A 56,543-nucleotide genomic window follows, 5' to 3' on the forward strand; every position below is an offset into this window, starting at 1 on the left:
GAGCAAGTTGTTCAGCATCTCGGTCAGCATCAGGCGATTGCCCTGGACCACCACCGGATGGTCGTCGGCATCCAGGCCCAGGTCGATGTCGCGCGCCCAGGCCTGCGGCAGCCAGTCCTTCACCACCTCGCGCGCCAGCGCTGCCAGGTCCAGCGCGGCCATGCCGCCGGTGCCGGCCAGGTTCTCCATGCGCGCCAGCGACAGCAGCTGTGTGACCAGGTGCGCGGTGCGTTCCGAGCTGCCGGCGATCTGCGCCAGCGAGCGCCGCAGCTCCTCGGGGGACTGCTCGCGCTGCGCCAGTTCGGCCTGCATGCGCAGGCCTGCCAGCGGCGTCTTCATCTGGTGCGCGGCATCGGCGATAAAGCGCTTCTGGGTCTGCACCGACTGGTCCAGGCGTGCCAGCAGGTCGTTGAACGAGCCCACCAGCGGCGTGATCTCCTGCGGCGCGGCGCGCTCGTCGATGGGGCTGGTATCGCCGGGGTTGCGCGCACGGATGCGCTGCTGGATCGCGGTCAGCGGCGCCAGCCCGCGCGACAGCCCGAACCACACCAGCACCACCGCCAGCGGCAGGATCACGAATTGCGGCAGGATCACGCCCTTGATGATCTCGTTGGCCAGGCGCGCGCGCTTGTCCAGGGTCTCGGCCACCTGCACCAGCACCGGCTGGGTGCCGCTGACCTGCTTCAGTTCGATATACGTGTAGGCCACGCGCACGTCGTTGCCGGCCACGCGGTCATCGCGCAGCGACACCAGCCCCGCGTGGCCCTGGTCTTCCTCGGAAGGCAGCGGCAGGTCATGGTCGCCGGCGATGTACTCGCCGCGCTTGCCGACCACTTGGTAGTAGATGTTGTCGGTCTCGTCGGCGCGCAGGATCTCGCGCGCCGACAGCGGCAGCTGCAGCGTGACGCGGCCGTTGACCTCGCGCACCTGCTGCGACAGCACGATGGCGCTGGCTTCCAGCGCGCGGTCGAAGGGGCCGTTGGCGATCGACTTGGCCACCAGGTAAGTCACGGCGATGCTCATCGGCCAGAGCAGCAGCAGCGGCGCCAGCATCCAGTCGAGGATCTCGCCGAATAGCGAGCGCGGTGCGGGATGGGCGGTGCTTTCCTCCAGGTGCGGCAGGGCGTCCGCCAGGTCCTGGTCGGTGGCGTCCGGGGCGGGAGGCAGCGGTGGCGCGGTGCGGGGCACGCGCCGCCAGGGCAGTCGCAGCAGGCTCATGTCGGCGAGGTTGCGCTCAGGTCAGTCGCGTGGCCTGCATGCGATCGGTACGATCAATGCGGCGCGGCCACGGCCGGCTGGAATTTTTCCAGGCAATAGCCCAGCCCGCGCACGGTGGCGATGCGGATGCCGCCCACCTCGATCTTCTTGCGCAGGCGGTGCACGTAGACCTCGATGGCGTTGTTGCTGACTTCCTCGCCCCATTCGCACAGGTGGTCCACCAACTGTTCCTTCGATACCAGGCGGCCGCTGCGTGTGAGCAGGATCTCGAGCAGGCCGATCTCGCGCGCGGACAGATCCAGCATCTGGTCGTTCAGATAGGCGATGCGCCCGACCTGGTCGTAGGCCAGCGGCCCGTGCCGCATCAGCGTGGCGCCGCCGCCGGCGCCGCGCCGCACCAGCGCGCGCACGCGCGCTTCCAGCTCGGACAGGGCGAAGGGCTTGGCCATATAGTCGTCGGCACCCAGGTCCAGGCCCTTGACGCGCTCGTCGACGCTGTCGGCGGCGGTCAGGATCAGCACCGGCAGCATCGCGCCGCGCGCGCGCAGGCGCTTGAGCACCTCGAGCCCGCTCATGCGCGGCAGGCCCAGGTCGAGGATAAGCAGGTCGAAGGTCTGGGTCGACAGCGCCGAATCGGCTTCCAGGCCATTGGCGACATGGTCGACGGCATAGCCAGAGTGGCGTAGCGAGCGTGTCAGGCCGTCGGCCAGCACGTCGTCATCTTCGGCGATCAGAATGCGCATGGTTGTCTCCACCCTGGCCGGCATCGCCGGCACCGGTGCGCAAACAGGGGCGCGCGGCGCGAAGGGGCTTGCCAAGCATACTGTTTTTTTATACAGTACCCGCACGTTCCGCTGGGGCCGCCCGGGGAGACCCCCTGGAGTGCGGCCGCGCAGATAGCCGGGCCGGCGCTGATGCCGGCAAATGCCGGTGCCGCGCCACATGCGGCCTATTTATACACCATTGACTCAAGGACGACCATGGACGACAAGAAGGCAGGTGCCGGCGTGAGCGCCGAGAAGCAAAAGGCGCTTGCCGCCGCGCTCTCCCAGATCGAGAAGCAGTTCGGCAAGGGCTCGATCATGCGCCTGGGCGACGGCGAGGTCGAAAAGGACATCCAGGTGGTTTCCACCGGTTCGCTCGGCCTGGATATCGCGCTTGGCGTCGGTGGTTTGCCGCGCGGCCGCGTGGTCGAGATCTACGGGCCGGAATCGTCGGGCAAGACCACGCTGACGCTGCAGGTCGTGGCCGAGATGCAGAAGCTGGGCGGTACCTGCGCCTTTATCGATGCGGAGCACGCGCTGGACGTCAACTACGCCTCCAAGCTGGGCGTGAGTGTCGGCGACCTGCTGATCTCGCAGCCGGACACCGGCGAGCAGGCGCTGGAAATCACCGACGCGCTGGTGCGCTCGGGCTCGATCGACCTGATCGTGATCGATTCGGTGGCGGCGCTGGTGCCCAAGGCCGAAATCGAAGGCGAAATGGGCGATTCGCTGCCCGGCCTGCAGGCCCGCCTGATGAGCCAGGCGCTGCGCAAGCTGACCGGCACCATCAAGCGCACCAACTGCCTGGTGATCTTCATCAACCAGATCCGCATGAAGATCGGCGTGATGTTCGGCTCGCCGGAAACCACCACCGGCGGCAACGCGCTGAAGTTCTACGCCTCGGTGCGCCTGGATATCCGCCGCATCGGCTCGATCAAGAAGGGCGACGACGTGATCGGCAACGAGACCAAGGTCAAGGTGGTCAAGAACAAGGTGTCGCCGCCGTTCCGCGAGGCCTTCTTCGACATCCTCTACGGCCAGGGCATCTCGCGCCAGGGCGAGATCATCGACCTGGGCGTGGATGCCAAGATTGTCGAGAAGTCGGGCGCCTGGTACAGCTACAACGGCGAGAAGATCGGCCAGGGCAAGGACAACGCGCGCGAATACCTGCGCGAGAACCCGGACATTGCCGACGAAATCGAAAACAAGGTGCGCGCCGCACTGGGCGTGGTGGCCATGAACCCCACGGCCGCGGCCGCGGCGGCAACGATCGAAGACTGATCGGGCCGGCGCCCGCTGCGCCATCCGGAAAGGCCGGGGCATCGCCGATGCCCCGGCCTTTTTGCTTGGCCCGCAGGGCCGGTCTCCGATCCGCTGATTCCCGGTCATCCCATGGCAACCCGTCCCCCGCTGTCACTGAAGGCCCGCGCCGTCGGCTACCTGTCGCGCCGCGAGCACAGCCGAGCCGAACTGGCGCGCAAGCTGGCGCCCCATGCCGAGTCGGCCGAGCAGCTGGAACAATTGCTGGACGCGCTGGAGCGCGAGAATTGGCTGTCGAACCAGCGCTTCGCCGACAGCCTGGTGCATCGACGGGGCGCCCGCTATGGCACCGCGCGCGTGATGCAGGAGGCCAAGACCCACAAGCTGGACAGCGAGCAACTGGGCGAGCTGCAGGAGCGCCTGCGCGCCACGGAGGCCGAGCGTGCCCGCGAGGTCTGGCGCAAGCGCTTCGGTACGCCGCCCGATACGCCCGAGGCACGGGCGAAGCAGATCCGCTTCATGGTGGCACGCGGTTTTTCGCGTGCGGTGGTCGGCAAGATCATCCAGGGCGCGGACGAGGACTACGGCGACGGGGATTGAACTCGCGTCCGCAGGCCAGGCGCGAGTACCTGTGCTGCCGTCATGTGTATTTCGCTGCGTTGCGTCATCGCGCCATGCCCACTATGCATTCTTGTCAGGGCCGGAAGGCAGTGTCCGCTGGTGCATTGCGGCAATGCTGACCGGCCTGCCCTGGCGCCATGGTCGGCCGACAATCCTGGCGCGACAGTCGCCGCACAAGGATGTTCCCGGCCAGCGCGGCCTGGCATGTTAAACTCCCCGGGTTATTTCGGTGCCGCGGCACCACGGTGCCCCAGCCCCCGGATTCTCCCGTCGCCTCCGTATCTTCCGTATTCTCAGCCTGGCCATGCCTCTGTCCCAGCCCGTCAACCGCTCCCTGCGTCACCGTCGCGCCATTTCGGCCGAGGCGTACCAGAGGGAAGACGGCCTGTGGGACATCGAGGTGCGCCTGACCGACACCAAGCCCCGCGATATCGAACTGGCCGGCGACCGCATCCGGCCGCAAGGCCAGCCGCTGCATGACCTGTGGCTACGCATCACCATCGATGAGGAAATGACGGTGGTGGATGCCGAGGCCTGCTCGGATTGGGTGCCGTATCCGTCCCACTGCGACACGATCGGCCCGGCTTACCGCAAGCTGATCGGGCTGAACCTGCGCAAGGGGTTTCGCAAGGCCGTGCGCGAGCGCCTGGGCGGCATGCACGGCTGTTCGCACCTGACCGAAGCCGCGGGCGTGCTGCCCAGCACCGCGATCCAGGCCTTTGCCGGCGAGGTCATCAGTATCCGCGACAACGGCGAGGACGATCCGAATCCGGAGCCGCCCTATCAGTTGAACGGCTGCCACGCCCTGCGTTTCGACGGCGAGGTGGTGCGTCAGTTTTACCCGCGCTGGTATGGTCACCAGCCGACGCCCAAGGTACGGGCCGAGGCCGCGCCTGCCGTCGCATCCGCGCCGCAGGCGCAGCAGCCCGCGGCCAATGGCGACCGCGGTGGTCACGCAATCGACGGCAACGACGCTGTCCCGGCCGAACGGCCGACCGGCACCTCCGGCTGATTCTCAGGATCGGCCAGCCGGCGAGAGAGTTCGTCTTCATTCAGATTCTTCCCTTCTACCTTTTACGCCTACCCGAAAGGAAACACGCATGAATATCCATGAGTATCAAGGCAAGGAAATCCTGCGCAAATACAATGTGCCGGTTCCGCGCGGCATTCCCGCGTTCTCGGTTGACGAGGCCCTGAAGGCCGCAGAACAGCTCGGCGGCCCGGTGTGGGTTGTCAAGGCGCAGATCCACGCGGGCGGCCGCGGCAAGGGCGGCGGCGTCAAGGTTGCCAAGAGCATCGACGACGTCAAGACCTATGCCTCGAACATCCTGGGCATGCAGCTGGTCACGCACCAGACCGGTCCGGAAGGCAAGAAGGTCAACCGCCTGCTGATCGAAGAAGGCGCCGACATCAAGAAGGAACTGTACGTTTCGCTGGTGGTGGACCGTGTTTCGCAGAAGATCGCCCTGATGGCGTCGAGCGAAGGCGGCATGGACATTGAAGAAGTCGCTGCCCACTCGCCGGAAAAGATCCACACCCTGATCATCGAGCCGTCGACCGGCCTGACCGACGCTGACGCCGACGACATTGCCCGCAAGATCGGCGTGCCCGACGCTTCGGTTGCCCAGGCTCGCCAGGCCCTGCAAGGCCTGTACAAGGCGTTCTACGACACCGACGCCTCGCTGGCTGAAATCAACCCGCTGATCCTGACCGGCGACGGCAAGGTCATCGCGCTGGACGCCAAGTTCAACTTCGACTCGAACGCGCTGTTCCGTCACCCGGAAATCGTCGCCTACCGCGACCTGGATGAAGAAGACGCCAACGAAATCGAAGCCTCGAAGTTCGACCTGGCCTACATCTCGCTGGACGGCAACATCGGCTGCCTGGTGAACGGCGCCGGCCTGGCCATGGCCACCATGGACACCATCAAGCTGTTCGGCGGCGAGCCGGCCAACTTCCTCGACGTGGGCGGCGGTGCCACCACCGAGAAGGTGACCGAAGCCTTCAAGCTGATGCTGAAGAACCCGAACGTGCAGGCCATCCTGGTCAACATCTTCGGCGGCATCATGCGCTGCGACGTGATCGCCGAAGGCGTGATCTCGGCCTCGAAGGCTGTGCACCTGACGGTGCCGCTGGTCGTGCGCATGAAGGGCACCAACGAAGAACTGGGCCGCAAGATGCTGGCTGACTCGGGCCTGCCGATCATCTCGGCGGACACGATGGAAGAGGCCGCCCAGAAGGTCGTGGCTGCCGCCGCCGGCAAGTAAGCCGAGGCGCCGTTACCCAATACAAGCGAACTCCGGCAGCGCGCGTGGCCTAGCCCTCGCTGCCAGAGTCAAGCAAAGGACGAAAGCATGTCGATTCTGATCAACAAAGACACCAAAGTCATCACCCAGGGCATTACCGGCAAGACCGGCCAGTTCCACACCCGTGGCTGCCGCGACTACGCCAACGGCAAGAACTGCTTTGTCGCCGGCGTGAACCCGAAGAAGGCCGGCGAAGACTTCGAAGGCATTCCCATTTACGCCAGCGTCAAGGACGCCAAGGCCGAGACCGGCGCCACCGTGTCGGTCATCTATGTGCCGCCCGCGGGCGCCGCTGCCGCGATCTGGGAAGCCGTTGACGCCGACCTGGACCTGGTGGTCTGCATCACCGAAGGCATCCCCGTGCGCGACATGATGGAAGTCAAGGACCGCATGCGCCGCGAGAACAAGAAGACCCTGCTGCTGGGGCCGAACTGCCCGGGCCTGATCACGCCGGACGAAATCAAGATCGGCATCATGCCGGGCCATATCCACCGCAAGGGCCGCATCGGCGTGGTGTCGCGCTCGGGCACGCTGACGTACGAAGCCGTGGGCCAGCTGACCGCGCTGGGCCTGGGCCAGTCGTCGGCTGTCGGCATCGGCGGCGACCCGATCAACGGCCTGAAGCACATCGACGTGATGAAGATGTTCAACGACGATCCGGAAACGGACGCCGTGGTCATGATCGGCGAGATCGGCGGTCCGGATGAAGCCAACGCGGCCAACTGGATCAAGGACAACATGAAGAAGCCGGTGGTTGGCTTCATCGCTGGCGTGACCGCGCCTCCGGGCAAGCGCATGGGCCACGCCGGCGCGCTGATCTCGGGCGGTGCCGACACCGCCCAGGCCAAGCTGGAAATCATGGAAGCCTGCGGCATCAAGGTGACCAAGAACCCGTCGGAAATGGGCCGCCTGCTGAAGGCAATGCTGTAATCTCCTTCGCCTTCTCTGCTGCACTAGCGGAGATGGATACGCCAACTAATGCCCCCGCGATGCGGGGGCATTGGTTTTTTGTACGAAGTGACGTGATTGCCACGTGCGAGCCCGAGATGACAAGATTGAAATCTAATCGTAAGGTTCATACGTTAAACAGTCATGTCTGCGCTTTCAGACATCCGAAATCCCGTCAGATGACGGGGCGCGCCACAACATAGAACTCGAGGAGCCTCGCCGTGGAAATGCTGTCTTCCACCACTTTCTGGATTGCGTTGGGATCGATCATCCTGACCAACATCGTCCTGTCCGGCGACAACGCGGTGGTGATCGCGCTCGCCTCGCGCAACCTGCCGCCCGCCCAGCAGAAGAAAGCCATCTTCTGGGGCAGCGCCGCCGCCATCATCATGCGCGTGGTGCTGACCGTGGCCGCGGTCAAGCTGCTGAGCCTGCCGTACCTGAAGATCATCGGCGCCTTGCTGCTGGTCTATATCGGCGTGCAACTGCTGACCGGCGATGACGACGAGGAAGGCCACGACGCCAAGGACAATATCTGGGCCGCCATCCGCACCATCCTGATCGCGGACCTGGTGATGTCGCTGGACAACGTGGTCGCCGTGGCCGCCGCCGCCCAGAAGGGTCCGGAAGGCAGCCAGCTGCTGCTGCTGATCGTCGGCCTGGGCCTGTCGATCCCGCTGATCGTGTTCGGCAGCACCATCCTGCTCAAGGTGATGGAACGCTTCCCGGTCATCATCGTGCTGGGCGCCGCGCTGCTTGGCTACCTGGCCGGCGAAATGCTGGTGAGCGACCCGGTCGACGCCGCCTGGTTCGAAGTCCACGTGCCGCACGCCCACCTGGTCTTCGGCGCCGCCGGCGCCATCCTGGTGGTGCTCATCGGCAAGCTGCTGAGCCGCCGGTCAGCCCAGCCGGCCTGACGTCGTTCTGCTGAGGCGGGAAGGGCGGCCAGTTGGCCGCCCTTTTCTCATCGGGCCTTGCACGGCGAGTGTCCGTGCCCATGCCCACTAACTCATGTGAGTGATCGCACATTTTGTCGCGCTTGCCTGTGATAGCGGTCCCAGGTGACAATTTTTGGCGTAACCGGCAAGCTTCTCCCCGATGGGTGACGAAATTTGTCGCTTTTCACCCCCTACCGATGGGGGATGCCGCTGGCACACTTGCTGCTCAATCGTCCCCGCGTCACGCAACCGAAGACGTGCAACGCTTAACCAAAATCTCTTCGAGGGGTCAAATCATGCAACGGGTACAACAACTGAAGAAGCTGGGCCGCCGCGTCCAGAAGGGCTTTACGCTGATCGAACTGATGATCGTGGTGGCGATCATTGGTATTTTGGCGGCGATTGCGATTCCGCAGTATCAGGACTATGTGACGCGGAGCCGGTGGTCGGATGTCTATTCGCAAATTGCGCCGCTGAAGCAAGCTATTGCGCAATGTACGCAAACAAATGCGGGCGGGCTAGCTTCTTGCGACACGCTCGCCAAACTGAACACTGAGGTCGGTTATAACTCGCTGCCCGCGCCGGCCAATGCGTCGGTATCGATTACGAGCACGACCGCCGCTATTTCGATGGCATCGCAAGGGCAGCTTGGATCCGGTTGTACGGTGACCCTGACGCCGACGTTGTCCTCTAATGCAGTGACGTGGGCGGCAAGCAATTCGGGTTGCACCAAATCGCAGACTGGCGTTTAAGCCGGACCCTAAACTCAAAAAAGGCATCTTCGGATGCCTTTTTTTTTCATACGATCATGCAGTCTAGATTTGTTACATGGGCGTTCAGAGTAGCAGTAGCGCTTGCCTTCATCCTGTGGTCAGTGCCTTTCCTGGTCAACCCTCACACCGTTCCTATCCCTACATTCTATGCCGAGGTGTCGGCAATTGTGGCTTTGGCACTGCTCAGCAGCGTGGCTTTGGTTTTGCGTGTTAGTCAAGGAGGATCGCCACAGATCGCACTAATCACGATGGGCCCGGTCGGATTGATTGTCGTTTTATTTGTCCAGCTTGCCATCTTTCATACCGGGCGGCCGATGCCAACATTTCTGGCGATCTTTTTCTGCATATGTGCTGCGCTGGCGGTTCAGACCGGCTTATGGGTCGGGCAAGATCGAAATAAAGCCAAGACAGTATTACAGGCATGTGCACTTGGAAGTGTGATCAGTGGGCTGGTTTCCTTCGCTTTTGCCTGGTTGCAGGCTTTTGGCCTGGAGGGGCATTATTCGCCTTGGGTCGCCGAATATCAGGGAACAGAGGGGCGAAGGTTATTTGCAAATCTTTATCAGCCCAACCACCTCGGAACTGTTTGCATGCTCGCCATGGCGAGTGTGTTATACCTGCGCCAAGCTGCGCGGATAAACGCGTGTGCCGTTGGGGCCGCATTGTTTATCCTTGGTATCGGAGCGGCGCTAACAGCGTCGCGAACCCCCTTGCTGCAAGCTGTAGTGGTGGCAATAGGCACACCCGTTCTCGTGCGTGCTCAGCGTAGCCGACTACGCGGGCTAAGCTCCTGGCTGCCTGCCCTTGGGTGGGGTGCAGCGCCGATAGTCGCTCTGGGGATGGGCATGCTGTTTGTCGCCGGGCTGAATTGGCAGTTTGATCTTCACCTCGCAATTTCGGCTGTAGACAGATTCTCAAATAGCGGAGATGCCGTGTCGCCACGCCTTGCTTTGTGGCGCTACGCCCTCGAGGTATTCCGTTCTAACCCACTGTTAGGGGCGGGTTGGGGCGAGTACGTGCGTGCTCAATATCTTCTCGCAGACCGTTTGGGAACGGTTGAGATGGCAAATAACGCCCATAACGTTGTGCTTGATCTATTGGCTAAGACCGGAGTACTTGGCGCCTCAGTTGTTCTGCTGTCGTGTCTCGGTTGGCTTTGGCGTAATGTCAAAGGGGTTGGTACGAAAAACGAGGGGTTGTCCCGCGTATACTGCATAATTGTCGTGTTAGTTGTAGGTGTGCATGCAATGCTGGAATTTCCCCAGAACTACGCATTCTTTTTATTGCCTCTTTGTCTGCTAATGGGGATGACCGAGACACGGACTTTTTGTTTCATGACGAAAGGGCTTTCGATAAGTTTGAGTGCAGCAATGATCGCAGGTATCACGATTGGGTCAGTAGCGGGTTACCAAGACTATCGGAAAACCGAAATCGCCTATGAGGCCGGAGGTGCACTGCGTTATGGTGCAAATCCCGCATTTATTTTTGCCGACTGGGCCCGATATGGGATTATCAGTACGATGGCACTTGATAAGGAGTTCCTGGCGGAAAAAATATTAATGCATGAGAATGCATTGACTATATCGGCATCACCTAACTATATTCGCCGCTACATCATCCTGTTGGCGCTTGACGGACGTACCGACGAAGCACTACTTCAGGTGGCTCGTCTTAAGAGCTTTTCGATTAGTCAGTTCGAACAGCAGTACGCATGGTTGATCGACATGTGTGACGAGCAGAACGGCGCCGTGAGTGGGTTCAAGGAGCGGTTGATCAAACGTTACGGTATGCCCGCGCTCTATGACGAAAAGTCCCATCGCAGAGATGGCCATTGACGGTACGCATAGCTAACCGCGGTAACGTCGTTGCGTATGCGTCGAGGATATATCACTCTTTGCGATATGATTCGGTTTTCACCAAATTGCATCTCGCATGGCCGTCCGCAGCTTTCCGGCGCTGGAAACGCTCGCTATCTTCGTGTTTGGTGTGCCGTTGCTGGTTTCCAGGCACACTCTGCCCCTTGCCACTTTCTACGGCGAGTGGGCAGCAGCATTTCTCTTCGGCAACGCCGCGATCTTCGCTTGGATCTTGCTTATATCAAAGAAGCTATCGGGCGGCACTTTACTGATTCCGCGCGTTGCGCTGCTGCCGCTTTGGCTGGCAGCCAGTACCTTCCATACGGTGATGCCCCGGGTTGACGTTACGGGCAGTGGTCTGACGACAGTCTTAGGCCTCGCCGTAGGTATGGCTACAGTCCTGTTAGCGTGGTGGTGCCAACAAGGGGAGGATAAAGCGAATGGAAGCAGTTTCGCGGATGCCCTTGCTGCCGGTTGGCTACTTGCAGCTCTCTTGGGCGCGCTAGTCCAATGCGTCCAACTCTTCCACCTCGAACCCCGCTCCTTCGGCCTGGTCTCCACGTATTTCTACGACACCAACCGCCGCCTGTGGGGCAACCTCAACCAGCCCAACCACCAGGCCACCGTCCACGGCCTCGCACTGGTCGCGTCCGTGTGGCTGGCCTCGCGCGGCCGCTTGCGTTTTCCCATGTGGCTGGCCGCGGTGGCCTTGCTCGAAAGCGGCATCGTGCTGTCCGGCTCGCGTACCGGTGTGTTGCATGTTGGCCTCGCCGCGTGCTACGCGTTGATTGCAGCATGGCTGGCGCGAGGCGATCGACGTGGCCCGGATCCCATGCAGCGCCCGGTGGGACTTGTGGTGGCTGCCGTTGCCATGGTGGCAATGCTGCTGCTCCTGCAACCCGCAATCAAGGCGGCAGGGCAGGCCTTTGACTGGCGCCTGTTCGATACCGTCGCCCAGCTCGGCGCCGAAGACCAGATGTCAGCGCGCAGCGCGCTCTGGGCTCACGCCATCGCCATGTTCCGCGCGCACCCGTGGTTCGGCGTCGGCTGGGGCGAGTTCGGTTGGGCGCAATTCCAGCAGTTGGATCAGGTCGGGGTGAAGGTGGAGATGTCCCTGCATGCCCACAATGCCATTCTCGACCTGCTGGCAAAGACGGGGATCGTCGGCACCGCCGGCGTGGGCGTAATCCTGCTGGCGTGGCTGTGGCGCGTGGTTCGAGTTCGCTTGTGGCATGGCGATGCCGAGGAGCGCAAGCAGGCGGTAATGGTGCTCACCTGGCTGGCCATGCTGTGCGCGCATTCGATGCTCGAATACCCGCTGCATTACCTTTATTTCTTCCTGCCGTTCTGCTTCATGCTCGGGTGGCTGGAGCCGTCGGGCTTTGGGCGCTGGCGGGTGCCGTTGCCGGTGGCGCGGGGGCTGGCGATGGCGTTTGTCGCGGTGGCGGCGCTGGTGTTGGGCACGATGTGGCAGGACTATCGCCGCGCGGAGGCCCGCGAGTATGCCAGCAGCGAAGGCCGCGAAGCCTTGCCGATGCCGCGCTTCTGGTTCCGCCAGCATGCGCAGGCCGATGCGGTTGGACAGGCCGACATCACGCCGGAGAATGCCGCGGCACTGTTGCCCGCGCATGTTGCGGCGGTGCACCTGCTGCCGACGCCGACCATGATCGCGCGCACGGCATGGCTGCTGGCGCTGACGGGCGATGCCGCGCAAGGCCGGCAGTGGATGGAACGGCTGCGTTGGTACTACCTTGGCGACGAGCCCGCGCAATATGCGACGATCGCGCAGGCGTGCCGCGGCGTGAAGGCGGATGAGCGCCCGCAGGCGTTCTGCGCGTGGGTGGCCGATCGCTCGCGGCGGCTTGCGCAACTGGGCCGGGACTGACCTAGTAGTACGGATACGGGCTGTAGTAGGCCGGCGGCGGGGGCGGCGGATAGTAGTACCGCGGCGCCGCAACCGGTGCCGCGGCCACGCGCCCCGGCACGGGTACGCGATTGCCGCTCGCGTACATGCATTGCACGTAGGCGGCGTCGTATTGCTGCTGCGTGCCATAGCCGGCGTACTGCGCATTGCCGGCGCCGACCGCCGCCCCCGTGAGCAGGCCGACGCCGGCGCCCACCGCAGCGCCCGAGCCGCCGTTGAACGCGGCGCCGGCGGCAGCGCCCAGCGCGGTGCCGACCACGGCGCTGCCGACCGCGGCGTTGTTCGCCGCCTGCGCGGACGACACCCCGCCGACGCGCCCGAAGGCAAATTGCCGGCAGTTGTAGTCGTCGGCGCGGAACTGGTCGAAGCTCTTGCCGGTGCCCGGCAGCGCCATCACGCTGGGTCCTGCGGGCAGCACGGCGCAAGCGCCGAGGGCGAGGGTGGCCACGACCAGCGTGGCGCGGATCAGGGCATGCATGGTGTCACCCCGTTTCAGGAATCGGCCGGCGGCTGTGCCGGTACGCGTTGCCAGCCGCCGGGGCAGGACGCGACATAGGGGTAGTAGCCTTCAGGCTGGTCGCAGTGGTACCACCAGCCCTGCTGCGGCATGACGCCGTCGGGGCCGGGGGCGGGCACCGGGCCATTGGGTCCCTGCTCGATATACTGCGGCGGCGCGGCAGGCACCGTGACTACGGCGGGCGGGTAATAGTAAGGAGCGGGGTAGCCATAGGGATAGCCACCGTAGAACGCGCCGGGCCCGAGATAGATGCCGACCCCCACGCTGGCGCGTGTCCTGACCATGCCGTCGCGTAGATCGCCGCCATCCCAGGCGGCATCGTGGAGATCGGCCCGCCCGGCAAGGGCGGCGCCGCCTGCGGCCGTGGCCGCGAGTGCCAGGGCGATCTGGCAGAGCATGCGCCCGTTCATGGTATCCACCTCATCCCCGCGCGCGCCGCGGACAGGGTCAGCCGGCCGCGACCGTGCGGCGGCCCGCAATCATATTGAATACCAAATTGTCGCGCGCAGATGTGTGGGACGGCGCGTGTGGAAATGCGGCGTTACCTTTATTACTTGGGAACCAGGTCGGCGTAAGACAAGGCCACGTCATCCCTATCCCGCGTATTGCGAGCGTCACGTAAGTCGGGATTCAAGGCCAGGGATTCAGCCCGCGGCCACCCAATCCCCGGACTTGCCCCCATGCTTCTCCAGCAGCTTCACATTGCCGATCACCATGCCCCGGTCCACCGCCTTGCACATGTCGTAGATCGTCAGGAGCGCGACCTGCACGCCGGTCAGTGCTTCCATCTCCACGCCCGTCTGGCCGCGGGTCTCGGTGCGCACGGTGCAGGCGACGGTGGCGGTGGCTTCGTCCAGCGCGAACTCGACGGCCACCTTGGTCAGGCCGATCGGGTGGCACAACGGGATCAGGTCGGCGGTGCGCTTGGTGGCCATGATCGCCGCCACGCGGGCGATGCCGATCACGTCGCCTTTCTTGGCGCTGCCGTCGCGCACCAGGGCGAAGGTGGCGGGCTGCATGGTGATGGTGCCGGTGGCCACCGCGACGCGATGGGTGCTGGCCTTGTCGCCGACGTCGACCATGTGGGCTTGTCCGGCGGTGTCGAAATGGGTGAGCTGGGTCATGATGGAAAGCCTGGGGCGAACTGCGCGCGGGAGGCCGCTATCATAGCAACATGCCAAAACACCCATCGCTTCGCAGGTCTGCCGCATGTGGCCGTGACGCCGTGGCAGATGCCGTTCCTGCCGGTTCCGCGTCACATCGGCGCGCCTGGTCGCCGTGGCGGCGCCCGCTGGCGGCGCTGCTTGCGCTGACGTTCGCGGTACCGGCCTGGCCACAGGGTACGCCGCGCGCCGCGGCGGCGCCAGCGACGCCCGTACCGGCCACCTCGGGCGAGGCCGCCGACCAGGTCTACGACAACCTGAACCGCAGCGTGAAGGCCGGCCAGAAATCCGAGTTCGGCCTGCGCACCAACAACGCGGTGGTAGAAGCGGGCGGCGTGCAGCTGCCGGACCTTGGCGACCCGTCCACCGCGGCGCTGTCGCCCGACATGGAAAAACGCCTGGGCGATCGCATCATGCGCGATATCCGGCGCGATCCGTTGTACGTGCCCGATCCGCTGCTGTCCGATTACCTGAACGCGCTCGGCTACCGGCTGGTACAGGCGGCGCGGCGCCAGAGCATCTCCGGCTCGACCGGCGCGGGCACCTTCGCCACCGGCTTCGACCTGTTCGCGGTGCGCGACCGCAGCATCAACGCCTTTGCGCTGCCGGGCGGCTATATCGGCGTGCACACCGGGCTGCTGGTGCAGTCCGATACCGAATCCGAGCTGGCCTCGGTGGTGGGCCATGAAATCGGCCACGTGATGCAGCGGCATATCGCGCGCGGCATCACCCAGCAAGACCAGTCGATGTGGATTGCGCTGGCGTCGATGGTACTGGCCGGGCTGGCCGCGACGCGCAGCCCGGATGCGGCGGCGGCGCTGGCCATGGGCGGGCAGGGCGCTGCCATTGCCAACCAGCTGTCGTTCTCGCGCGGCGCGGAGCGCGAGGCCGACCGGGTCGGCTTCCAGATCCTGACCGCGGCGGGGTTCGATCCGCAGGGCATGCCCGATTTCTTCATGCGGCTGCAGCGTGCTTCGGGCACCGCCGAGAATTCAGTGCCGTCCTATGTGCGTACCCACCCGCTGACCTCCGAGCGCATCGCCGACATGCAGGACCGCGTCAGCCATGCCAGCCAGCGCAAGGTGCCCAACACGCCCGAGTACGAGTTCGCGCGGATGCGCGCCCGCGTGATCCAGGAAGCGTCGCCGAGCGAACTGCAGAACCTGCGCGCGGCGCTGCGCACGCAACTGCCGGGGGCCTCCGCGCTGCGCGCGCCGGCGCTGCACTACGCGCTGGCGTTTATCGAGCAGCGTCTGCGCCGCTATCCGGCCGCCGAACAGGAACTCGCCGAAGCGCGCCGCCTGTACGGCAATATCCCCGGCGCCAGCTCCGGCAGCCCGATGCTGGACGTGATGGCGGTGGAGCTGGCGCGCGCGCAGGGCCGCGTGCCAGAGGCGCTGTCCCAGGCCAGCGCTTCGATGAAGGCCTTCCCGCTGTCGCACGCGGTGGCGGTGGCTTATGCCGAGACCCTGATCGGCTCCGGCCGCCACGACGAAGCCGTGCGCTTCCTGCGCGAGCGCACGCGCCAGGAGACCGGCCGCAGCGAATGGTGGGAGATGCTGGCGCGCGCCTACGCCGGACAAGGCAAGCGGCTGCAGCAACACCAGGCGCTGGCGGAGAAGTACGCGATGGATGGCGCCTACCAGGCTGCCATTGAACAGCTGCAGATCGCGCGCAAGGCCGGCGACGGCGATTTCTACACGCTGTCCGAGGTCGATGCGCGGCTGCACCAGCTGGAGCGCCAGTACCGGGAGGACAAGCAGGACAACAAGGGCATGCCGAACTGAGCCTGCGCTTCAGTCCGCCGGTGCCGGCTGGCGCACGAAGCCGAAGCGCTTCGGCACTTCGCTCTCGGCGATCGGCTCGATCGCGAGGTCGCGGCCATCGTGGTGGAACACCCCCAGGTCGGCGCCACAGGCGTCGCCATGCCAGGTGCTGGCGCCGCTGAACTGTTCCAGGTCGTGGTCGTGCAGCAAGGCTGCCTGCAGGCCCTCGACGCCGTCCACGGTGCCGGCCAAAACCACGTTGCCGTGCTCGTCGGCGTAGCAGGACTGCAGCGTGAAGGCCTGCCGCGTGGTGGTCTGCAACCCGCCCTGATGCAGCCGCAGGATCCACGGCGCATAGCCCAGCGTGACGAAGACCCGCTGCGGCCCGTTCTGGAAGTACCAGAAGCCGCGCTCATCGCACAGATAGTTGCGCTCGATAAAGCCGATCAGCGCTTCGTGGCGGATGGGATCGCCCGAGAGCCCGTGCTGCTGCGCGTATTCATTGCGCAGGCGCCACTGCCCGCGGCGGTCCAGCGTGAGCCAGCCATAGGCATTGGGCACGTTGGGCCAGCGTGCCATGGCCTGCCTGACGATGTCGTCCATCATTGCCTCCCGGCGGACCGGTGCCCGCCTTACATCATGCTGTCGAAAAATTGCAGGATCCGTGCCGGCAGCCATTCGATATGGCCGCTGAAGCGCCCGTCGACCTGCAGCGGCAGGTGCCGGCGCCAGCCCGCGGGCGGGGTCATGAAGCCGACATGGCCGCCGTGCTCGGGCTGTTCCAGCCAGACCTGCGGGCTGACGTCGGCCGGGCCGGGCAGGTGCTGGCCCGGCAGGAAGGGATCGTTGCGCGCGTTCAGCACCAGCGTGGGCACGGCGATGTCGCGCAGCACGGGTTTGCTGGCGGCGCGGCGCCAGTAGTCGTCGGTGTCGGCGAAGCCGTGCAGCGGCGCGGTGACGACGTTGTCGAAGGCGTACAGGTCGCGGCTGGCCAGCATCGTGTCGCGGTCGAACAGGCCCGGGAACTGCTCGAGCTTGGCCAGCGACTTGCGCTTGAGCGTCTGCAGGAACATGCGCGTGTAGACCAGGTTGAAGCCCACCGACAGCGCCGCGCCGCCCGCGGCCAGGTCCAGCGGCGCGGAGATGGCCGCGGCCGCATGCACGTGGCCGGCGCGGCTGCCGTCTTCGCCCAGCATGCGCAGCAGTGCATTGCCACCGAGCGAGATCCCCACCACTAGCAGCTTGCGCGCGTTGGCGCAGTGGTGCTGGCGCATGCGCTCCAGCACCCAGCGGATTTCCGCCGAATCGCCCGAGTGGTAGAAGCGCGGCGCCAGGTTGAGTTCGCCCGAGCAGCCGCGGAAATGCGGGATCACGCCTTGCCAGCCGCGCAGCGACAGCGCATGCATCAGCGCCTGCGCGTAGTGGCTGCCGGAGTCGCCTTCCAGCCCGTGGAACATCACCACCAGCGGGGTATCGGCCTGCACCGCGTGCGTGGTCCAGTCGAGGTCGATGAAGTCGTGGTCGGGCGTGGTCCAGCGTTCGCGGCGAAAACCGACGCGCGGCGGGCGGCGTGTGAAACGCGCGGGGATGATGGTCTGCGCGTGGCCGCCGCGCAGCCACCACGGCATTGGCATGTTGCCGCCGTAGCTATGCGACGCAGTCGCCAGGTCGGCCTGGACGGCGTGCGGCAGGCGGTGGTGCGGGAGCTGCGTCATGCCGGCAATGTCGTGGCGACGGGCCGCTGCGCGGCCGCGGTTTCAGTGCAGCGCCTGGCCCGGCGTGGCGGCCACGGCGGCCACCTGCACCGCGTTGGCCGGGCTGCAGTGGATATGCGCCAGGCGCCAGCCTTCGTGGTTCTGCATCAGCACGTAGGTGGTGTGCACGTACAGGTCGGCCTCGACGCGGTCACTGCCGAAGCGCAGCGCCTCGGTCACGTCGAAGATCGACACCGCCATCGACGCATGGCTGCTGGTTTCGATCGCGTCGACCAGCACCGGCTGTTCTTCCAGCAATTGCGAAAAGGCCTGGCGCAGCTGCTCGTGGCCGATCAGGCGCTGCCCGTCGGGCAGTACGCAGGTGATCGAGTCTTCGTCCAGCCACAGGCGCAGCGCGCCATCGGCGTCGCGCAGCTTCAGCGCTTCGCGGAAGGCTTCGACGATGTCTTCGGCGGAATCGAACAGGCGGGCAAAGCGAGGCATGGTGGCAATGGACGTGGCAAGGGCAGGGAGGTCAGGGCCGGTGCAGCAGCTTGCGCAGCTCAACGAACACCATTTCCGGTTCGATCTCTTTCAGGCAGCGCAGGTGGCCCAGCGGGCACTCACGCTTGAAGCACGGACTGCACTCCAGCTGCAGCCACATGATACTCGCTGCCTGTGACAGCGGCGGCGTGTGGCGCGGATCGCTGGAGCCGTACACCGCCACCTGGGGCCGGCCCAGTGCCGCGGTCACGTGCATCAGGCCGGAGTCGTTGCAGACCGCGGCTTCGGACAGCGCCAGCAGGTCGACCGCGTCGTCGAGCGAGGTCTGGCCGCACAGGTTGCGCACGAACGGCGCCTCGCTGGTGATTTCGGCGGCGATCTCGGCGTCCTTGGCCGAGCCCAGCGCGATCATCTGCGCGTAGGGGTAGGAGCGCCGCAGCATCTGCGCCAGCTTGGCGAAATGGGCGGCGGGCCAGCGCTTGGCCGGGCCGAACTCGGCGCCCGGGCAGAACGCGATCACGCGCGTGTGCGGGGCCAGCCCGAAGCGCTCGGCGGTGGCCGCCACGCGCGCCGGGTCCACGCGCAGGCGCGGCTCGGACAGGTGCTCGGGCAGGCGCGCGCCGGGCTTGAGCGCCAGCCGGGCATAGTGCTCCACCATTGGCGGGCGGTGGTCGCGCGGCGGATTGGCGTGGCGCACGTTGAGCATGCCGAAGCGCGCTTCGCCGCGGTAGCCGATGCGCAGCGGAATGCCGGCCAGCCACGGGATCAGCGCCGACTTGAGCGAGTTCGGCAGCACGTAGGCGAGGTCATAGCCTTCGTTCTTGAGCTGCTGCGCGAACATCAGCCGGGCCGACAGCTGCAGCTTGCCGTGCGCAAGGTCGGACGGGAACACGCGGCCGATTTCCGGCATGCGCGCGAGCACCGGCGCGACCCACTTGGGCGCGAGGGCATCGATGACCAGGCGCGGATGGCGCGCCTTGAGCAGCGCGAACAGCGGCTGCGCCATCAGGGCGTCGCCGATCCAGTTGGGGGCGATGACGAGGGCTTTCTTCATGGAAGGGGCGCAAGGAGCCGGTACGGGCGCAGCAGCGCGGGCGCCGGCAACGCCAACGCTCCGGGGCGCCTGAAGGCGGCCCGGAGCGTCAGGGTGGTGCGATGGCAGGCGGCTCGGGTCAGTGGTGGCCCTTCAGCACGGTGCCCGGCTTGAGCTTGTACACGGTGCCGCAGTAGGGGCACTTGGCTTCGCCGGTGTCGGCCACGTCGAGAAACACGCGCGGGTGGTAATTCCAGGCCGGGGTGTTGGCGGTCGGGCAGTGCAGCGGAATGTCTTCGGCGCCGATTTCGATGATGGTCGCGGTTTGCGTCATGGTGTTGCAGGGAATGAGGCTGATTGTTCGTCAAAACAAGGTGCGGCCGCGCCCGCAAGGGGCGGGCGCCGGGCGCGTCGGCTGCCGGCTGGTGCTCAGACCAGCGTCAGCCACTTCTTGTACTTTTCGTCGGTGCCGCCGACGGCGGCAAAGAATGCGTCCTGGATCTGCTTGGTCACCGGGCCGCGGCGGCCTTCGCCGATGATGCGGTCGTCCAGTTCGCGGATCGGCGTGACTTCGGCGGCGGTGCCGGTGAAGAAGGCTTCGTCGGCGCAGTACATCTCGTCGCGGGTGATGCGCTTCTCGCGGACCTCGATGCCCAGGTCGCGCGCGATGGTCAGGGTGGCGTCGCGGGTGATGCCATCCAGGCACGAGGCCAGGTCCGGGGTGTAGATCACGCCGTTGCGCACGATGAAGACGTTCTCGCCCGAGCCTTCGCTGACGTAGCCGTCGGTGTCGAGCAGCAGCGCTTCGTCGTAGCCCAGGCCCGTGGCTTCCTGGTTGGCCAGGATCGAGTTGATGTAGTAGCCGCTGGCCTTGGCGCGCACCAGCGACACGTTGACGTGGTGGCGGGTGAAGGACGAGGTCTTGACGCGGATGCCGCGCTCCATGCCTTCCTCGCCCAGGTAGGCGCCCCACGGCCATGCCGCGATGGCGACGTGGATGGTGTTGCCCTTGGCCGACACGCCCAGCTTTTCGGAGCCGATCCACACCAGCGGGCGGATGTAGCAGGATTCCAGGTGGTTGGCGCGCACCACTTCGCGCTGCGCGGCTTCGAGCGTGGCCTCGTCGAACGGCATGGCCATCTGGAAGATCTTGGCCGAGTTGAACAGGCGGCGGGTGTGCTCCTTCAGGCGGAAGATGGCGGTGCCTTCGGGGGTCTTGTAGGCGCGCACGCCCTCGAACACGCCCATGCCGTAGTGCAGCGTATGCGTCAGCACGTGGATCTTGGCATCGCGCCATTCGATCAGCTGGCCGTCCATCCAAATCTTGCCGTCGCGATCCGCCATCGACATGTCTGTTCTCCCTGCGCCGTGAAAATAGCAAAAACGATATTGTAAGCCCCGGGGGCATGGGTCACAACGCGGCGCGGGCGCCGCGGCGGTCTAGAATCCTCTTTTTCCGCGCATTGTCGCCGCGTTTGCGACAGCGCGCCGCCGTGTCGGCCGCGCCAGCCCACCGATCTCCTCTACAAGCCGTGCCTCCGAGCCCACATTCCAGCCCCGATCGCCAGCCTGACGCGATACCGGACGCCCCTGGCGCGCCTGCGCCGCACGACGATTGGCAGCAGGCGCTGGACGCGCTGCGCGCGCTCGCCGGCGCCGACCCGGCCAGCTCGACCGGCGTAGCCCAGCCCCCCCGGCGCCTGCTGTGGGCGCTGACGCTCGATGCCGACGGCGCGCCCGGCACGATCGAGCCGCTGGAGCAGGTTCGCGGTCCGAAGGGCTGGGGCAAGCCCCGGCCGGTGCCGCTGGCGCGAATCGCCGAGGACGACCGGCTGGAGCCGTGGGACGCGCGCGTGGCGCGCGCCATCCGCCGCGACGCCTCGCACCACCGGCGCTACGTGCTCGACCGCGCCATGGCGCTGATGGCGCTGGCCGGGCACCCGGGCGTGGTGCTGGCCCACGCGCCCACGCAGACGCTGGACGTGGTCGAGGACGCGCCCGCGCTGGAGGCCGTGCGCAGCGCCGGCCGCTATGTGCTGCGCCTGTTCCCGCCTGCGCGCGAGGCGCCCGCGATGGAGGCGCTGTTGCCAGCCGCGGCGCGCCAGGAGGCCGAGGCGCTGCGCCAGTTCACGGTGCTGCGCGACGGCCCGCACCGGCTGCGGCTGATCCGCTATACCCCGGCGCAGTTCGAGGCCGCGCGGCTGATCGGCGACGGCCTGGCGATCCCCGAGGAAGGCCACGCGCGGCTCGACCAGACCCTGCGCGCGCTCGCCGGCCAGTTCCAGATCCAGGCCGATGCCGCGGCCGGCACGCGCGCCGTCGAGGCCGAGGCGCGCTTGCGTGCCGAAGTGGCTCCGGTGGGGCGCGGCATCTCGCTGCGGCTGGTGGTGACGCCGCTGGGCCCGCTCGGGCCGCGGCTGGCGCCTGGCGCCGGGCGCGAGCGGCTGATGGCCACGGTGCGCGGCGAGACCCTGTCCACGCAGCGCGACCTCGACGCCGAACTGGCCAGCGTCGCCGAGGTCTTCGCCGCGCTGCCGCAGCTGGTGGCGCTGGCGCCGCCGGGCGGCGAATACACGTGGGCGCTCGACGATCCCGAGGAGGCGCTGGCCGTGGTCGAGGCGCTGCCGGCGCTGCCCGCGGTGCAGGCCGTCGAATGGCCGCGCGGCAAGGCGCTGCGCGTGCTGCCCGCCGACCTGCCGCAGCTTGGCGTGCTGATCGAGAGCCGCGGCGCGTGGTACCGGCTGGCCGGCGAGCTGCGCGTGGCCGAGGGGCTGGTGCTGGAACTGGGCAAGCTGATCGACTGGACCGGCAGCCATGCCGGGCGCTTCGTGCCGATGGGCCAGGGCGTCTACGTGGCGCTGACGCGGGCGCTGCGCGGCCGGCTGCGCGACCTCGCCGGCGTGGGCGAGCGTGTGCCTGACGGCATCCGCGTGCCGCAGATGGCCACGCCGTGGCTGGACGACGTGCTGGCCGGCGCGGGTATCGATCCGGACGCGCATTTCCGCGCGCGCATCGCCCGGCTGCGCGCCGCGCGCGAGACCGAGGTCGCGCTGCCGGCGACGCTGGCGGCCGAACTGCGCCCCTACCAGGAAGCCGGCTACCGCTGGGCCATGACGCTGGCCGCCTCGGGCCTGGGCGCGTGCCTGGCCGACGACATGGGTCTGGGCAAGACCCTGCAGGCGCTGGCCGTGCTGGTCGCGCGCGCCGGTGGCGGCGCGGCGCTGGTGATCGCGCCGACCTCGGTGTGCGGCAACTGGGCCGCCGAGGCGCGCCGCTTTGCGCCCACGCTCGATGTCCATGTCTATGCCGAGGGCGACCGCGACACGCTGCTGGCGCAGGCCGGGCCGCATGACGTGGTGATCGTTTCGTACACGCTGCTGCAGCAGGCCAGCAAGGACTTCTGCGCGCGCGACTGGCACACCGTGGTGGCCGACGAGGCCCAGGCTTTCAAGAACGCGGTCACGCGGCGGGCCCAGGCGATGTTTGCGCTGCCATCAGGATTCCGCATGGCGCTGACCGGTACGCCGGTGGAGAACCGTCTGGCCGAGCTGTGGTCGGTGATGCGGTTCTGCAATCCTGGCCTGCTGGGCTCGCTGGCCCGCTTCAACGAGCATTTCGCCAACCCGATCGAACGCGCCGGCAGCCGCGAGGCGCGCCTGCGGCTGCGCCGCATGATCGCGCCGTTCGTGCTGCGCCGGACCAAGGCGCAGGTGCTGGACGAACTGCCGCCGCGTACCGAGCTGGTGCTGCGGGTCGAACCCGAGCCGGTCGAAGCCGCGCACTACGAGGCGCTGCGCCGCCAGGCCCAGACCGAGGCCGAAGCCGCGCTGGCACGCGTCGAGGCCGCGCGCAAGGCCACCCGTGATGCGCCCGCCGGCGCCCGGGCGCGCGCGCTGGCGCAGGCCCAGCACCAGGCGCAGGCGCGCCTGCATGTCCTGGCGCAGTTGATGCGGCTGCGCCGCGCGGCGTGCGACCCGCGCCTGGTCACGCCGGAGCTGGCGGGCCAGCTGGGCGAAGGCGCCAAGCTGCGGGCCTTCGTCGAGCTGGCCAGCGGGCTGGCGGCCAGCGGCCACAAGACGCTGGTGTTCAGCCAGTTCGTCGATTTCCTGCAGTTGCTGCGGCAGGGGCTGGAGCGGGCCGGGCTGGCGCTGCAGTACCTGGATGGCGCCACGCCCGCGGCCGAGCGCACGCGCCGCGTGGCCGCGTTCCAGTCTGGCGAGGGCGATGTGTTCCTGATCAGCCTGAAGGCCGGCGGCTTCGGCCTGAACCTGACCGCGGCCGACTACGTGATCATTGCGGACCCGTGGTGGAACCCCGCCGCCGAAGACCAGGCCATGGGCCGCGCGCACCGCATCGGCCAGCAGCGCCCGGTCACGGTGTACCGGCTGATCAATGCGGGCACCATCGAGGAGCGCATCGTCGACCTGCACCGCGACAAGCGCGCGCTGGCCGACGGCCTGCTGGAGGCGGACGACGACAGCGCGGCGGGCAGCGGCGCGCCGCTGCCGGATGTCGATGAACTGGTCGGCCTGCTGCGGCGCTGAGGGCCACCGGGCGCCGCCTTAGTGCAGCCATATGCCCGCACGGCATACCCTCAGGCAAACTCAGTCGTATGGTTTTGGCAGGAACCTTGCTATCTTGTTGCGCTGGCCCGGGGCTCAGATCCCGGCCATCGCGCCGGCCCGCCGCGCCGGGCCGCTTCTTGCTGACCTTGACCGACGGTGCCCCCATGCCCAACTCGTCCCGCCTGCTTCCGCGCTTGTCCTTCCGTTCCGCCGCCCGGGTGGCCGCCCGCGTGGCCACGCTGTGCGCCGCTGCCGTCAGCACGGTCAGCCTGCCCGCCCACGCGCAAGGCGAATGGCCGACCCAGCCGGTGACGATCCTGATGGGCTTCACCGCCGGCTCCGGCGTCGACATCGTCGGCCGCACGCTGCAGGAATCGCTGCAGAAGTCGCTGAAGACCACCATCATCTATGACTACCGGCCGGGCGCCGGCGGCAATGTTGCCTCGGAGGTGGTGGCGCATGCGAAGCCGGACGGCTACACGCTGCTGCTCGGCACTGCCGCCACGCACGGCATCAACCCGGCGCTGTACAAGACCCTGCCGTTCGATGCCGACGCCGATTTCACCCCGATTGCGCCGCTGGTCGAGGTCTCCAACGTGCTGACCGTCAACCCGGCGGTGCTCGACGTCAAGTCGGTCAAGGAATTCATCGAGAAGGTCAAGGCCAATTCCGGCAAGTACAACTTCGCCTCCACCGGCAACGGCACCGGCACGCACCTGGCGTTTGCCGAGTTCAATGCGCGCGCCGGCCTCGACATGGTGCACGTGCCCTACAAGGGCGGCCCCGATGCGCTGCAGGCGGTGGTGAAGGGCGAGGTCTGCTGCATCTTCAACCAGGTGCAGAGCGTGCTGCCGCAGTTTCGCGCCGGCAAGGTGCGCCTGCTGGGCGTGACCACCCGCCAGCGCGTGCAGGTGATCCCCGATGTGCCGACCATTGCCGAGAGCGGCCTGCCCGGCTTCAACAGCACCATCTGGTTCGGCTTGTTCGGGCCGAAGGGGCTGGACCCGAAGATCGCGCGCAAGATCAATGACGCGGTCAAGGTGGCGCTGGAAACGCCGGCGATCCGCCAGAAGCTGATCGATGCCGGCAACACGCCGCGGGTCGAGACCGTGGACCAGTTCAAGGCCACGGTGAAGGCGGACCGCCAGAAGTGGGCGGGGGTGGTCAAGACCGTGGGCGCGTCGATCGACTGATCGATCCCGCGGCCGGCTGCCTGCGCAGCTAGGCACGCACGCCCAGCCGCGTGAGCAGGTGCGCCAGTTGCGCCTGTGTGCCGGTGCCGGTCTTGGTGAAGATCGCCTTGAGCTGCGTGCGCCCGGTCTCGCGCCGGATGCCGATCAGCTCGCAGGCCTCGGGCAGGCCGATGCCCGAGGACAATTGCAAGGCCAGCCGGATCTCCGCCGGCGTCAGGCCGTAGAGGTCGCGCAAGACGGTCGGCAGCGTCACCGGCGCGGCGCCCGGTTCGTGAATCGCCACCAGCACGGTGGGGCGCTGCCAGTCCAGCGCCAGGTGATGGGCCGGTGGCAGCGGCAGCAGGATCACCTGCGCCTGGCGGCCCGCGCTGTCGGCGGCGCGCAGCGCCTGCGCCGGCTGCGCGCTGGCCGGGTCGCAGACCGCGCGCAGCGCCTCCGCGAACGGACGCGACAGGGTCCAGCCGCCATCGTCGCGGGCGCCCGCAAGCGGCGACGCGACGGCGCTGGTTTCGATCGACACCGCCGGCAGCAGCCGGCGCACCCAGGCTTCGCCGATGCTGTTGGCCAGCAGCGGCTTGCCGTCGTCGCGGAACACGATCACGCCGAACGGCAGCCGCTCCATCAGCTGCGACGATGCATGCGCCAGCGCCGACACCTGGTGGGTGCGCTCGCGCAGCGCCATGGCCTGGCGCATGTGCGGGATCGCCCAGTCGAGCGCGCGTGCGTCCTCGGGTGAGTAATGGTCGTGGCCGAGCGGGCGCTGCAGCGACAACAAGACGTCATAGTGCGGCTGGCGCTCGATCAGGCAGGCCATCACCGATGACTGTTCGATCGGCCGCAGGAATTCGCCGTAGAACGGCGATTGCCGCATGACTTGCGGCCCCAGCTCGCGCGAATCGATATACCAGCTGCCCACCGCCATGCGCCGCGCGAACGGCAGCGCCGGATCGATCGCGGCGAAATGCTCGCGGTACGTGGCCACGGCCTCGGGCATCGGGTTGACCTCCTGGTGCACCAGCACGCGCTGGTGGACGGTGTCGAGCACGAGCAGGTGCGCGTGGGTGCTGCCGCTGGCCTGGCACAGCGCGCCCAGGCTGCGCTGCCACGCGTCGGCGTCGAAAATCCCCTCGTACAGCGCGCGAATGGTGTCGTGCATCTGTGTGTCGCTCATGGCTTCCCTTCTTTTTACTTCTTTTATTTTTATCACTTTACCCGCATGGCAGCGCGCGTGCCGCCGCGCAGCGGCGGCCGGCGTGCCAGGCGTAACCGGTTCAGCCCTGTTCCAGCGCCGCGCCAAGGCGCGAGAGCATGTGCGTGAGCTGGGCCTGGCTGTTGCAGCCGGTCTTGTGGAACACCGCCTTGAGTTGGGAGCGCGCGGTCTCGTGGCGGATGCCGAGTTGCTGGCTGGCTTCGGGCAGGCCCTGGCCGTGGGCCAGCTGCACGCTCAGCCGGGTTTCGGCCGGCGTCAGCCCGTACAGGTCGCGCAGCACGGGTGCGAGCAATAGCGGCGCGCCCTCCGGCTCATGCACGATCACCAGCGCGGCCGGTTCCTGCCACTGCGCGGCAAAGGCGTGCGACGGCGGCAGCGGCAGCACGATGACCTGCGCGCGCCCGGCGCCGCTGGTGGCGTGCGCTGCCTGCGCGGCCACGGCGCGGCGCGGGTCGCAGGCGGCCTCGACCATGTCGGCGAACGGCCGCGACAGGCTCCAGTCCGACACCTTGCCGGCCGGGTCGAGCCGGCGCGCCCAGCGCTCGCCGGCGCGGTTGGCCAGCAGCACCTGGCGCTGCGGCGAAAACACCAGCAGGGCGAAATTGAGCCGTTCCACCAGTTGCGTCGACAGCCGCGCCAGCACGGTCAGCCCCAGGGTGCGGTCGCGCATCGCCATGGCGCTGCGCATATGCGGAATGATCCAGTCCAGGCCGCTGGTATCGGCGGTCGAGAACAGCGGCTGCCGGCGCGCGCGCTGCATCGAGAAGTAGACTTCGTAATGGGGCTGGCGCTCCACCAGGCAGGCGACGTAGGAACGCAGGCCATAGCGGTGGAAGAAGTCGCGGTAGAACGGATGGCGCGCCATGGTGCCTTCGCCCAGTTCGCGCGCGTCGATATACCAGTCGCCCGGCTGCATGCGCGGCGCGAACTGCTTGGCCGGGTCGATCGCCTGGTAATCCGCTTCGTATTCGGTGAACAGTTCGACCACCGGATTGACGATCTCGTTGACCGTGACCTGGTCGCGCACCGTGTCCCAGACCATCATGGAGGCGTGTGCCGTGCCCGCCAGCCCGGTCAGGGCGCGCAGGCTGTCCTGCCAGGCCCCGGGATCCAGAATGCCCTCGTACAAGCCGCGGATCGCTCCATGCATGTCGGCTTCATTCATCTGACTTACCCCTTGCATTCGCGACAAGATAATGCGCGGCGCCGCGGTGCGTCCGCTCGCATCCCGGCATGCTTTGTTGTTCTGCCTGCTTGTGATTGGCCGTATTGGCCGCCGCTTGTCTTGGCCGTTTGTAGACCGGCTCTGGCGTGGTTGCGTGTCTGTTGTTGCAGACGTTGCGTACATTACCGCACTCGGGGGTCACGCGGAAAACGCGGGCGACCCTTCTTTGGTGGGGAGTCGATCGAGGCGGGACGCGTACCGTGGCTGGTTTGTGCGCCGCGGAGCGCTTCCCCGTCCGCCACGGTCCGGAATCGGCAAAGCCCTGATCGCGATCAGGTAAAATGCCGGTTTCTCCGAGTCAGCAGCGAAATCTCGCGCCATCCACCGTCATGACCTCTGTCCTGCGTCTTTCCGATCTGATTTCCCAAGGCAAACTCTCCGGCAAGCGGGTGTTCATCCGTGCCGACCTGAACGTGCCGCAGGACGACGCCGGCCACATCACCGAGGACACCCGCATCCGCGCCTCCGTGCCCGCCATCGAGGCCTGCCTGGCCGCCGGCGCCGCGGTGATGGTCACGTCCCACCTGGGCCGCCCGACCGAGGGCGAGTTCAAGCCCGAGGATTCGCTGGCGCCGATTGGCGCGCGCCTGTCCGAACTGCTGGGCAAGCCGGTCAAGCTGGTGCAGAACTGGGTCGACGGCGTCGAAGTGGCGCCCGGCCAGGTGGTGCTGCTGGAAAACTGCCGCGTCAACAAGGGCGAGAAGAAGAACAGCGACGAACTGGCCCAGAAGATGGCCAAGCTGTGCGACGTCTACGTCAACGATGCCTTCGGCACCGCGCACCGCGCCGAAGCCACCACCCACGGCATCGCCAGGTACGCGCCGATCGCCTGCGCCGGCCCGCTGCTGGCCGCCGAGATCGATGCGCTGGGCAAGGCGCTGGGCCAGCCGGCCCGTCCGCTGGTGGCGATCGTGGCCGGTTCCAAGGTGTCGACCAAGCTGACCATCCTGAAGTCGCTGGCCGACAAGGTCGACAACCTGGTCGTCGGCGGCGGCATCGCCAACACCTTCATGCTGGCCGCCGGCCTGAAGATCGGCAAGTCGCTGGCCGAGGCCGACCTGGTCGGCGATGCCAAGGCCATCATCGACATCATGGCCGGGCGCGGCGCCTCGGTGCCCATTCCCGTCGACGTGGTCTGCGCCAAGGAATTCAGCGCGACCGCCACGGCGACCGTCAAGGACGTCAAGGACGTCGCCGACGACGACATGATCCTCGACATCGGTCCCAAGACCGCGGCGATGCTGGCCGAACAGCTCAAGGCCGCCGGCACCATCGTCTGGAACGGCCCGGTCGGCGTGTTCGAGTTCGACCAGTTCGGCAACGGCACCAGGGTGCTGGCCGAGGCCATCGCCGAATCGAAGGCCTTCTCGATCGCCGGCGGTGGCGACACGCTGGCCGCCATCGCCAAGTACGGCATCGCCGACCGCGTCGGTTATATCTCCACCGGCGGCGGCGCGTTCCTGGAATTCCTGGAAGGCAAGAAGCTGCCCGCCTTTGAAGTGCTGGAACAGCGCGCAGCAGGCTGAAGCATCCGCCAGGCCCTGGCGCCATGCCGGGCCCCGTCCTTCACCAAGGAAATCCGCGCATGACCCGTTCCACCAAGATCGTTGCCACCATCGGCCCCGCTTCCAGCTCGCTGGAAATCCTGACCCGCATGATCGCGGCAGGGGTCGACGTGGTGCGGCTGAATTTCTCGCACGGCACCGCCCAGGACCATCTCGACCGCGCCCGGCTGGTGCGCGAGGCGGCGCAGGCGTGCGGGCGCGAGGTCGCCATCATGGCCGACCTGCAGGGCCCCAAGATCCGCGTGGGCAAGTTCGAGCACGGCAAGGTCCTGCTCAAGGCCGGCGACCCCTTCATCCTGGATTCCAGCTGCAAGCTCGGCAACGAAGCGCGCGCCGGCCTGGACTACCAGGACCTGCCGCGCGACGTCGGGCCGGGCGACCTGCTGCTGCTCAACGACGGCCTGATCGTGCTGGTGGTCGAGCGCGTGCTCGGCACCGAGATCTTCACCACCGTGCGCGTCGGCGGCGAGCTGTCCAACAACAAGGGCATCAACCGCCAGGGCGGCGGGCTGTCGGCGCCGGCGCTGACCGCCAAGGACATGGACGACATCAAGACCGCCATGGCCCTCGGCGCGGACTATGTCGCGGTCAGCTTCCCCAAGAACGCCACCGACATGGAAATGGCGCGCCAGCTGGCCGCCGTGGCCGGCCAGCCGCACGGCCACCGGGCCCGCATGATCGCCAAGATCGAGCGCGCCGAAGCCATCCATCCGGGCGTGCTGGAAGAAATCCTGCAGGCCTCCGACGGCATCATGGTGGCGCGCGGCGACCTTGCCGTGGAAGTCGGCAACGCCGCCGTGCCGGCGCTGCAGAAGCGCATGATCCGGCTGGCGCGCGAGGCCAACAAGCTGACCATCACCGCCACGCAGATGATGGAAAGCATGATCGTCAACCCGGTGCCGACGCGCGCCGAGGTCTCGGACGTGGCCAACGCCGTGCTGGACGGCACCGACGCCGTGATGCTGTCGGCCGAGACCGCCGCCGGCCGCTATCCGGTCGAGACCGTCGAGGCCATGGCCGCGGTCTGCATCGAGGCCGAGAAGTCCGAGGTGGTGCAGCTCGACACCGATTTCCTGAACCAGACCTTCTCGCGCATCGACCAGTCGGTGGCGATGGGCGCGCTGTTCACCGCCTATCATCTGCAGGTGAAGGCGATCGCGGCGCTGACCGATTCGGGCGCGACCGCGCTGTGGATGAGCCGGCACCGCATCCATGTGCCGATCTACGCGATGACGCCCAACCTGGCGTCGCAGCGCAAGATGCAGCTGTACCGCAACGTGGTGCCGCTGCCGCTGCAGTCCAGCGCCGACCGCGATACCGCGCTGGAGCAGGCCGAGGAACTGCTGCTGGCGCAGGGCGTGGTGCAGCGGGGCGATTTCATCGTGCTGACCATCGGCGAGCCGATGGGCCAGCCGGGCGGTACCAACACCCTGAAGATCGTCAGGGTGGGGCATTGAGCGCCGACAGAAAAATACCGAGACATCCCATTTTCATTTAGGAGTTAGACATGCCACTCGTTTCGATGCGCCAGCTGCTGGACCACGCAGCCGAGAACAGCTACGGCCTGCCGGCCTTCAACGTGAACAACCTCGAGCAAGTGCAGGCCATCATGCAGGCGGCCGACGAGGTCAACGCTCCGGTGATCATGCAAGCCTCGGCCGGCGCCCGCAAATACGCCGGCGAGCACTTCCTGCGCCACCTGATCGAAGCCGCGGTCGAAGCCTATCCGCATATCCCGGTGGTGATGCACCAGGACCACGGCCAGTCGCCCGCAATCTGCCAGGCCGCGATCGACCTGGGCTTCTCGTCGGTGATGATGGATGGCTCGCTGCGCGAAGACGGCAAGACCCCGGCCGATTATGAATACAACGTCGACGTGACCCGCAAGGTGGTGCAGCTGTCGCACGCCATCGGCGTCACCGTCGAAGGCGAACTGGGCTGCCTGGGCTCGCTCGAAACCGGTGAAGCCGGCGAAGAAGACGGCATCGGCGCCGAAGGCAAGCTGGACCACTCCATGCTGCTGACCGACCCCGAGCAGGCCGCCGACTTCGTCAAGGCCACCCAGCTCGACGCGCTGGCCATCGCCATCGGCACCTCGCACGGCGCCTACAAGTTCACCCGCAAGCCCACCGGCGACATCCTGGCGATTAACCGCATCAAGGAAATCCACGCCCGCATCCCCAACACCCACCTGGTGATGCACGGCTCGTCGTCGGTGCCGCAGGAACTGCTGGAAGAGATCCGCAAGTTCGGCGGCGACATGAAGGAAACCTACGGCGTGCCGGTCGAGGAAATCCAGGAAGCGATCAAGTACGGCGTGCGCAAGATCAACATCGACACCGACATCCGCCTGGCCATGACCGGCGCGATCCGCCGCTTCTTCGCCGAGAACCCGAGCAAGTTCGACCCGCGCGAATACCTGAAGCCGGCCCGCGAAGCCGCCAAGCAGGTGTGCAAGGCACGCTACCTGGCGTTCGGCTGCGAAGGCCAGGCCGGCAAGATCAAGCCGGTGGCGCTGAGCGAGATCGCGCAGCAGTACAAGTCGGGCAAGCTGGCGCAGGTCGTGCAGTAAAGTCCCATGTCCGCCTTCCCACGCAAGGGGAGGGCGGGTTGCAGTTCCGGCCGCCGCGGCACGCATTTAGCGCCCGGCGGCTTCGCCGTTTTATCGGAACCATCATGTCCAACGCTCTCTACCAGTCCTCCATCAACTCGCTGCCGCTGCTGGGCCACGGCAAGGTGCGCGACAACTACGCCGTCGGCGATGACAAGCTGCTGATCGTCACCACCGACCGCCTGTCGGCGTTCGACGTCATCATGGGCGAGCCGATCCCCGACAAGGGCCGCGTGCTGAACCAGATGGCGAACTTCTGGTTCCGCAAGCTCGCGCACATCGTGCCGAACCACGAGACCGGCATCGCGCCCGAGACCGTGGTGGCCGCGGATGAAGTGGAGCAGGTCAGGGGCCGCGCGGTGGTGGTCAAGCGCCTGAAGCCGATCCTGGTGGAAGCCGTGGTGCGCGGCTACCTCGCCGGCAGCGGCTGGAAGGACTACCAGGCCACCGGCAAGGTGTGCGGCATCGAACTGCCGCCCGGCCTGCAGAACGCGCAGAAGCTGCCCGAGCCGATCTTCACGCCGGCGGCCAAGGCCGAGATGGGCGAGCACGACGAGAACATCTCGTTCGCCGAGGTCGAGGCCCGCATCGGCATCGCGCTGGCGCGCCAGATGCGCGAGATCTCGATCCGCCTGTACAAGGAAGCGGCCGAGTTCGCGGCCACGCGCGGCATTATCATCGCCGACACCAAGTTCGAGTTCGGCCTGGACGACAACGGCGTGCTGACGCTGATGGACGAGGTGCTGACCGCCGATTCGTCGCGCTTCTGGCCGGCCGATTCGTACCAGGTGGGCACCAACCCGCCGTCGTTCGACAAGCAGTTCGTGCGTGACTGGCTGGAAGCCGTGCGCATCGACGGCAAGCCGTGGCCCAAGACCGCGCCGGCGCCGCAGCTGCCGGACGACGTGATCGAGAAGACCGCGGCGAAGTACCGCGAGGCGCTGACGCGCCTGACGGGCGAAGCACTGCAGTAAATTTCCACGGGCTTCCGGGTAAGCCAACGGTGTTCCCCTCTCCCCTCATGAGGAGAGGGCAGGGTGAGGGGTGGTTCAGCAAGGTGCCACGCATCGAGAACCGCCGGCCCTCACTCCCGGCCCCTCTCCCGCCCGCGGGAAAGGGGAGCAAACAAGCAAGGATCAAACGTGAGCAAGCAAGACAAGCCATTGGTCGGCGTCGTCATGGGCAGCAGTTCCGACTGGGACGTGATGCAGCACGCCGTGGCCATGCTGAAGGATTTCGGCGTGCCGTTCGAAGCCCAGGTGGTGTCCGCGCACCGCATGGCCGATGACATGTTCCGCTATGCCGAGAGCGCACGCAGCCGCGGCCTGCGCGCCATCATCGCCGGTGCCGGCGGTGCCGCGCACCTGCCCGGCATGATCGCCGCCAAGACCATCGTGCCGGTGTTCGGCGTGCCGGTGCCGTCGAAGTACCTGCGCGGCGAGGACTCGCTGCTGTCGATCGTGCAGATGCCCAAGGGCGTGCCGGTGGCCACCTTCGCCATCGGCGAGGCGGGCGCGGCCAATGCCGCGCTGCACGCGATCGCCACGCTGGCCACCACCGACGAGGCGCTGGCCGCCGCGCTGGAAGCGTTCCGCGCGAAGCAGACCGAAGCCGCGCGCGCGATGACGTTGCCGCAGTAAACCTGCCGCTGTAACCCTCCGGACTCCACGGAACCGAGCCATGCCCACCGATATCCACCCCTACCTCTCCGAAGCCCATACGCCGGAATCGCGCGCCGAGTTCGGCGTCGACCGTCCCGACGCGCCCATCCTGCCCGGCGCGTGGCTGGGCATGCTGGGCGGCGGCCAGCTCGGCCGCATGTTTACGCATGCGGCGCAGGCGATGGGCTATCGCGTGTGCGTGCTCGACCCGGACCAGGACAGCCCGGCGGGCGTGGTGGCCGACAAGCACATCTGCGCGCAATACACCGACGAGGCCGCGCTGGCCGAGATGGGCAAGCTGTGCCAGGCGGTGAGCACCGAGTTCGAGAACGTGCCGTCGCTGTCGCTCGACCGGCTGGAGCAGCTGGGCGCATTCGTCGCGCCGCGCGGCTACTGCGTGTCGATCGCGCAGAACCGCATCGGCGAGAAGAAGTTCTTTGCCGCGTGCGCCGAGCGCACCGGCGTGCCGACGGCGCCGCACTGGGTGATCCAGCACGACGCCGACGTCGACCAGTTGCCCGACCACGTGCTGCCCGGCATCCTCAAGACCGCGCGCATGGGCTACGACGGCAAGGGCCAGGCGCGCGTGAAGACGCGCGACGACGTGCGCGCCGCGTGGAAGGCGATGCAGCACGTGCCGTGCGTGCTGGAGCAGATGCTGCCGCTGGCGTACGAGGTGTCGGTGCTGGCCGCGCGCGGCGCCAACGGCGCCACCGCCACCTGGCCGCTGGCCGAGAACGTCCACCGCGACGGCATCCTGTTCTCCACCGAAATGCCGTCCTCCAGCGTTTCGCCCGAGATCGCCGACCGGGCCCGCGCCGCGGCCGCCGCCATTGCCACCGAAATGGGCTATGTCGGCGTGCTGTGCATCGAGTTCTTCGTGCTCACCGATGGCTCGCTGGTCGCCAACGAAATGGCGCCGCGCCCGCACAATTCGGGCCATATCACCATGGACGCTTGCGAGACCAGCCAGTTCGAGCAGCAGGTGCGCGCCATGGCGCGGCTGCCGCTGGGCAGTACGCGCCAGCATTCGGCCGGCAAGATGCTGAACTTGCTGGGCGACGTATGGTTCGAGTTCGGCCTGGAGCGCACCCCGGCCTGGGACGAAGTGATGGCGCAACCGGGCGCCAAGCTGCACCTGTACGGCAAGAGCGATGCGCGTCCGTCGCGCAAGATGGGACATGTCAACTGCATCGGCGAGCATGCCGAAGCCGCCGACGCCGCGTTCAACGCGGCCGCGCAGGCGCTGCATATCCCTCTCTGATTTTCCGCCGACCGTCACGCCACACCCTGAAGGAACACGATGTCGCCGCGCACGCCCACGGCCGCCGAACTGGATGAAGCCGTCCGCCTGCTCGAGGCCGGGCAACTGGTCGCCTTCCCGACCGAAACTGTCTACGGCCTTGGCGCGGACGCCGAGAACCCCGCGGCCGTCGGCCGCATCTTCGCGCTCAAGGGCCGGCCGTCGAACCATCCGGTGATCGTGCACGTGGTCGACGGTGCCGACATCGGCTACTGGACCGACGACGTTCCGGACGTCGCCCGGCAACTGATCGACGCCTTCTGGCCCGGCCCGCTGACGCTGATCCTGAAGCGCGCCGCGCACATCGATGCGGCCGTCGCCGGCGGGCAGGACAGCATCGGCCTGCGCTGCCCGTCGCATCCCGTGGCGCAGGCGCTGCTGGCGCGCTTCAAGCGCGGCCGCGGCGGCATCGCCGCGCCTTCGGCCAACAAGTTCGGCCAGGTCAGCCCGACCACCGCGCAGCATGTGCGCGATGAATTCGGCGACGCGGTCTATGTGCTGGAAGGCGACGGCGTTGAAGTCGGCATCGAATCGACCATCGTCGACCTGTCGCGGCTGGACCAGGGCATCGGCCCGGTGCTGCTGCGCCCGGGTGCGGTCACGGTGGGGATGCTTGCGCAGGTGCTGGGCCAGGCCCCGCTGCCGCCTGACGCCACTGCGCCGCGCGCGTCGGGAACGCTGAAGGCCCACTACGCGCCGCACACGCCGCTGCTGCTGGCCGATGCGCAGGCCGCTGCCGCGCGCCTGGAAGCGCTGCCAGCGGATGCCCGCGTGGCCTGGGTCGGGCGCGCGCCGCTGGCGGACCAGCGCTGCACCTGGGTGCAGGCGCCGCTTGATGCCGCCGCCTACGCGCAGGAGTTGTACCGGCTGCTGCGCAAGCTCGACCGGCAGGGTTATACGCAGCTGGTGTTCGAGGCGTTACCCGAGGGGCAGGACTGGGCCGGGGTGCGGGACCGTCTGGAGCGGGCGGCGGCGGCGTTTGGGGGCTGAAGCCGGCAACGGCTCCGCGGTGATTACTCCAGCCTGACGCCGCCCTTGCGCACCACAGCGCCCCAGCGCACCGCCTCTTCCTGGATGAAGGCCTGGAACTGCTCGGCTTTGCCGCCGACCGGATCGATGCCGTAGTCGATCAGCCGCGCCCGCACCTCGGGCTGGCGCAGCACCGCATCCATCTCCGCCGAAATCTTCGCCAGCACCGCGGGCGGCGTTCTTGCCGGCGCGATCAGCCCGATCCAGCTGCCCGCCGTCACCGCGGGATAGCCGGCCTCGGCCATGGTCGGCACCTCCGGCGCCGCCGGCCAGCGCGCCGGGCTGGATATCGCCAGCGCACGCACCTTGCCGGCCTTGACCTGCGGCATCATGGTCTGCACCGAATCGAAGATCACGGCGACCTGGCCGGAGAACAGGTCCGGCAGCGCTGGCGAGATGCCCTTGTAGGGTACGTGGGTCATCGTCATGCCGACCGCCTGCGAGAACAGCTCGCCGGCCAGGTGGGCGCCCGAGCCGTTGCCGCTGGAGGCAAAGGTCATCTTGTCCGGATGGGACTTGCCCCAGCTCACCAGCTCCTTTACGCTGGTCGGCGGCAACTGCGCGCTCGACACCATCAGCAGCGGAATGCGCCCGATCAGGCTGACGCCGGTCAGATCCCGGATCGGGTCGTAGCTCATCTTCGGATAGAGGCTGGGATTGATGGCATGCGCGGCCACCACCACCAGCAGCGAATAGCCGTCGGGCGCGGACTTGGCGACATTGTCCGAGCCGATCATGCCGTTGGCGCCGGGGCGGTTTTCCACCACCACCGGCTGGCCGATGCGTTCGGCCAGCTTCTGCATCACCAGCCGCGTCACCGCGTCGGACACGCCGCCGGGCGTGTAGGGGACGACCACGCGCACCGGGCGGGTGGGCCACGGGTCAGGTTGTGCCAGTGTTGGCAGCGCAGCGGTCAGCAGTCCGGCGAACACGCCGAGGCTGAGCAGCCTGCGCAAGCGCCCGTTGGGCTTTGGTTCTTTCATGGTCTCCTCCATATCGGATCGGCGCTTGCCGCCGGCGCCGCGTATTGTTGATAAGGCTTCGATGCCCGCGTTCTTGCGGCTCTAGTTGGCCCAGCTTTGCGGCACCGCCAGCGGAAAATCCAGCAGCATCTGTGCATAGCTCTTGCCCAGCGGATCGGAACGCAGGCTCGCCACGCCGCCGCCGCCCAGCGCCGCATGCAGCAGGAAATTGAGCGCGTGCAGCCCCGGCACCTCGAAGCGCTCGACCTCGCCGTCGACCAGGTGGGCAAAGTAGCCGCGCACGGCCTGCGGTGTCAGCTGCTCGCGCAGCAGCGGCAGGTATTCCGGCCGGCGCGCGATCACGCCGATGTTTTCGTCGTCGCCCTTGTCGCCACTGCGGGCATAGGCCAGTGCCACCAGCGGCCGGATTACGCGCCCCTCGTCGGGGATGGCGGCACCCGGTGTTGCGGGGAGTGGTGCCGGCTGCGTCGCGGCGCCGCTCAGGGCCGCGTCGGGCAGCACGATCTTGCCGTCGCCCAGTGTCACGCGCATCGGCACCTGTTCCTTGGGCACCAGGAACGAGAACACCTTGACCACCGGCTGGATCTCGACGCGGCCCGCGAAGGACGAGCGTGTGCCGGCGGCCATCGAGGTGCCCGCCGACGAGCACTCGCGCTGCAGGAAGGCCAGCGCTTTAGCCTGCGCATGGCGCGCGCCGATGCGCAGCACGACTTCGCGCGTGGGCAGCGCGCGCGCATGCGGGCCGTACTGCGATTCGCAGCCGAGCAGCTCGACCATGGTTTCGCTATAGTCCGGCAAGCCGCGCGCCGCCAGCATGGCGCGCGTGCGCTGGAGCAGCGCGTCGGCGGTGCGGCGGGCCTTGGCGGGCGCGTCGATGCCGCGGATCGCCATCATCAGGCTGAGCTGGAAGCCGTCCTGCCAGGTGGCGTTGGCCTTGTAGTGGCTGCCGGGCGCGCGGCCGCGCGCGCCGCTGACGCGCACCTGGCCCGGTGCCACCAGCTCGGTGCGCACCATACGGAAGTCGCAGGTCACGTCCGGCATCAGGTAGCTGGCCGGGTCGCCCACTTCGTACAGCACTTGTTCGCCAACCGCTGCCGGATCGACCAGTCCGCCAGTGTCCTCCGGCTTGCTCAGGACGAAGCTGCCATCTTGCGCGCAATCGATCACGGGATAGCCGATGCGGTCCCAGTCCGGCACGCGTTGCCAGTCGGTGAAAAGCCCGCCGGTCGCCTGCGCGCCGCACTCGATCACGTGGCCTGCCAGCGTGCCGGCGGCGAGGCGATCCCAGTCCGACCAGTCCCAGTTGAATTCGTGGGCGAGCGCGCCAACCACCACGGCGCTGTCGACGCAGCGCCCGGCGATGACGATGTCCGCGCCCAGCGCCAGCGCGCGCGCGATGCCTTGCGCGCCGGTGTACACGTTGGCCGACCACGGCTCGGTGGTCGGCATCGGGTTGCCGGCCAGGTCGGTCAGGCCGTCGGCGCACCATTGCGCGAAGCGCGGCTGGATGTCGTCGCCGCTGACCACCGCGATGCGCGGCGACAGGCCCTGCTGCGCCGCCACCTGTTGCAGCGCATCGCGGCACGCTTCGGGATTCAGGCCGCCGGCATTGGCCACCACGCGAATGCCGCGCCGCAGGATCTCGGCCAGGTGCGGTGCCATCGCCGCGTGCACGAAGTCGGTCGCGTAGCCGAGCTGCGGGTCGCGCGCGCGGGCGCGCGCCAGGATCGACATGGTGGTCTCGGCGAGGTAGTCGTAGACCAGGTATTGCAGACCAGGCACGGTCAGCAGTTGCGGCGTGGCGATCGCCGAGTCGCCCCAGAAGCCGGAGGCGCCGCCGATGCGGACGGTCTTTGCGGGTTCGCTCATGCCGGCTCCTTGTCGTGGGTTTGCGTGTCGGCTGGCGTGTCGGCCTGCGCTTGCACGCGCGCCAGCACGGCGCCCGCACTGGCCTGTCCGCCGGCGCGCGCGGCCAGTTCCGTCACCACGCCGGCAAAGGGCGCGGCGATGAGGTGCTCCATCTTCATGGCTTCCAGCACCACCAGCGGCTGGCCCGCCGCCACGTGCTCGCCCGCGGCGACGTGCACGGCGACGATGCGCGCGGTCAGCGGTGCCTGCAGCACGCCATCGGCGCCACCCTCTTTGCCCGCCTTGCGGCGGGGGTCATGCAGGCCGAAGCGCCAGGCGCGGCCGGCCTGGAACAGGTGCAGCGCATTCGGATCGCGGGCAAAGACCAGCGGATACGCCACGCCGTCGCACTCGACCAGCGCCGTGCCCCGGGCGGCATCGGCGCGCAGCACGCGCAGCGCGACGTCGACGGCAGGCGCCTCGGGTTCGCGGCGGGACAGGCTGACATGCCAGCCATCCGCGCCGCTATGCAACAGCGCCTGCCAGGACTGCCCGGCAATGTCGAGCACGACATGCGATGGCGGCCGCGCAAGCAGCGCCGGCGAGCCGCCGAGGTCCAGCGCGCCAGCCGCCAGCAGTGCCGCGCATGCCGACACCTGCGCGGGCGGTTGCGCGGCTTGCAGCGCCGCCTGCATATGGGTCTCGACAAAGCCGGTATGGACCTCGTTGCCGGCGAACGCGGCGCTCGCCAGGCAATCGGCCAGGAACGCCTGGTTGCTCGGCACGCCCAGCAGCACGCAGTCCTCGACCGCGCGCAGCAGCTTGCGCCGCGCCGCCTCGCGATCGGCGCCATGCGCGACCAGCTTGGCCACCATTGAGTCATAGTGCGTGGGGATGGTGCCGCCTTCCTCGAGCGCATGGTCGACGCGCACGTCGCGGCCCGCAGCCGGGGGGCGCCAGCGCAGCAGCGGCCCTCCCTGCGGCAGGAAACCGGCGGGCACGTCTTCGGCGGTAAGGCGCACTTCGATGGCATGGCCGGTGAAGCGCACCGCGTCCTGCGTGGCCGGCAACGGCTCGCCGGCGGCCACGCGCAACTGCCATTCGACCAGGTCGAAGCCGGTGATGGCCTCGGTGACCGCATGCTCGACCTGCAGGCGCGTGTTCATCTCCATGAAGTAGAAGTTACCGCCGCCGTCGAGCAGGAACTCCATCGTGCCGGCGCCGACGTAGCCGATCGCACGCGCAGCGCGCACCGCGGCATCGCCCATGCGGGCGCGCAGCGCCGCGCCCACGGCGGGCGAGGGCGCTTCCTCGATGACCTTCTGGTGGCGGCGCTGCACCGAGCAGTCACGCTCGCCGAGATGAACGACGTTGCCGTGGCTGTCGGCGAAGACCTGGATCTCGACATGGCGCGGTGCCATCACGGCGCGTTCCAGGATCAGCTCGCTGGAGCCGAATGCCGTCGCGGCCTCGGAGCGCGCGCTGGCCAGCGCGGCGGGCAGCTCAGCGGCCTCGCGCACCAGCCGCATGCCGCGACCGCCGCCGCCGGCCGCGGCCTTCACCATCAGCGGGAAGCCGATCTGCGCGGCTTGGGCCAGCAGCGTGCCGTCGTCCTGCGCGGTGCCCTGGTAGCCGGGCACGCACGGCATGTCGGCCGCCAGCATCAGCCGCTTGGCCTCGGCCTTGTTGCCCATGGCTCGGATCGCCTGCGCCGGCGGGCCGACGAAGACCAGCCCCGCGGCAGTCACGGCTTCGGCAAATTCGGCGTTCTCGGCGAGGAAGCCATAGCCAGGGTGCACGGCATCGGCGCCGCTGCGGCGCGCGGCGTCGACGATGGCCGCGATGTTCAGGTACGACGCGCGCGGCGCGGCGGCGCCGATGCAGACCGCGCGGTCGGCGCAAGCGACATGCGCGCCATGGCGGTCGGCCTCGGAATAGACGGCCACGGTGGCGAGGCCAAGGCGGCGCGCACTGCGCATGATGCGCACCGCGATCTCGCCGCGGTTGGCGACGAGCAGCGTATGGAAGGGGCGGCTGTTTGCAGGCATGGGCAATCCGGTGAATCGGTGTAAAAAGTCGGGCGATCGTGGGGGGATCAGGGGATGGCGTGCGCGGCGCGGACGGTGTCGGCATCGAAGCGCGCCACCCAGCTGGCATCGCGCTTCTCGCGGAAGGCGGCCACGCCCTCGGCGCCTTCGCGACGCATGCACTGCGCGAACAGGCGCGACGCCTCATCCAGCAGCGGCGCCACCGGCTCCTCGCGGCAGCGCCCAACCAGCGTCTTGAATACGCGATTGGCATGCGGGCCGCAGCGGCCGATGCGGGTCAGCCATTCGGCGACCAGCGCGTCCAGCGCCGCGCTGTCTTCGGCGAGCTGGTCGACCAGGCCCATGGTGATGGCCGCCTGGCCGCTGATGCGCTCGCCGGTCAGGCCGAGCCGCCGCGTTGCCACTGTGCCAAGGCGCTGCACCACGAACGGCGCAATCTGCGCGGCGATGATGCCCAGCGTGGTTTCCGAAAGCGCGAAGCGCGCCTCGCGCGTGGCCAGCACGAGGTCGGCCGCGCACGCCAGGCCCATGCCGCCACCCATCGCGGCGCCGTCGACGGCGGCGATGACCGGCACCGGCAAAGCGGCCAGCCGCTGCATGAAATAGCCGAACTGGCGGTTGCGCGCGGCCACGGGGTCATCGTCGCCGGCATCGGCCTGCAGCCGCGCCTGGAAGTTGCCGACATTGCCGCCGGCGCTGAAAATGCCGCCGGCGCCGCGCAGCACCAGCGCACGCACTTGCGGATCCGATTCGGCCTGTGCCACCGCGTCGGCCAGCGCGGCCACCACTTCAGGCGCCAGCGCGTTGCGCGTGGCGGGGACATGCAGCGTGGCAAACAGCACGCCGTTGGCACGGCGCACGATCACGCCGGGGTGGTGCAAGGGATCAGGCATGACGGGGTCCGGTTCGATTCGAGACAACGCGCTCAGCCGCGCGACATCAGGCCCATCTGCTTGGCGATGACCTGCAGCATCACTTCATCCGCGCCGCCGCCGATCGAGCCCAGCCGGAAGTCGCGATAGGCGCGCGAGGCATGGTTGTCCCAGGTGTATCCCATGCCGCCCTGGAACTGCATGCACCAGTCCGCCACCTCGCGCGACAGCCGGCCCGCCTTGAGCTTGGCCATCGACGCCAGTTCGGTGACTTCGCCGCCCTGGATATAGGTCTGCGTGGCCACGTAGACCAGCGCACGCAGCGCTTCCATCTCGGTCTTCAGCTCGGCCAGCTTGAACTGGATGAACTGGTTGTCGAGCAGCGGCTTGCCGAAGGCGATGCGCTGGCGCAGGTAGTCGGCGGTTTCCTCGATCAGCGCGGTGCAGGCCAGCCGGCGTGCGGCGCCGTTCAGGCGCTCTTCCTGGAACTGCTTCATCTGGTAGATAAAGCCCATGCCTTCCTCGCCGATGCGATGGCGCACCGGCACCCGCACCTCGTCGAAGAAGATTTGCGCGGTGTCCGAGCACCACATGCCGAACTTCCGGATCTTCTGCACTTCCACGCCTTTGGCGCGCTTGCCGTTCTGCTTCAGCGGCACCACGATCAGCGACTTGTTCTTGTGCGCGGGGCCATCGGAGGTGTTGCACAGCAGGCAGATCCAGTCGGCCTGGGTGCCGTTGGTGATCCACATCTTGGAACCGCTGATGACGTAGTCGTCGCCGTCGCGGCGTGCGCGGGTCTTCAGCGAGGCCACGTCTGAGCCGGCGCCCGCTTCCGAGACGCCGATCGAGCAGACCATGTCGCCGGCAATGGCGGGAGCCAGGAATTCGCGCTTGAGCGCATCCGAGCCAAATGCGGTCAGCGCCGGCGTGGCCATGTCGGTCTGCACGCCGACGCCCATGCCGATGCCTTGCGCGCGCGCATAGCCGAGCGCCTCGGCCGCGGCGATGGCATAGGAGAAGTCCAGCCCCAGGCCGCCGTACTCGACCGGCTTGGTGATGCCGAGGAAGCCTAGAGCCCCCATCTTCCTGAACAGTTCATGCGCGGGGAAGATCTCGGCGGCTTCCCATTCGTCCACATGCGGATCGATCTCGGCTGCGACGAAGCGGCGGATACTCTCCATGATGTTGCGGTGGTCTTCGGTGTAGAGCATGTTGGTCTCCAGGATTTCTTGTTGGCGGGTCGGGTGCGGGCGGCTTCAGAGGCGGGCCACGCCGAACTGCACGGCGCGTGGCGCGCGCAGGCTGCCCTCGCGCGCCGTCGCCAGCACGAAGGCCAGCACGGCGCGGGTGTCGCGCGGATCGATCACGCCGTCGTCCAGCAGCAGCCCGCTGGTGACGAAGGCGCTGGCCTGGCGCTCGAAGTTGGCGACGATCTCGGCAGTCTGCGCCGCGAGCTGGCCCTCGTCCACCGGCACGCCCTTGCGTTCGGCCTGCTGGCGCGCGACGATCTCCAGCGTCATCGCCGCCTGCTCGCCGCCCATCACCGCGGTGCGCGCGTTCGGCCAGGCGAAGCAGAAGCGCGGATGGAAGCCGCGCCCGCACATGCCGAAATTGCCCGCGCCGAACGAGGCGCCGCAATAGATCGTGATTTGCGGCACGGTTGAATTCGACAGCGCCTGAATCATCTTCGAGCCGTGCTTGATCATGCCCGCCTCTTCCGAGGCGCGGCCCACGATAAAGCCGGTGGTGTTCTGCAGGAACACGATCGGCGTGCCGGACTGGTTGCACAGCTGGATGAACTGCGCCGCCTTGGTCGCGCCGGCCGGATCGATCGGGCCGTTGTTGGTGATGAAGGCGACCGCATGGCCCTCGATGCGCGCATGGCCGCATACGGTGCCGGGGCCGTAGTCGGGCTTGAACGGCAGCCACGCCGAGTCGTCGACGATGCGGGCGATGACCTCGCGCATGTCGACCGGGCGCTTCATGTCCAGCGTCATCACGCCGTCGAGCTCGGCCGGGTCCAGGCGCGGCGCGCGTGCCGGCTGTGCCGGTGCCGGTGCCACCGCCGGCCAGTCCAGGCTGGCGACGATGTCGCGCGCGGTGGCGATGGCATGCTCGTCGTCTTCCGCCAGGTACTCGGCCAGGCCGCTGACGGTAGCGTGCAGGTCGGCGCCGCCCAGTTCCTCGTCGGTGGCAATCTCGCCGGTTGCGGCCTTCAGCAGCGGGGGCCCCGCCAGGAAGGCACGGGCGCGCTTGCGCACCATCACGACATAGTCCGACAGCCCCGGCATGTAGGCGCCGCCGGCGGTCGACGAGCCGTGCACCACCGTGATCACCGGCAGGCCCGCGGCCGACAGGCGCGCGAGGTTGTAGAACAGGCTGCCGCCGCGGATGAACTTGTCGACGCGGTATTTGCGCAGGTTGGCGCCGGCCGATTCCACCAGGTGGATGAAGGGCAGCCGGTTTTCCAGCGCGATTTCCTGGCAGCGCATCAGCTTCATGTTGCCGGCTTCGGTCATGGCGCCGGCGTCGATGCCGGAATCGGTGGCGAGCACCATGCAGCGCACGCCGCAGACAAAGCCGATGCCGGCCACCAGCGATCCGCCCGGCACCGAGGTGTCGGGGTCGGGGTCGTCCATGCCGAAGCCGGCCAGGCTGGCGAGCGGAAGGAAGGGCGCGCCCGGGTCGAGCAGGCGGCCGACGCGCTCGCGCGGCAGCAGCGCGCCGCGCCTGGCGAAGGCGGGGCGGGCGCGCTCCGACGCGGCCACTGCGCGCTGCTCCAGGTGGTGCAGGCGGTCGATCAGCGCTTGCATGCCGGCGCGCTGGCTGGCAAAGATGTCGGAGGTCGGGTCGACGCGGGTCTCGATGGGAATCATGACGCTGGCTGTGGGGTTCCGTGATGGCTGGATTGCAAACCAGCGCGGCGCGGGGGACAACCGCAATCGCGCCGTTTGTGCATAATGTGCACAACGTCCCGCAACAGGCCACACCCATGCCCACCAAGAACCCGGCGCCAGGCGGCGTCCAGAGCCTGGCCCGAGCCTTCGCGTTGTTGCAGCGGCTCGCCGAGCAGCATGAAGGCGGCGTGGCGCTGCCCGAGCTGGCCCGACAGGCCGGCATCGACCGCACCACCGCGCACCGCATGGCGCGCTTTCTAGAGGCCGCCGGCTACATTGAGCGAGAAACCACGGGCAAGCGCTACCACCTTGGCACCGCGGCGATGGCGCTGGGGCTGCGCGCGATGAACCGCCCGCCGCCCAACAGCGTGCTGGTGACCCGGATGAAGGCGCTGGCGCGGCTGACCGGCGACGCGGTCTTCCTGATCGTGCGCATCGGCGACCATGGCCATTGCCTGCACACGGAAGAGGGCAGCCACCGCATCAAGTCGTTCCAGCTGCTCACCGGCAGTTCGCGCCTGCTGGGGCAGGGCACGGGCAGCATGGCGTTGCTGGCGCGCATGGACAACGAAGCGATCCGCGCGCATTACGAGCGGCACCGTGCCGAATACGAGGCTGGCGGTCTCAGCCTGCTCAAGCTGATGCGCGGCGCCGAGCGCGCCCGCGCCAGCGGCTACGCGCTGGCAGGGGCCGACGGCGTGGCCGGGGTCGGCTTTGCACTGCCGCTGTCGATGGGCGCGGAGGCGGCCATCAGCATCGTGTCCGCGGCGTCGCGGATGCCGGTGTCGCGGCGGCATGAGATGGGGCGCATCATCACGTCGATGTTCGCGCAGGTTTGAGGCATCACTTGGCGTGGCGGCGCGTGGGCCCGGTGTGCACCATGTGCACAACCGCGGCCGGCAGGCTTGCCCCCGCCTGCCGCATCGGCTTGAATCGCTCCACCTTCCGGTACAGGAAGGCTGGAGATGACGATGACCCTAGCCGCCAAGGCACCCCCCACGGCCCGCGCCGCGCTGTCCCAACCGCCGCTGTCCAGACTGCTCGAGCCTGCGTCGATCGCCATCATCGGCGCCTCGCGCGATACCAGCCGCATCGGCGGCGTGGCGCTGGACCACCTGCGGCGCCTCGGCTACCGCGGCGCGGTCTACCCGGTCAACCCGCGCTACGCCGAGATCGGCGAGCTGCCTTGCTATCCCGACATCGAGTCGGTGCCGCAGACGCCCGATGTCGCCGTGCTGGCATTGGGCGCGGACGAGGTGTTGCCGCAACTGCGCCGCTGCCATGCGGTCGGCATCCGCGCGGCGATCCTCTACGCCTCGGGATTTGCTGAAGCGGGCGCGGCCGGCGTGGCGCGCCAGGCCGAGCTGAGCGCCTTCGCCCGCGACAGCGGCATGGCCATCGCCGGCCCCAACTGCATGGGCCTGGCCAACCTGACCACGCGCGCCGTCACCGCCTTTGCCACCACGTTCCGAGCCTTCCCGCCGCAGGACGGCCCCGGCCATGTCAGCCTGCTGACGCAGAGCGGCAATGTCTGTGCGATCGTCTATGCCACCGGCCGGCAAATGGACGTGGGTTTTCACCAGTTCATCAACACCGGCAACGAAGCCTGCCTCGACTACGCCGACTACCTGGACTATCTCGCCGACGATGCGCAGACCGGTGCGGTCGCCGGCTATGTCGAGGGCCTGCGCAACGGCCCGCGCTTCATCGACGCCGCGGCGCGGCTGCGCGCTGCCGGCAAGCCGCTGATCCTGCTCAAGGCCGGCGAGAGCGAGGCCGGTTCCTCGGCGACGCAATCGCACACCGCGGTGCTGGCCGGCAACCAGGCCATCTACCGTGCGGCTTTTGCCCAGCTGGGCGCGATGCAGGCGCGCGATCCCGCGCACCTGACCGACGTGGCTTACCTGTCGGGCTTTCGCCAGCGCAGCGCGGGCCGGCGCGTGGTGGTGGCGTCGGTGTCGGGTGCCATGGGCGCGCTGTCCGCCGACCTGTTGAGCGCTGCGGGGCTGGCGGTGCCGCCACTGGACCAGGCCGTGCAGCAACGCCTGCAGGCCTCAGTGCCGGAGATCGGCGGCGTGGCCAACCCGGTCGACATGACCGGCAACCTGTTCAACCGCGACGGCCTGGCCTACGCGGTGCTCGACCACCTTGCCGCCGATGCGGGCACCGACGTGATCTTCCTCTACGCCACGGCCTATCTGCTCGACCGCGTTGCGGGCGAACTGATCGACGTGGCTGGCAAGACCAACCGGCTGATCGTGGTCGCGACCACCGGCGAACCGGCCAGCCGGGCGCGGCTGGCAGCAGCGGGCATCGCGCTGTTTCCTGACGTGGCGCGCGCCGCGCGGGCCCTTGGCACCTATGTCGGCTGGCTCGGCACGGCGGCGGCCACGGCGCGCTGGATGGCACTGCGCGCGCAGGCCGGGGCGGGCGCGGCCGGCTACTTGCCGGACGTGGCAATGGACGAATACCAGGCCAAGCAGTGGTTGGCCGGCTTTGGCGTGCCGATTGGCGCCGAAGCGGTAGCCGCGACGCCAGACCAGGCGGCGATGGCTGCCGAACGAATCGGGTACCCCGTCGCGGTCAAGGTGCTGAGCCCGGACATCGCCCACAAGACCGAGGTCGGCGGCGTGCGCCTGGGGCTGGCGGATGCGCAGCAAGTGCGCGTCGCCGCGGCCGAAATCGTGAGCAGCGCAAGCTTTGCGATGCCGCAGGCGCGCCAGCGCGGCGTGCTGGTGCAGCAGATGAGCAGCGGCGTCTGCGAGCTGATCGTCGGCGTCACGCGCGATCCGGTCTTCGGCCCGGCGATGACCGTCGGCCTGGGCGGCATCTTCACCGAGATCTTCCACGACGTGGCGCACCGGCTGCTGCCGGTGGACCGCGAGATGGCGCGCGAGATGCTGTCCGGCCTGCGCGGCTACCGGCTCATGACCGGCTTCCGCGGCAAGGCCGCCGCCGACCTCGACGCGGCCGCGGCGGCCATCGCCGCGCTGTCCGATGCGGCACTGGCGCTGGGTGACCAGCTTGGCGAGATCGAAGTGAACCCGCTGATGGTGCGCGCGGCGGGGCAGGGCGCGGTGGCGCTCGACGCGCTGATCGTGATGAACGGGCAGGCATCTTGAGGGGCAAGCCATGGCTGGGAACACTGAAGTCATCGACGGCCGGCGCCGTACCGGTCTGGCGCTGCTGGCGCTGGGCATCCTGGCGCCGCTGGGCATGCTGGCAGCCCGCCACGCCCGGGCGGCGGGATTTCCGGCGCGGCCTGTCACGCTGATCGTGCCGTTCGCGGCCGGCGGCGCCACCGACACGCTGGTGCGCACGCTGGCAGACGGCGCCAGCAAGCATCTGGGCCAGACTGTCGTGGTCGAGAACCGCCCCGGCGCAGCCGGCGTGCTGGGTGCCAACGTGGTTGCACGTGCCAGGCCTGACGGCTATACGCTGACGATCATGCCCGAGCCGGTGTTCCGGCTGCCACACCTGCAGAAGACGCAGTTTGACCCGATGCAGGATTTCACCTACGTGATCCACCTGACCGGCTATTCGCTGGGCGTGTCGGTGCGCGCAGAGTCCCCATGGAAGTCCTGGCCGGAGATGGTCGATGACGCGCGTCGCCACCCGGACAAGATCAGCTATGGCACCACGGGCACCAACAGCACCATGCACGTGACCATGGAAGAGATCTGCCAGAAGCTCAGGATCCGGCTGAATCACGTGCCGTACAAAGGCGAATCCGAAATCATCACGGCGATGATGGGCGGGCATATCGACCTCGGCGTGACCGCCGGCGGCATCGGCCCATACGTCGACACCGGCAAGGCACGCTGGCTGGTGCTGTGGACCGCCGGCCGTTCGCGCCGATGGCCCGCCGTGCCGACGCTGCGCGACGTGGGCCTGGACATGGTCTCGACCTCGCCATTCGGCATCGCGGGGCCGCGAAATCTGGACCCGCAGGCGGTGCAGGTTCTGCATGATGCCTTCCGCAAGGCCCTGCACGATCCCGCCATGCAGCAGATGCTGGACCGGCTTGACCAGGAAACGGCCTACCTCGACAGCAGCGGCTACGCCGCGTTCGCGCGCCAGCGCTACGACAGCCAGGGCAAGCTGGTGAAGCGGCTAGGCCTGTCCGCCACCCCATGATCCCGGAGACCCGCATGCAATACCATTCCGTGTTTCACCGCGAACTCTTCACCGGACGCACCATCCTGATCACCGGCGGCGGCAGCGGCATCGGCCGCTGTACCGCGCATGAACTGGCGAGCCTGGGCGCAAGCCTAGCACTGGCCGGCCGCAAGCTGGAGAAGCTGGAGCAGGTGCGTGCCGAGATCATCGCCGCCGAGCCCGCCGCCGCGCCGCGGATCTCGCTGCATGTGTGTGACATTCGCGACGAAGTCCAGGTGCGCCAGACCACCGCCGACGTGCTGGCGGCGCACGGCCGCATCGACGGCCTGTTCAACAACGCCGGCGGGCAATTCCCGTCGCCGCTGCGCGACATCAGCCTGAAGGGTTGGGAAGCGGTGGTGCGCAACAACCTCACCGGCGGCTTTCTGGTGGCGCGCGAGTGCTTCACGCAATGGATGGAGGCCAACGGCGGCGCCATCGTCAACATCATCGCCGACATGTGGCACGGCATGCCCGGCATGGGGCACTCCGGTGCCGCGCGCGCGGGCATGCTGTCGTTCACCGAGACCGCGGCGTGCGAGTGGGCCGCGTCGGGTGTGCGCGTCAATGCGGTAGCGCCCGGATGGATTGCCTCCAGCGGCTTCGACACGTATCCGGAAGCGTTCCAGGCGAAGATCCGCCGGCTCGCCCGCAAAGTGCCGCTGCAGCGTCTGGGCACCGAACCCGAAGTCTCTGCCGCGGTGGTGTTCCTGCTGTCGCCGGCGGCGGCATTCATTACCGGCTCCACCGTGCGCATTGACGGCGGCGTGCCCAATGCCAAGCACACCTGGCCGCTGCCGCCCCACCAGCGCTCCGCCCCATTCAACGGTTTCCCGCTGTACCAGCCGCCGCAATGCCTGGTGCCGAGCGCTGACTGAGGCGCGTGATGAACCTGCAACCGTCCAACCCCCGCCATTATTCTGCCGAACACGAATCGTTCCGCGCCTCGGTGCGCCGCTTCTTCGAGACCGAGGTCGCACCGCATGCGGACGCGTGGGACGAAGCCGGCAGCTTCCCGCGCGAACTGTATCGCAAGGCCGCTGCAGCCGGCCTCCTGCAGCCCGGCTTCCCGGAGGCCTATGGCGGCGTGCCCTGCGACGCCTTCTACCGCATGATCCTGTTCGAAGAGCGCGCCTGGGGCGGTTCCGGCGGCATTGCCTCGGGCCTGTTCTCCCACACCATCGGCGCCCCGCCGATCGCCGCTGCCGGCAGCAAGGCAATGAAGGCGCGCGTGCTGCCGCCGATCCTGTCCGGCGAAAAGATCTGCGCGCTGGCGATCACCGAACCCGCGGCCGGCTCCGACGTCGCGCAGCTCGCCACCAGCGCGCGCCGCGACGGCGGCCATTACGTGGTCAACGGTACCAAGCTGTACATCACCTCAGGCATGCGCGCGGACTACCTCACCGTGGCGGTGCGCACCGGGGGACCCGGGGCGGGTGGGGTCTCGCTGCTGCTGGTCGAAGGCGATACGCCGGGCCTGACGCGCATGCCGCTGAAGAAGATGGGCTGGTGGGCGTCCGACACCGCGCAGCTGTTCTTCGACGACTGCCGCGTGCCGGTGGAGAACCTGATCGGCGAAGCCGGCAAGGGTTTCGCCGCGATCACGAAGAACTTCAACCATGAGCGCCTGGCGCTGGCCGCGGCAGCGTGCGGCTACGCGCAGGTCTGCTACCACGACGCCCTGGAGTGGGCACGGGCGCGCCGCACCTTCGGCAAGCGTCTGGCCGACCACCAGGTGGTGCGCCACCAGCTGGTCGACATGGCCACGCGCATCGAAGCGACACGCGCGCTGCTCGACGACCTCGCCAGCCGCCTGGACGACGGCGCCACGCCGGTGGCGCAGATTGCCATGGCCAAGAACCTGGCCACGCGCACCTTCCAGTTCTGCGCGGACCGTGCCGTGCAGTTGCTGGGCGGCATGGGCTATATGCGCGGTAGCCGCGTGGAGCGCCTGTATCGGGAAGTGAAAGTGATGATGATCGGCGGCGGCGCCGAGGAGATCATGAAGGACCTGGCGGCACGGCAGCTGGAGATCTAGCGCCTCGCCGCTTTGGCATGCCCTGCAGCCGGCCTGGCGCGCAGGCGGACGCGTCCGGGTCGGCCGGCGTCCGGCGCAAGGGGGTTCATCCCCCAAGCAACCTGAGCCCCGTATACACCGCCATCCCCACCGCAATCATCCCCACCATCTTCCTGGTGAGCAGGTAGAACACCGTCGCCGCCACCCCAGCCATCAGCTTGTAGTTGCTCAACGCCACCGTGAAATGGCCCTGCCAGGTCATCAGGTCCGGCAGGATGATGGCAGCCAGCGCCGCCGCTGGCGCGTAGCGCAGCGCGCGCTGGATGCGGTCCGGCACGGTGATGTGCTCGCCCGCCATCAGGAACAGCGCGCGGGTGATCACGGTGACCACCGCCATGCCGATCAGCGCGATCCAGACTTCGGTATGGCTCATGCGCGGTCTCCCGGTACGTCCGCCGCGTTGGGCGCCGGCTTCTGCGGGGGGTTGGCGAGCGGCGCCGGCTTGCGCCGCCGGATGCCGCGCAGCGCCGCGCGCGCGGCCAGTTCGTCGCTGGCCATGCCGGCGGCGATCGCGCCCACCACGGCCACCACCAGCCCGAGCCGGTACGGCAGGTCGAAGCACAGCAGCGCCAGCACCGCGGAAATCACCACCGCCATCAGCGTCGAGCGCGAGTTGATGGTGGCGATCATCACCGGGATCAGCGCCATGGTGCCGGCGAGGCCCAGGCCCCAGCTGTCGGGGAACAGGCTGGCCAGCACGATGCCGATGATCGACGACACCTGCCACATGCAGAAATTGGTCAGCGCCATGCCCCAGAAGTAGCCTTCCTTGCCGGGCTCATAGCCGGGCGTGCTGTACTTCTGCAGGAAGTAGACGAAGTGCAGGTCGCCGTTGAAGAAGCCCAGCACCGTGCGCCGCGCCAGCGTCAGGTAGCTGAAATGCGGCTGCATGCCGGCGCTGAAAATGACGAAGCGCAGGTTGACCATGGCCGCGGTCAGCCAGATGGTCCATAGCGGCAGCCCGGCGGCGAACAGCGGCAGCACCGCCAGCTGCGCCGAGCCGGCATAGACCAGCAGCGACATGCCGATGGCCTCGGGCACCGTCAGCACGGATTTGCTCATGGCCACGCCCGTGACCAGGCCCCAGGAAAATACCGCGGGCAGGGACGGGGCAAAGCGGCGCGCGCCGTCGATAAAGCCGGCGCGTTCGGCGGGTGCGAAGCGATGCCAGAGTCGCAACCACGCCGGGGGTTGTCGGGAAGTCATGTCAGAGGAAGTGGGGGCAATGCGGCCCGGGGCCGAGGGCCGGTCCGGAAGGCTGCCGCCGCGGAACGCGGCCGGCACCCTGGCATTATAGGGTGGATGGCGGGCTGGTAAGCGGCTGCTTAACAAAATGCCAGCGCGCCGTTGGCGGCAGGCCACGGCGCCGCGACGTGGCCTGGTCGAAGGGGCGTCAGGGTGCCCCGCGATACACCCACTGCAGCAGGGCGTCATGCGCCTCCTGCGCCTGTGCGGCATTGGGGTGGTTGATCATGCTCACCACCACGTAGCGGCCGCCTTCGGCCGCATCCACATAGCCGGCCAGCGCGCGCACGTCGGCCAGCGTGCCGGTCTTCAGGTAGCCGTTGCCGGCCGCGTTGGCGCGCGTCAGGCGGTTGCGCAGCGTGCCGTCGACGCCCAACACCGGCAGCGAGTCGATCAGCGCCGGCCCCACCTTGCTGGCCGCCGCCTGCTGCAGCAGCCGCGCCATGTCATAGGCGCTGATGCGTTCCGCGCGCGACAGGCCCGAGCCGTTGTCCAGCACCAGCCCCGGCATGTCCAGCCCCTGGCGCGCCAGCCAGTGCTGCACCACGCGGATCGAGCGTCCGGTGCTGGCGGGCCCGCCGCGGTCCATCTCGGCGCCGATGGTCAGGAACAGCTGCCGTGCCATCACGTTGTTCGAGAACTTGTTGATGTCGCGCACGATGTCGGCCAGTGGCAGGCCGTAGTGGCGCGCCAGCAGCACGGCGCCGCGCGGCACCTTGCCGCTGCGCAGCGCGGGCAGGTGGGCAAAGCGTCCGCCCGCGCGCTGCCACTCGGCGACGAAGCCGCCCCAGGTGAATTCCGCATGCGACAGCGTGGCGATATTGAGCACGTGCTCGCCGCAGTCGCTGGCATAGTCGCCCGCGAACGACGCCAGCACGGTGCCGTCCGCCTGCGGCAGCACGGTGGGACTGGCGTTGCTCTGCCAGTCGCCGCAGCGGCCGTTGGTCAGCGTCAGCCGGTTGTCGAGCTTGAGCTGCGCCAGTTCCGGCGTGACGCTGACCGCCACGGTCTGCGTGGCCGGGTCCGGCGTCAGCGTGAACGACAGCGTCTTGAAGGCGTACAGCAGCGCATCGGGCCCGACGTTGTAGGCGCGCTGCATTTCGCCGTCGATGGTGCCGTTGCTGTCCAGGCCATCGGCGAAGTAGCTGCGGTCCAGCACCAGGTCGCCGTTGATGGTGGTGGCGCCGGCGGCGCGCGCGCGGGCCACCAGCTTGGCCATTTCCTCGGGCACCAGCTTGGGATCGCCGTGGCCGCGCAGGTAGACGTTGCCGTTGACGGTGCCATCGAAGCCAGGCTGCGCGTCGGCGTAGAGCGAGGTCTGCCAGCGGTAGTCGGGCCCTAGCAGCTGCAGGCCCGCGAAGGTGGTGACCAGCTTCATGGTCGAGGCCGGGTTCATCGGCTGCTGCGCGTTCCAGCTGGCCCGCGCGGTACTGTCGCCGAGCCGCACCACGTAGAAGCTGGCCGCCGCCGCCGGCACGCCGGCGCGGCGCAGCGCCGCGGCCACCGGGGCCGGCACGCCGGCGCTGACCAGCGCCGGGTCGGCGGCGGCCTTGGCGGCTTTCGAAGCTTTGGGGGCTTTCGCGGCTTTTGCTGCCTTGGCCGCCTTCGCTGCCTTGGCGGGCGGCTTGGCGTGGGCCGGGGTCAGTGCCGGGCCGCCGGCCAGCAGCACGGCGGCAATGATGGGCGAGAGCAGTGGCGACAGGCGGCGCAGCAGGGCCCCGGGTCGCGCTGCGGTAGGCGCGGCGATGGTTCTTGGCATGGCGGCCATGTTAACGCATGGCCGCCGGCAAGCGCATGACAGCCTTGATGCCCGGCGGGTTCAGCCCGCGCGCGGCGGTGCCAGCCGCGCCAGCAGCGATTTCAGCGTGGCCTGCTCGGCTTCGCTCAGCACCGAACTGACGTGGGCGTCGTGCGCCACCACCGCCTGCGTGGCGGCTTCCAGCGTGCGGCGCCCCGCCGGGGTCAGCACCAGGCTGTAGGCGCGCCGGTCGGCGGCGGCGGGGCGCCGCGCCACCAGCTTCATCGCTTCCAGCGCATCGACCAGCAGCACCGCGCCCGAGCGCGCGATGCCCAGGATCCGGGCCAGCTCGGTCAGCTTCAAATGCGGGTTGCGCGAGATGATCACCAGCGCCGAAAAGCGCGGCGGCGTGATCTGCCATTGCGCCAGCGAGTGCACGAAGTCTTCATAGATGCGGATCTGCGCGCGGCGGATGGCGTAGCCGACCAGGTTGTCGAGCACGCCGTAGTCGATGTTCGGCACATGGGGATCGAAGCCGGCGTCGGCACTGTCGCCGGCGGCAGGGTCGGGTGCCAGCGGGTCGCGGGCCTTGCGCCGCGCGGGCGCCGCGGCGGTGCGGGCCCGCCGCGCGGGGACGGCGGGCGGTGTGCCGGATGCGTCGGGAATCATTTGAGCAGTTTCCAGTTGCCGTTCTCTATTGTCACCATAACCCGCCCGCGCTGGTCGAAGCCATAGTGGTCTTGCCCACTGTAATTCAGCACGCCGTGCGACACCACGATGTCGCGCTCGGTCTCCAGCGCATGGCGCAGCGCCTGGCGGAACGCCGGCGTCCCTGGCCGGGCGTGCTTCAGGGCCACGGGCACGATGCGTTCCAGCACCAGCCCGGCATCGTAGGCATGGGCGCCGAACTGCGTTCGGCTGTCGGCCCCGTACTGCTTTTCATAGCGGGTGACGTAGTCCAGCCCGGGCTTGCGCACCGGGTCGGCCGCGGGCAGCTGCTCCGGCACGATCACCGGGCCGGCGGGCAGGATCGCGCCGTTGACCAGCCGCCCGCCGATACGGATCAGGTCTTTGGTGGCCGCGCCGTGGGTCTGGTAGAGGGTGCCGCCGTAGCCGCGCTCGCGCAGCGTGGTGTGCGGCAGCGCGGCGCCGGTGCCGGCGCCGGCGATCAGGATGGCATCGGGTTTGGCCGCAATCAGCTTGAGCGCCTGCGCGGTCACGCTGGTGTCGGCGCGGCCGTAGCGCTCGGTGGCGATCAGGCGGATGCCGTTGGCCGTGGCGGCGGCGGTGAAGTCCTTCAGCCAGGTCTCGCCGTAGGCATCGGCAAAGCCGATAAAGCCGATGGTCTTGACGCCGTTGGTCTTGGCGGTGGCGGCCACGGCATTGGCCATCAGACGCACCGGCTGTGCCAGCCGGAAGGTCCAGGCGCCGCGCCCGGGCTTCAGCTCGATCGGCGAGAACGCCAGCTGCACGGTCTGGGCTTCGTCGGCTACCTCGGCAATGGCGATCGAAGGCGCCACCGCTGACGAGCCCAGGATGATGTCGACCTTGTCCTCGGCGACAAAGCGGCGCGCCACCTTGGCGCCCTGGGTGGGATCGGAGGCATCGTCCAGCACGATGTAGCGCACCGGCTCGCCGCCGAGCTGCTGCGGCAGGTAGGCCAGCGAGTTTTTCTGCGGGATGCCCAGCGACGCCGACGGCCCGGTGGTGGACAGGCTGACGCCGACGGTGATGTCGGCGAGCGCGGTGGTGGCGGTGAACGCCAGGATGGCGGTCAGTGCGAGCCGGGTGAGGGTTGTCGGGGAATGGGGTGCCATGGCTGTCTCCTCGGTCTGATTGGTCTGATGCGTGTCCGCGCCTGCGGGTTTGCTCCCCTCTCCCGCTTGCGGGAGAGGGGCAGGGGGTGAGGGCAGGAGCGTCAATGGCTGATGACTTCAGGATAAAAACCATCAGCTTCGCTTGCTGTGGCCTGTTGCTAGACCACCCCTCACCCCGGCCCTCTCCCCATGAGGGGAGAGGGAGTACACCGTTGGCACTGGTTTAAGTCTTGCCCTGCATCGATTGCCGGTCGAAGCCTGCCAGTTGCTTGTACCGCAGCGAGATCGCTTCCAGTTCCGCCCGCGGAATCACCTGGTCGATCTCGGCGAAACCCTGCGGCGCGCGTTCCTCGGCTAGCTGCATCACCTGCTCGGGGCCGTTCATGCGGTTGCGCAGCACGATGCCGGCGGTGCGCGGCAGGCGCTCGGCCTCGTATTCGCGCAGCGCGTAGCCGGTGTCGCGGGTGCCGCGCAGGCTGTCGACCAGGTAGCGTGCGTCGAGGATGGCCTGGGCGCTGCCGTTCGAGCCGATCGGGTACATCGGGTGCGCGGCGTCGCCCAGCAGCGTGACGCGGTCGAAGGTCCAGCGCGGCAGCGGGTCCTTGTCGACCATCGGAAATTCGTAGATGGCCTCGGCGCCGTCGATCAGCGCGGGAATGTCGATCCAGTCCCACTGCCAGTTGGCAAACTGCGCGCGGAACACGGATTTGTCGACCTGCTTGTTCCAGTCGCTGCGCGGCGGGGTGTCGGGCACGCTGTCGGGCACGCGCAGTTCGGCAATCCAGTTGACCAGCGCGCGGCCCTGGCGGCGCAGCGGTTCGGAGATGGGGTAGGCGACGAACTTCTGGTCCTGGTGCCCGGCCATGAACATCGAGCGGCCGTCGAGGTACGGCGGCGCCTCGGTGACCGCGCGCCACAACAGACGGCGCGAAAAGCGCGGCTGGTCGCCGGTGGGGTAGAAATGGCGGCGCACCGCCGAATGGATGCCGTCGGCGCCGACCAGCACGTCGGCACTGGCCTCGACCCCGGCGTTGTCGCCGCGGCGGCGCAGGACAAAGCGCGCGGGGCCATGCGCGCCGGTGTCCAGCACGGTTTCAAAGCTGTGGCCGGTATGGACCGCGCCGGGGCCCAGGCGCTCGACCACCGTGCGGTGCAGCAGCATCTGGAATTCGCCGCGGTGGATCGAGAACTGAGGCCAGTCATAGCCGGC

At 68.2% G+C, this 56,543-nt stretch carries 49 protein-coding genes (2 of these 49 running past the window's edge); 24 read left to right on the forward strand and 25 right to left on the reverse strand.

Annotated elements, in window-relative coordinates:
• Both ACOCMH_RS19370 and ACOCMH_RS19375 read right to left on the reverse strand, forming a co-directional pair.
• A protein-coding gene (locus ACOCMH_RS19370; protein ID WP_427312578.1) for a sensor histidine kinase N-terminal domain-containing protein crosses the window boundary here: on the reverse strand, positions 1–1,218 show its 5' portion. The gene continues 330 nt to the left of window position 1, outside the view; the window shows 1,218 of its 1,548 coding nt (coding positions 1–1,218); the start codon lies at positions 1,216–1,218; its stop codon lies off the left edge, out of view.
• A gap of 53 nt (positions 1,219–1,271) precedes the next feature.
• Positions 1,272–1,961 carry a response regulator gene (locus ACOCMH_RS19375; RefSeq protein ID WP_012351826.1) on the reverse strand — a complete coding sequence of 230 codons (690 nt, stop codon included), beginning with the start codon at positions 1,959–1,961 and terminating at the stop codon, positions 1,272–1,274.
• Positions 1,962–2,198: 237 nt separating this feature from the next.
• Here ACOCMH_RS19375 and recA point away from each other — a divergent pair, with 237 nt between their 5' ends.
• From recA to ACOCMH_RS19420, 9 genes are all read left to right on the forward strand, one after another.
• A complete protein-coding gene (gene recA / locus ACOCMH_RS19380) occupies positions 2,199–3,263 on the forward strand; it encodes a recombinase RecA (protein WP_171514123.1) in 1,065 nt (354 codons plus the stop codon).
• Between the two features lie 111 nt (positions 3,264–3,374).
• Entirely contained in the window at positions 3,375–3,842 is a 468-nt protein-coding gene (gene recX / locus ACOCMH_RS19385; protein ID WP_427312579.1) for a recombination regulator RecX, read from the forward strand.
• Positions 3,843–4,167: 325 nt separating this feature from the next.
• Entirely contained in the window at positions 4,168–4,875 is a 708-nt protein-coding gene (locus ACOCMH_RS19390) for a DUF2889 domain-containing protein (RefSeq protein WP_427312580.1), read from the forward strand.
• An 88-nt stretch (positions 4,876–4,963) separates the two neighbouring features.
• The gene (gene sucC / locus ACOCMH_RS19395; RefSeq protein ID WP_171514120.1) at positions 4,964–6,130 is read left to right on the forward strand and encodes an ADP-forming succinate--CoA ligase subunit beta; all 1,167 of its coding nucleotides are present in this window, start codon (positions 4,964–4,966) and stop codon (positions 6,128–6,130) included.
• Between the two features lie 87 nt (positions 6,131–6,217).
• The gene (sucD, locus tag ACOCMH_RS19400; protein WP_171514119.1) at positions 6,218–7,099 is read left to right on the forward strand and encodes a succinate--CoA ligase subunit alpha; all 882 of its coding nucleotides are present in this window, start codon (positions 6,218–6,220) and stop codon (positions 7,097–7,099) included.
• A gap of 239 nt (positions 7,100–7,338) precedes the next feature.
• Positions 7,339–8,034 (forward strand): YjbE family putative metal transport protein, encoded by a 696-nt coding sequence (locus ACOCMH_RS19405; RefSeq protein ID WP_171514118.1) that lies wholly within the window; start codon positions 7,339–7,341, stop codon positions 8,032–8,034.
• A 317-nt stretch (positions 8,035–8,351) separates the two neighbouring features.
• Positions 8,352–8,807, forward strand: a complete 456-nt coding sequence (locus ACOCMH_RS19410; RefSeq protein WP_427312581.1) for a pilin — start codon at positions 8,352–8,354, stop codon at positions 8,805–8,807.
• Positions 8,759–10,663, forward strand: a complete 1,905-nt coding sequence (locus tag ACOCMH_RS19415; protein ID WP_427312582.1) for a Wzy polymerase domain-containing protein — start codon at positions 8,759–8,761, stop codon at positions 10,661–10,663. Before ACOCMH_RS19410 ends, ACOCMH_RS19415 begins: the two co-directional genes overlap by 49 nt.
• Positions 10,664–10,760: 97 nt before the next feature.
• Positions 10,761–12,569, forward strand: a complete 1,809-nt coding sequence (locus tag ACOCMH_RS19420; RefSeq protein ID WP_427312583.1) for a PglL family O-oligosaccharyltransferase — start codon at positions 10,761–10,763, stop codon at positions 12,567–12,569.
• Between the two features lies 1 nt (position 12,570).
• Here ACOCMH_RS19420 and ACOCMH_RS19425 read toward each other — a convergent pair whose 3' ends face one another.
• The 3 genes from ACOCMH_RS19425 to moaC all read right to left on the reverse strand — a co-directional run bounded on the left by ACOCMH_RS19425 (position 12,571) and on the right by moaC (position 14,249).
• Complete coding sequence (locus ACOCMH_RS19425) at positions 12,571–13,086, reverse strand: hypothetical protein (RefSeq protein ID WP_427312584.1); 516 nt, start codon at positions 13,084–13,086, stop codon at positions 12,571–12,573.
• Between the two features lie 14 nt (positions 13,087–13,100).
• Positions 13,101–13,535: a hypothetical protein gene (locus tag ACOCMH_RS19430; protein WP_427313323.1), complete on the reverse strand. Its 435-nt coding sequence runs from the start codon at positions 13,533–13,535 to the stop codon at positions 13,101–13,103.
• 234 nt (positions 13,536–13,769) lie between these two features.
• On the reverse strand, positions 13,770–14,249 hold the full coding sequence (gene moaC, locus ACOCMH_RS19435; RefSeq protein WP_035816150.1) for a cyclic pyranopterin monophosphate synthase MoaC: 480 nt from the start codon (positions 14,247–14,249) through the stop codon (positions 13,770–13,772).
• A 50-nt stretch (positions 14,250–14,299) separates the two neighbouring features.
• Here moaC and ACOCMH_RS19440 point away from each other — a divergent pair, with 50 nt between their 5' ends.
• Entirely contained in the window at positions 14,300–16,075 is a 1,776-nt protein-coding gene (locus ACOCMH_RS19440) for a M48 family metalloprotease (RefSeq protein ID WP_427312585.1), read from the forward strand.
• Between the two features lie 9 nt (positions 16,076–16,084).
• On the opposite strand, the gene ACOCMH_RS19445 is transcribed toward ACOCMH_RS19440, so the two are convergent.
• The 6 genes from ACOCMH_RS19445 to ACOCMH_RS19470 all read right to left on the reverse strand — a co-directional run bounded on the left by ACOCMH_RS19445 (position 16,085) and on the right by ACOCMH_RS19470 (position 20,635).
• The gene (locus ACOCMH_RS19445; protein WP_427313324.1) at positions 16,085–16,657 is read right to left on the reverse strand and encodes a DUF2946 family protein; all 573 of its coding nucleotides are present in this window, start codon (positions 16,655–16,657) and stop codon (positions 16,085–16,087) included.
• Positions 16,658–16,686: 29 nt separating this feature from the next.
• On the reverse strand, positions 16,687–17,769 hold the full coding sequence (locus ACOCMH_RS19450; protein WP_427312586.1) for a YheT family hydrolase: 1,083 nt from the start codon (positions 17,767–17,769) through the stop codon (positions 16,687–16,689).
• A gap of 42 nt (positions 17,770–17,811) precedes the next feature.
• Complete coding sequence (locus ACOCMH_RS19455; RefSeq protein ID WP_427312587.1) at positions 17,812–18,252, reverse strand: YybH family protein; 441 nt, start codon at positions 18,250–18,252, stop codon at positions 17,812–17,814.
• A 31-nt stretch (positions 18,253–18,283) separates the two neighbouring features.
• A complete protein-coding gene (gene waaF, locus ACOCMH_RS19460; RefSeq protein ID WP_427312588.1) occupies positions 18,284–19,306 on the reverse strand; it encodes a lipopolysaccharide heptosyltransferase II in 1,023 nt (340 codons plus the stop codon).
• Between the two features lie 118 nt (positions 19,307–19,424).
• Complete coding sequence (locus ACOCMH_RS19465) at positions 19,425–19,619, reverse strand: zinc-finger domain-containing protein (RefSeq protein WP_010812205.1); 195 nt, start codon at positions 19,617–19,619, stop codon at positions 19,425–19,427.
• Between the two features lie 95 nt (positions 19,620–19,714).
• On the reverse strand, positions 19,715–20,635 hold the full coding sequence (locus ACOCMH_RS19470; protein WP_427312589.1) for a branched-chain amino acid transaminase: 921 nt from the start codon (positions 20,633–20,635) through the stop codon (positions 19,715–19,717).
• 182 nt (positions 20,636–20,817) lie between these two features.
• Between ACOCMH_RS19470 and ACOCMH_RS19475 the strand changes: the two genes are divergently transcribed.
• Both ACOCMH_RS19475 and ACOCMH_RS19480 read left to right on the forward strand, forming a co-directional pair.
• Positions 20,818–23,829 (forward strand): DEAD/DEAH box helicase, encoded by a 3,012-nt coding sequence (locus ACOCMH_RS19475; protein ID WP_427312590.1) that lies wholly within the window; start codon positions 20,818–20,820, stop codon positions 23,827–23,829.
• A gap of 185 nt (positions 23,830–24,014) precedes the next feature.
• Complete coding sequence (locus tag ACOCMH_RS19480; RefSeq protein WP_427312591.1) at positions 24,015–25,043, forward strand: Bug family tripartite tricarboxylate transporter substrate binding protein; 1,029 nt, start codon at positions 24,015–24,017, stop codon at positions 25,041–25,043.
• 28 nt (positions 25,044–25,071) lie between these two features.
• Here ACOCMH_RS19480 and ACOCMH_RS19485 read toward each other — a convergent pair whose 3' ends face one another.
• Positions 25,072–26,214 carry a helix-turn-helix transcriptional regulator gene (locus ACOCMH_RS19485; RefSeq protein ID WP_427312592.1) on the reverse strand — a complete coding sequence of 381 codons (1,143 nt, stop codon included), beginning with the start codon at positions 26,212–26,214 and terminating at the stop codon, positions 25,072–25,074.
• A 100-nt stretch (positions 26,215–26,314) separates the two neighbouring features.
• On the reverse strand, positions 26,315–27,418 hold the full coding sequence (locus ACOCMH_RS19490; RefSeq protein ID WP_427312593.1) for a helix-turn-helix transcriptional regulator: 1,104 nt from the start codon (positions 27,416–27,418) through the stop codon (positions 26,315–26,317).
• A 389-nt stretch (positions 27,419–27,807) separates the two neighbouring features.
• On the opposite strand from ACOCMH_RS19490, the gene ACOCMH_RS19495 reads away from it, so the two are divergent.
• The 7 genes from ACOCMH_RS19495 (at position 27,808) to ACOCMH_RS19525 (ending at position 35,608) form a co-directional block, all read left to right on the forward strand.
• On the forward strand, positions 27,808–29,004 hold the full coding sequence (locus ACOCMH_RS19495; RefSeq protein WP_427312594.1) for a phosphoglycerate kinase: 1,197 nt from the start codon (positions 27,808–27,810) through the stop codon (positions 29,002–29,004).
• Positions 29,005–29,063: 59 nt separating this feature from the next.
• A complete protein-coding gene (gene pyk, locus ACOCMH_RS19500; protein WP_427312595.1) occupies positions 29,064–30,500 on the forward strand; it encodes a pyruvate kinase in 1,437 nt (478 codons plus the stop codon).
• 50 nt (positions 30,501–30,550) lie between these two features.
• Positions 30,551–31,615 (forward strand): class II fructose-bisphosphate aldolase, encoded by a 1,065-nt coding sequence (gene fba / locus ACOCMH_RS19505; protein ID WP_427312596.1) that lies wholly within the window; start codon positions 30,551–30,553, stop codon positions 31,613–31,615.
• A gap of 104 nt (positions 31,616–31,719) precedes the next feature.
• Positions 31,720–32,628, forward strand: coding sequence for a phosphoribosylaminoimidazolesuccinocarboxamide synthase (locus tag ACOCMH_RS19510; protein WP_427312597.1), 909 nt, complete (start codon positions 31,720–31,722; stop codon positions 32,626–32,628).
• Positions 32,629–32,796: 168 nt separating this feature from the next.
• Entirely contained in the window at positions 32,797–33,294 is a 498-nt protein-coding gene (gene purE / locus ACOCMH_RS19515) for a 5-(carboxyamino)imidazole ribonucleotide mutase (RefSeq protein ID WP_427312598.1), read from the forward strand.
• 40 nt (positions 33,295–33,334) lie between these two features.
• Complete coding sequence (locus ACOCMH_RS19520; RefSeq protein ID WP_171514102.1) at positions 33,335–34,579, forward strand: 5-(carboxyamino)imidazole ribonucleotide synthase; 1,245 nt, start codon at positions 33,335–33,337, stop codon at positions 34,577–34,579.
• 39 nt (positions 34,580–34,618) lie between these two features.
• On the forward strand, positions 34,619–35,608 hold the full coding sequence (locus ACOCMH_RS19525) for an L-threonylcarbamoyladenylate synthase (RefSeq protein ID WP_427312599.1): 990 nt from the start codon (positions 34,619–34,621) through the stop codon (positions 35,606–35,608).
• Positions 35,609–35,631: 23 nt separating this feature from the next.
• Here the strand turns inward: ACOCMH_RS19525 and ACOCMH_RS19530 are convergent, their stop codons facing one another.
• From ACOCMH_RS19530 to ACOCMH_RS19555, 6 genes are all read right to left on the reverse strand, one after another.
• A complete protein-coding gene (locus tag ACOCMH_RS19530; protein ID WP_427312600.1) occupies positions 35,632–36,630 on the reverse strand; it encodes a tripartite tricarboxylate transporter substrate binding protein in 999 nt (332 codons plus the stop codon).
• 81 nt (positions 36,631–36,711) lie between these two features.
• The gene (locus ACOCMH_RS19535; protein ID WP_427312601.1) at positions 36,712–38,499 is read right to left on the reverse strand and encodes an acyclic terpene utilization AtuA family protein; all 1,788 of its coding nucleotides are present in this window, start codon (positions 38,497–38,499) and stop codon (positions 36,712–36,714) included.
• On the reverse strand, positions 38,496–40,526 hold the full coding sequence (locus ACOCMH_RS19540) for an acetyl/propionyl/methylcrotonyl-CoA carboxylase subunit alpha (protein WP_427312602.1): 2,031 nt from the start codon (positions 40,524–40,526) through the stop codon (positions 38,496–38,498). The genes ACOCMH_RS19535 and ACOCMH_RS19540 overlap by 4 nt, the downstream gene beginning before the upstream one ends.
• A 47-nt stretch (positions 40,527–40,573) precedes the next feature.
• Positions 40,574–41,419 (reverse strand): enoyl-CoA hydratase/isomerase family protein, encoded by an 846-nt coding sequence (locus ACOCMH_RS19545; RefSeq protein ID WP_427312603.1) that lies wholly within the window; start codon positions 41,417–41,419, stop codon positions 40,574–40,576.
• A gap of 32 nt (positions 41,420–41,451) precedes the next feature.
• The gene (locus tag ACOCMH_RS19550; protein WP_427312604.1) at positions 41,452–42,612 is read right to left on the reverse strand and encodes an acyl-CoA dehydrogenase family protein; all 1,161 of its coding nucleotides are present in this window, start codon (positions 42,610–42,612) and stop codon (positions 41,452–41,454) included.
• Positions 42,613–42,657: 45 nt separating this feature from the next.
• A complete protein-coding gene (locus tag ACOCMH_RS19555; RefSeq protein ID WP_427312605.1) occupies positions 42,658–44,277 on the reverse strand; it encodes an acyl-CoA carboxylase subunit beta in 1,620 nt (539 codons plus the stop codon).
• A 116-nt stretch (positions 44,278–44,393) separates the two neighbouring features.
• On the opposite strand from ACOCMH_RS19555, the gene ACOCMH_RS19560 reads away from it, so the two are divergent.
• From ACOCMH_RS19560 to ACOCMH_RS19580, 5 genes are all read left to right on the forward strand, one after another.
• The gene (locus ACOCMH_RS19560; protein ID WP_427312606.1) at positions 44,394–45,137 is read left to right on the forward strand and encodes an IclR family transcriptional regulator; all 744 of its coding nucleotides are present in this window, start codon (positions 44,394–44,396) and stop codon (positions 45,135–45,137) included.
• A 132-nt stretch (positions 45,138–45,269) separates the two neighbouring features.
• Positions 45,270–47,420, forward strand: coding sequence for an acetate--CoA ligase family protein (locus ACOCMH_RS19565; protein WP_427313325.1), 2,151 nt, complete (start codon positions 45,270–45,272; stop codon positions 47,418–47,420).
• A 10-nt stretch (positions 47,421–47,430) separates the two neighbouring features.
• The gene (locus tag ACOCMH_RS19570; RefSeq protein WP_427312607.1) at positions 47,431–48,435 is read left to right on the forward strand and encodes a tripartite tricarboxylate transporter substrate binding protein; all 1,005 of its coding nucleotides are present in this window, start codon (positions 47,431–47,433) and stop codon (positions 48,433–48,435) included.
• A 14-nt stretch (positions 48,436–48,449) separates the two neighbouring features.
• Positions 48,450–49,334 (forward strand): SDR family oxidoreductase, encoded by an 885-nt coding sequence (locus tag ACOCMH_RS19575; protein ID WP_427312608.1) that lies wholly within the window; start codon positions 48,450–48,452, stop codon positions 49,332–49,334.
• Positions 49,335–49,342: 8 nt separating this feature from the next.
• Positions 49,343–50,494 carry an acyl-CoA dehydrogenase family protein gene (locus ACOCMH_RS19580; protein ID WP_427312609.1) on the forward strand — a complete coding sequence of 384 codons (1,152 nt, stop codon included), beginning with the start codon at positions 49,343–49,345 and terminating at the stop codon, positions 50,492–50,494.
• An 85-nt stretch (positions 50,495–50,579) separates the two neighbouring features.
• Here the strand turns inward: ACOCMH_RS19580 and ACOCMH_RS19585 are convergent, their stop codons facing one another.
• From ACOCMH_RS19585 to ACOCMH_RS19610, 6 genes are all read right to left on the reverse strand, one after another.
• Positions 50,580–50,906, reverse strand: a complete 327-nt coding sequence (locus ACOCMH_RS19585; protein WP_427312610.1) for an AzlD domain-containing protein — start codon at positions 50,904–50,906, stop codon at positions 50,580–50,582.
• A complete protein-coding gene (locus tag ACOCMH_RS19590) occupies positions 50,903–51,739 on the reverse strand; it encodes an AzlC family ABC transporter permease (protein ID WP_427312611.1) in 837 nt (278 codons plus the stop codon). Before ACOCMH_RS19590 ends, ACOCMH_RS19585 begins: the two co-directional genes overlap by 4 nt.
• A 187-nt stretch (positions 51,740–51,926) precedes the next feature.
• Positions 51,927–53,546, reverse strand: coding sequence for a D-alanyl-D-alanine carboxypeptidase/D-alanyl-D-alanine endopeptidase (dacB, locus tag ACOCMH_RS19595; protein ID WP_427312612.1), 1,620 nt, complete (start codon positions 53,544–53,546; stop codon positions 51,927–51,929).
• Between the two features lie 51 nt (positions 53,547–53,597).
• Entirely contained in the window at positions 53,598–54,185 is a 588-nt protein-coding gene (locus tag ACOCMH_RS19600; protein ID WP_427312613.1) for a MarR family winged helix-turn-helix transcriptional regulator, read from the reverse strand.
• Positions 54,182–55,333, reverse strand: a complete 1,152-nt coding sequence (locus tag ACOCMH_RS19605; RefSeq protein WP_427312614.1) for an ABC transporter substrate-binding protein — start codon at positions 55,331–55,333, stop codon at positions 54,182–54,184. Before ACOCMH_RS19605 ends, ACOCMH_RS19600 begins: the two co-directional genes overlap by 4 nt.
• A gap of 223 nt (positions 55,334–55,556) precedes the next feature.
• Positions 55,557–56,543, reverse strand: partial view of a flavin-dependent oxidoreductase gene (locus ACOCMH_RS19610; protein ID WP_427312615.1) — the 3' portion only. It continues 267 nt past the right edge of the window; 987 of the gene's 1,254 nt are visible here — the last part of the coding sequence; its start codon lies off the right edge, out of view; it ends in the stop codon at positions 55,557–55,559.

The organism is Cupriavidus sp. H39, from assembly GCF_050271075.1.
Lineage (GTDB): Bacteria > Pseudomonadota > Gammaproteobacteria > Burkholderiales > Burkholderiaceae > Cupriavidus > Cupriavidus necator_B.

Bases quoted from the DNA above. Each gene is read 5' to 3' on its own strand.
- ACOCMH_RS19420 (WP_427312583.1), top strand. From the start codon at position 10,761: ATGGCCGTCCGCAGCTTTCCGGCGCTGGAAACGCTCGCTATCTTCGTG.
- ACOCMH_RS19430 (WP_427313323.1), bottom strand. From the start codon at position 13,535: ATGAACGGGCGCATGCTCTGCCAGATCGCCCTGGCACTCGCGGCCACG.
- ACOCMH_RS19600 (WP_427312613.1), bottom strand. From the start codon at position 54,185: ATGATTCCCGACGCATCCGGCACACCGCCCGCCGTCCCCGCGCGGCGG.
- ACOCMH_RS19445 (WP_427313324.1), bottom strand. From the start codon at position 16,657: ATGGACGACATCGTCAGGCAGGCCATGGCACGCTGGCCCAACGTGCCC.
- pyk (WP_427312595.1), top strand. From the start codon at position 29,064: ATGACCCGTTCCACCAAGATCGTTGCCACCATCGGCCCCGCTTCCAGC.
- sucC (WP_171514120.1), top strand. From the start codon at position 4,964: ATGAATATCCATGAGTATCAAGGCAAGGAAATCCTGCGCAAATACAAT.
- dacB (WP_427312612.1), bottom strand. From the start codon at position 53,546: ATGGCCGCCATGCCAAGAACCATCGCCGCGCCTACCGCAGCGCGACCC.
- ACOCMH_RS19425 (WP_427312584.1), bottom strand. From the start codon at position 13,086: ATGCATGCCCTGATCCGCGCCACGCTGGTCGTGGCCACCCTCGCCCTC.
- ACOCMH_RS19555 (WP_427312605.1), bottom strand. From the start codon at position 44,277: ATGATTCCCATCGAGACCCGCGTCGACCCGACCTCCGACATCTTTGCC.
- ACOCMH_RS19535 (WP_427312601.1), bottom strand. From the start codon at position 38,499: ATGAGCGAACCCGCAAAGACCGTCCGCATCGGCGGCGCCTCCGGCTTC.
- ACOCMH_RS19605 (WP_427312614.1), bottom strand. From the start codon at position 55,333: ATGGCACCCCATTCCCCGACAACCCTCACCCGGCTCGCACTGACCGCC.
- ACOCMH_RS19565 (WP_427313325.1), top strand. From the start codon at position 45,270: ATGACCCTAGCCGCCAAGGCACCCCCCACGGCCCGCGCCGCGCTGTCC.
- ACOCMH_RS19575 (WP_427312608.1), top strand. From the start codon at position 48,450: ATGCAATACCATTCCGTGTTTCACCGCGAACTCTTCACCGGACGCACC.
- ACOCMH_RS19465 (WP_010812205.1), bottom strand. From the start codon at position 19,619: ATGACGCAAACCGCGACCATCATCGAAATCGGCGCCGAAGACATTCCG.
- ACOCMH_RS19520 (WP_171514102.1), top strand. From the start codon at position 33,335: ATGCCCACCGATATCCACCCCTACCTCTCCGAAGCCCATACGCCGGAA.
- sucD (WP_171514119.1), top strand. From the start codon at position 6,218: ATGTCGATTCTGATCAACAAAGACACCAAAGTCATCACCCAGGGCATT.
- ACOCMH_RS19390 (WP_427312580.1), top strand. From the start codon at position 4,168: ATGCCTCTGTCCCAGCCCGTCAACCGCTCCCTGCGTCACCGTCGCGCC.
- ACOCMH_RS19510 (WP_427312597.1), top strand. From the start codon at position 31,720: ATGTCCAACGCTCTCTACCAGTCCTCCATCAACTCGCTGCCGCTGCTG.
- ACOCMH_RS19540 (WP_427312602.1), bottom strand. From the start codon at position 40,526: ATGCCTGCAAACAGCCGCCCCTTCCATACGCTGCTCGTCGCCAACCGC.
- ACOCMH_RS19545 (WP_427312603.1), bottom strand. From the start codon at position 41,419: ATGCCTGATCCCTTGCACCACCCCGGCGTGATCGTGCGCCGTGCCAAC.
- ACOCMH_RS19485 (WP_427312592.1), bottom strand. From the start codon at position 26,214: ATGAGCGACACACAGATGCACGACACCATTCGCGCGCTGTACGAGGGG.
- ACOCMH_RS19570 (WP_427312607.1), top strand. From the start codon at position 47,431: ATGGCTGGGAACACTGAAGTCATCGACGGCCGGCGCCGTACCGGTCTG.
- ACOCMH_RS19375 (WP_012351826.1), bottom strand. From the start codon at position 1,961: ATGCGCATTCTGATCGCCGAAGATGACGACGTGCTGGCCGACGGCCTG.
- ACOCMH_RS19560 (WP_427312606.1), top strand. From the start codon at position 44,394: ATGCCCACCAAGAACCCGGCGCCAGGCGGCGTCCAGAGCCTGGCCCGA.
- moaC (WP_035816150.1), bottom strand. From the start codon at position 14,249: ATGACCCAGCTCACCCATTTCGACACCGCCGGACAAGCCCACATGGTC.
- ACOCMH_RS19580 (WP_427312609.1), top strand. From the start codon at position 49,343: ATGAACCTGCAACCGTCCAACCCCCGCCATTATTCTGCCGAACACGAA.
- ACOCMH_RS19590 (WP_427312611.1), bottom strand. From the start codon at position 51,739: ATGACTTCCCGACAACCCCCGGCGTGGTTGCGACTCTGGCATCGCTTC.
- ACOCMH_RS19470 (WP_427312589.1), bottom strand. From the start codon at position 20,635: ATGTCGATGGCGGATCGCGACGGCAAGATTTGGATGGACGGCCAGCTG.
- recX (WP_427312579.1), top strand. From the start codon at position 3,375: ATGGCAACCCGTCCCCCGCTGTCACTGAAGGCCCGCGCCGTCGGCTAC.
- ACOCMH_RS19585 (WP_427312610.1), bottom strand. From the start codon at position 50,906: ATGAGCCATACCGAAGTCTGGATCGCGCTGATCGGCATGGCGGTGGTC.
- ACOCMH_RS19490 (WP_427312593.1), bottom strand. From the start codon at position 27,418: ATGAATGAAGCCGACATGCATGGAGCGATCCGCGGCTTGTACGAGGGC.
- ACOCMH_RS19410 (WP_427312581.1), top strand. From the start codon at position 8,352: ATGCAACGGGTACAACAACTGAAGAAGCTGGGCCGCCGCGTCCAGAAG.
- ACOCMH_RS19455 (WP_427312587.1), bottom strand. From the start codon at position 18,252: ATGCCTCGCTTTGCCCGCCTGTTCGATTCCGCCGAAGACATCGTCGAA.
- fba (WP_427312596.1), top strand. From the start codon at position 30,551: ATGCCACTCGTTTCGATGCGCCAGCTGCTGGACCACGCAGCCGAGAAC.
- ACOCMH_RS19440 (WP_427312585.1), top strand. From the start codon at position 14,300: ATGCCAAAACACCCATCGCTTCGCAGGTCTGCCGCATGTGGCCGTGAC.
- ACOCMH_RS19480 (WP_427312591.1), top strand. From the start codon at position 24,015: ATGCCCAACTCGTCCCGCCTGCTTCCGCGCTTGTCCTTCCGTTCCGCC.
- ACOCMH_RS19550 (WP_427312604.1), bottom strand. From the start codon at position 42,612: ATGCTCTACACCGAAGACCACCGCAACATCATGGAGAGTATCCGCCGC.
- ACOCMH_RS19495 (WP_427312594.1), top strand. From the start codon at position 27,808: ATGACCTCTGTCCTGCGTCTTTCCGATCTGATTTCCCAAGGCAAACTC.
- ACOCMH_RS19450 (WP_427312586.1), bottom strand. From the start codon at position 17,769: ATGACGCAGCTCCCGCACCACCGCCTGCCGCACGCCGTCCAGGCCGAC.
- waaF (WP_427312588.1), bottom strand. From the start codon at position 19,306: ATGAAGAAAGCCCTCGTCATCGCCCCCAACTGGATCGGCGACGCCCTG.
- recA (WP_171514123.1), top strand. From the start codon at position 2,199: ATGGACGACAAGAAGGCAGGTGCCGGCGTGAGCGCCGAGAAGCAAAAG.
- ACOCMH_RS19530 (WP_427312600.1), bottom strand. From the start codon at position 36,630: ATGAAAGAACCAAAGCCCAACGGGCGCTTGCGCAGGCTGCTCAGCCTC.
- ACOCMH_RS19525 (WP_427312599.1), top strand. From the start codon at position 34,619: ATGTCGCCGCGCACGCCCACGGCCGCCGAACTGGATGAAGCCGTCCGC.